Here is a 57,671-nt window from a genome sequence, read left to right as displayed (position 1 = left end):
AATAAATCCATTTCTTCAGGACATTGCATAATTACCCGTTTCCCAAATCCCTCTAACCAGCTTCTATCACGGAGTAATGGTTTTTTTTCCTCGACAAAATAGACAACATCATAATCTTGGAAGATATCCTTTGGAGCAACTTGATTTGCTCTTGAACCAGTCAGTGCTACCGCTTTAACTTGAGGCAGTGATTTCGCAACATTTAAAATCAAATCATACATTTCCTTTTCCGATCGCATTTCTTCTCCTCTTTCTTTTCTAAAGTTTATAAATCCCAATCTTTTTTTCACAGTGGAAACTGTGCTATAATTTTATGGCGTGATTTTTTCACATTTTTATGAAACGGAGGCTTGTTTTATGGATGAACGTGCCAAAGAACAGCAACATGTCAAACAGACAATTGCGCTTATTTCTATTGAGCAGCAATTAATTAAACATAAGCAACACCAATTAAGTGGCAAGATGCAAGCCGAATTGAAAGAAGTAGCCAATCATCAAATTCGTGGTGGCTCTGATGAATCTTTTTATGAATCCGCTGTTGAATATCGGCAGCATGAACAAGAACTGTTGTTAAAATACCATACTGCCGAAAGTCAGGAAAAACGATTAAAAGCCTTAGCTACCATGCAAGGCAATCCTTACTTTGCTCGAATTGACTTTACTGAAGGTCAAGAAAATAAAGAAACACTTTATTTAGGCATTGCTTCTTTACGAGATAAAAATCAAGAAACAATTGTAATCGACTGGCGGGCTCCAATTGCCAACCTCTACTATGAAGGTGAACTGGGCCCTGCCTTTTACGAAACTGATCACGACCGTTATGAAGTAGAACTTTTACTTAAGAGACAATTCAAAATTCAAGATGGCAATTTGCTTTCGATGGTCGATACGTCAGAAGTAATTAATGATGAGTTTTTATTAGAAATTTTAGATGAAGCATCTTCTTCTCAAATGAAAAATATCGTCTCAACTATCCAAAAAGCACAAAATAAAATTATTCGCGACACTACCAGTAAGGTAATGTTAATTGAAGGGATAGCCGGTAGTGGTAAAACTTCTGCTCTCTTACAACGAATTGCATTTTTATTATATCGTAATCGTAAATGGCTAGCTGATGAACAGGTACTCTTATTTTCTCCCAATCACTTATTTTCTGACTATATCTCTATGGTTTTACCTTCATTGGGTGAAAGTACGGTTCCAACGCGGACATTTCGTGCTTTTATGGATCAATTATTACCAAATTTCACAATCGAAAAAGAAGCAGAACAAGAAGCTATCTTTTTGACAGGTAACGAAAAGCAAAGTCAACGCCTCAAAAGCAGTCTAGTCTTGGTAAAAGAAAGCAAGAAATATATTCAAAGTATTACACAGTTAGGTCCGTTATTTCGCAATCTCAAAATTAACGATCAAACCCTAATTTCTACAAAACAAATGCGCAATTGGTATCAGCAAACAAACCCAAACTTACCTCTTTACCAACGAACACAGTTGTTGCAAATAAAATTATTGAAAAAAGTTGGCGGTCTGCAAAAAGATGAAGCTAAAAAAAGTTGGGTTAAAGATGCTGCAGAAGAAGAATTACAACAATACTTTGCTGATCACCCTAATTTGACAGATTCTGAAGAAAACGAACGAAAACTACGGAATCAAATCAAAAAACAAATTGTCAAGCGACATTTCCGCGGATTGGTAAGAAATATCAACCGTTTCCAATTTATCAATTTTTCAAAGCAATACCTGCACTTTTTACAAAGTATTCCAAAAAAAGTTTTATCCGCTCATCATCTTAGCCAAGCAAACTGGCAAGCCAATATAGATGAAACACGTAACTTGTTAAAAAACCGACTGTTAAAGCAAGAAGATGCAGTTTTATTCTTTCTATTGCTAAAAGGCTTACGTCCAGTCGACCTACCTGTACAAGCACGATTTATTTTTATTGACGAAATGCAAGATTTCCCTCCGGCACAAGTGGCGCTTTTACGGGAGTTATATCCGCAAGCTAATTTGACTTTATGTGGGGATTTAAACCAAAAAGTTTTTGGTAATGAAACAATTGTAGGAAATTTATCTGACCTTTTCGTTAATCAAGCAGTTACCCGCTATCAGTTGACCACAAGTTATCGTTCGACCAAAGAAATTACTGATTTTGCTAATCAGTTTTTATCAGAAGATGATACCGTTGAAATGACAGCAAGAAAAGGAAAACTTCCTACTTTGGTTACTGGTTTTAATGCACAGGATTGCCTAACGTATTTAAAAGAGGATTTGAAAAAAAATGAGACAAAAACGAAGTATTGGCGCACCGCCATTATTTGTCGCACCAGTCAAGATTGCATCAATTTATATCACACTCTCGATGAAGCTTTACAGCAAGAAATTCAATTAATCGTATCAGAAGAAGATTTTATGAAACGACAAATTATGATTATTCCAGCATATTTGGCTAAAGGGTTAGAATTTGACCGTGTCTATGCTTGGCAAGTTGATGACAGTTTTAAAACATCGCAAGATCGTTTAATTTTTTACACTATCGCTACTCGCGCAATGCATGAACTAACAGTACTAACTTGCGAACCACTATCCCCCTTATTCAATACAGCCAATCCTTTAACCTTTACTAAAGTTGTCTTATAACAAATTTTAGACAAAAAAATACCCAAACCAATTGGTAGCAAGACGTTAATTTTTCTATCTACTAACCAATTGGTTTGGTTTTTTATATAAATAATTTCGTATTGGGATACTTTAATCGAATTAATTGCAAAATCATCTTAAGCTCTGATCGCTGTTTTTTATCTTCTTCATCAAAGATTTTGGCATGGCGACCAATAAGTCCGTTATCGAGTAAATGATGTTTTTTGTTCCATTCTTTAAAGGTTGTAAGATTTTCGCATTGGCTTAATGGCAAACCCGCTGCGTCTAAAATTTCTGATAATCGAAAAACCAAAAAAGCACTATCAATCACTGTAAACTCATGACGCCATCTTTTGTTTTTTAGCTTTTCGTAATCTTGTAAAACAACTTTATGTGGTTCATTTTTTAAATACCAAGCTAATAAGATGAAAAAACTCTCCAAACGATATTCTTCAGAAAATAATTCGTAACTTTCTGGGTTATGACGGAATACTAAAGGAATCAAATATTTTTGTCGATAAATCAACATCGGTGCTTGAGTTACTGAGTAATAAACATATCGATTTAAATAACCTGCTCCCCGAAAATCTCCCAAGCGATACCCCTCAACACCAAAGCGTTGACAACGACGCGCCAAGGTTGAACAATCGCCAACAGACACCGCCAATTCAGCTTTTTGTTGATAATCACTTAAAATACGGTCAAAAGGTTCTAAACTAATTTTTTCCAAAGAAATCCACCACCTCAAAGATAACGTTTCCACTAAATTAGTATACCATATTTTATTCAAATACAATCTTTGGACGAATAGAATCAAAAAAATTATTTTTCCAATGGCCGATGTTTAAATCCCATTGTAGCATTTACTGCTTCTTGCCAACCTGCATATAAATTTTTGCAAATTTCTTTTGTCATTTGCGGTTCAAACGATTTCCCCTTAGCTTGAAAAGATTTCAGTTCCGTTAAATCTTTCCAAAATCCAACAGCTAATCCAGCCAGATAAGCTACCCCTAAAGCTGTTGTTTCTAAATAACTTGCTCTTTCAACAGGCGTTTGTAAAATATCAGCTTGAAATTGTAGCAATAGTTCATTTTTTGATGCTCCACCATCAACTTTTAGTATAGTGATTGGTGTTTTAGCATCATCAGCCATTGTTTTGACAACATCACAAGTTTGATAAGCCAGAGACTCCAGCGTTGCGCGAATTAAATGTTCCTTGGTGGTTCCTCGTGTCAATCCAAAAATCGCACCTCTTGCTTCTTGGTCCCAATAAGGTGCACCTAATCCAGTAAAAGCCGGAACGACATAAACATTATCACTATCTGCAACGCGACTAGCATAAGTCTCAGAATCAGGAGCTTGATCAAATAAACGTAAACCGTCACGCAACCATTGAATAGCAGAACCTGCTACAAAAATACTTCCTTCCAAGGCATAGGTGATTTTACCGTTAATCCCATAGCCAATAGTAGTAAGTAAACCGTTTTCAGAATTGATCGCTTCATTGCCAGTATTCATAACAATAAAGGCTCCCGTCCCATAAGTATTTTTCACGTTACCAACTTCAAAAGCCTGCTGCCCAAACAATGCAGCTTGTTGATCACCAGCCATACCAGCAATGGGAATCTTCTGGCCATAAAATAAATAATCATCTGTATAACCATAAATTTCAGAGTTTGAGCGCACTTCTGGCAACAACGATTTCGGAATATCTAAAAGACGTAAAATTTCTTCGTCCCAACATAATTCATGAATATTAAACATCATTGTACGACTAGCATTCGTATAATCAGTGACATGTACTTTTCCACCGGTTAATTTCCATAAAAGCCAAGTGTCAATTGTTCCAAATAACAAATCTCCTTTTTCTGCCTTTTCTTTTGCTCCCTTGACATTGTCTAAAATCCATTTCACTTTTGTTGCGGAAAAATATGAGTCAATCAACAACCCCGTTTTTTCTTGAATCATTTCTCCGTGTCCAGCTTCTTTTAAAGCCGTGGCAATCTCATTGGTTTGCTTTGATTGCCAAACAATCGCATTATAGACTGGACTTCCTGTTTCTTTATCCCATATAACAGTGGTTTCGCGTTGGTTAGTAATACCAATTGCGGCAATTTGATGGGGTTTAATATTGCCGTCAATTAAAGCATCTGCAATAACTGACTGAATTGAATTCCAAATTTCAACCGGATTATGTTCTACCCAACCGGCCTTGGGAAAAATTTGGGGAAATTCTCGCTGTGCACTAACAACAGCTTCTCCCTTTTTATTAAAAATAATGGCGCGCGAACTAGTTGTTCCTTGATCCAACGCTAAAATGTATTTTGTTGCCACACTATTAACCTCTTTCTAACTTCAAAGTATTAATAGTATATCATAATTTGGAATTTTTCTGATTGGGATTTGGTAGCCCTTACGTAAAGTCTTATTAGTTTCCAAGTCAAACAAATAAGATTAGAATATTAGTTGTACATAAATCGAGTTATTGGGGTGACCAACATGAAATTTTTAAAAGAATATGGCTTTTATTTATTATTACTAGCCATTATCAGTGAGATTGCACTCCCTTTTATTTTGGCAAAGTATTATCCTAACTATAGTCAGATTAATGATTTAATCTCGACTTTTGGGGAAACGGGTAGTCCTACCAAATCAGCATTTAAAATTTGGGAAATTATTAACGGTGTTCTCTTTGTTTCAAGTGCACCAGCAATTTTTGAACGGTTTAAAGAAACAAATCCACAATTAGCATTTGTCCTTTCTATTATGGTAGTTTTATTTGGTATAGGAGACTGTATTATTACCGGCGTCTTTGATCGCGCTGCTAATTCAAGTGAAGTAGATTTTACATCGTTACTTCACAACTATGCTTCAGGTGCGGGTTTTGTAGCGCTTTTGATCGGAACGCTACTTTTATTTCTTCTCTATCGACAAGAATCAAATTTTCCAATGACTGTTTTATTGCCATTCATCTTTGTTGCTGCCCTCATTTTTATGTTTTTATTTGCAATGCCAAAAATACCAATTATTAGTCAATTTCAAGTCTCACATCGCGGATTATGGCAACGACTTAATTTATGGTTTTTATATTTGCCATATTTTATCAGTGCATTACAAAGTTTAGTTGCAAAATCTAAAATCACTTAACCTTACTAATAAGAAACAAACGTATAAAAAAACTAAATCCGACAATTCGCACTTGAATTGTCGGATTTAGTTTTTCCACTTTTCTAAATGTCCGCTTGGTTCACTGGCCAACGCGTATTTTGCTTACTTGGTAAAATGAGTGTAATAAAAATAATAATCGTTCCAACTACTGGAATTAAATAAAACAGAATCCACCAGTTACTATGATTACGATCGTGCAATCTTCTTGCCCGCACAGTGAAGTTAGCGAGCCAGATAAGTGCATTTAATAAAATAAAAATAATCGTAATAGTGTTCCACTCTTTAATGACCGTTACGTCATCTGGTGTAATTTCGATATAACGACCGACACCAGATAAAATAGAATATAAGGCTAAAACGAAATAGTTCACTACTTGCGGCCACCATGCCCTCTTTTAGCGGAAGCGTTCATCACTGTCATATTGTGCCAGTATTCTTTGTAGGCTTTGATCATATTATCCCCTCCTAATCAACTATCCCAAAGCATTAGCAAGTTGTCAAAATTTAAGCTTAAGTTGATTAACTCAACCTAATTTCTATTTTTCTACTCTTCTGTAAATAAATCTTTCTATCTCTTTTGTATTGATCATTTTTATTGTTCTAACGCTGTTCTTTTAGCGGAGAAGTGTTGAACCAACTAAATTGACATGCTATTCTTTTTTCATGGTATGATAATTGAAATTTTCTCCTTTGTTGGGCTGTTAGCTTCGGTTGGCTAACAGCCCTTTCAGTTTTCTTTACCGTACAGATAGAGTTTAATAAAGCTCTTATGAATATTCAAATAGCTCTAGAAGGTAAAATTTGATAAAAAAAAAGAGCTACAGAAAGTAGTTCTTTTTTTACTTGACTATTTTATCTACCAAAAATGTTGTTTGCTAACTTAGTTTAGTCATCTAACTCTACATTGTGAAAAATTTGTTGTACATCTTCTAAATCATCCAATGCATCAATCATTTTTTCGAATTTTTCTAAGTCTTCACCAGTTAATTTAATTTCATTTTGTGGTATCATTTGAATTTCTGCTACTGAAAATTCAGTGATTCCTCTAGTTTTTAAAGCTTCTTGAATACTGTTAAAATCTTCTGGTTCACCATAAACAATAATTTGATCGTCTTCTGCTGTAACATCGCGAACATCAATATCATTTTCCATTAAGTATTCCAAAATTTCATCAGCATCTTCACCCACAAAACCAAAAATGGCCGTATTATCAAACATGTAGCTAACCGCGCCAGATACTCCCATGTTCCCACCATTTTTGCCAAAGGCAGCTCGAACATCAGCAGCAGTTCTATTAACATTATTTGTTAATGCATCAACAATTACCATTGAGCCATTAGGTCCAAATCCTTCATAGCGCAATTCTTGATAATTTTCATCGCCAGAACCTTTTGCTTTTTCAATTGCACGATCAATGATATGTTTTGGCACATTATACGTTTTCGCCCGTTCGATAACAAAACGTAATTTTTGGTTAGCGTGGGGATCAGGATCACCTGATTTTGCTGCTGCGTAGATTTCAATCCCAAATTTTGCATAAACACGACTATTCGCGCCGTCTTTTGCGGTCTTTTTCGCGACGATATTTGCCCACTTACGACCCATAGTTTCACTTCCGTTTCTATATTATTCAACTGACGAAAAAACGTCCTTTTTCATTATACTTGTGTCATGGCTTTCTGTGAAGTCTTTTTTGACATCAAATCTGCTTCAACGGCATTCTTCCAAAATTTTGTTCAACAATTTTTTTATTAGCTAAGCGATAAATACCATCACCTCTTAATGTTAATGGAATTTGATTGGCACCACTTTTGCCAACTCGTGCTAATAAAGGCCAGACTGTTGTCTTTTTGATTTGATTTAGATACTTTTGTCCGATTGCGTTAAACCCTAAAATACGTAAATAGTTGGCTGACCAAGCACGATTCATCTCCTTACTGGTAGTATTTAGCAAAACGTAACACAATTGCCGTTGAATACGTGTCATAGTGTAATGTTTGGACTTCACTTTTTGCATAAAAAGTGCAAAGTCATCCGTATACAGCGCTGTTTCTTGCATTTTTAATGCTAAACTTAACTCCATTTGATAGATAGCTGACAATTCTGCTATCGTACTACTCATTAAGCGGTAACGTAAATATGGCCAAAAGTCATTCCAACTAACAAAATAATGTGCTAAATCTGTTTTTGTGTCCATCGGTACAAAATCTGAAATATCACGATTTTCGTGCAACAATTTACGAATTGCTGTCGCACTGGCAATTTTTTCATCTGCAATATGAAGATCATGATAACCAGCTTTTTGTCGCTTAATAGCAATTAAATTCATCGGTTTTTGTAATTGGGCATTCTCTTTGGCATAACTTAACCCCAAAATATGATTGGGTAGCACTTGTTTTACTTGTGGTAAGTTAAATAATTCCTGATAAACTTCTTGCATAATCTGTGGATAAGTCTTCTTCTGGTCGGCCTTCTTTTGTAAAAGCGTCTCAATTTCTCGTGCGTACTGATTTAATTGCTGACCAAAATGAGGATAATCAAAATCCGTTTCATAGTCTGTTCCAAAACAAAAACTATCGCATTGTAATGCTGCTAACGTTTTGATACCACCTTTTGCAAAAATATCTGCTGCCTGGCATGCATATTGAAATGGTAATTCAATTACCAAATCGACGCCATTTGCAAGCGCTGCTTTCGCTCTTTGCCACTTATCTATAACGGCCGGTTCTCCCCTTTGTAAAAAATTACCACTCATTACCGCAATCACAACATCTGCCTGACTAACATCGCGCGCTTTTGCTACGTGATAAAGATGGCCATTGTGAAATGGATTGTATTCTACAATAACACCACAGGATTTCATTTTTTCTCCTTTCTTTATCAATAAAAAATGTTTTGAAAACAAATATATCCGGACTTTATGTGTCATAGGCTGACACATAAAGTCCGGATTGTCGTATTCACTTATTTTTGGCAAACAAAAAACCAGCGGCGTGTTTTTTCGTTTGGTTGGCTATCGGTAAAATCGCCGAAACATTCGATTTGATTAAAACCGGCATTCTCTAACATCCTCTGATAAAGTTCTAATGAGTAGGTCCGTTCTTTATGTAGCTCGTCTCGTCGTTCAAATAAATCGTTTTTTTCGTCTTGAGCTACAAAAAAAGTTAAGAAATGTTCAATGCTATCAGGTAATTCACCTTGATAACTTTCCCATAAAAAGGCAAATTCATCTGTTTGATAATGGTAATTATAGTCAGGGAACACTTCGTTGATTTGATAAAGTGAATGGACATCAAAGATAAAGATTCCCTCATCCTTTAGCAATTGGTAAACACCATCAAACACTTGTTGGACAGCTTGCTCATCTGGCATATAACAAAGTGAATCTGAAAAACATGTAACGGCTTCGTACTCGCCAATATCATTTAAATCCAGCATATCTCCTTCAATAAATTGAACAGAAGCATTCGCTTCAAATGCACGTTCACTAGCAATCATCAACATTTCTTCAGATAAGTCTAACGCCGTAACATCATAGCCTTCTTTTGCAAAACGACAAGCCAAAGCACCCGTACCGCAAGCCAATTCTAGTAATTGCTTCTTTTGTTTTAAATGACGGCTAGAAAATTCATACCATTTCTCATAAAGATTTTTATCCATCACTTCGTCATAGACAAAAGCAAATGTTTCATACGCCATTTTAAGATACAAGCCATGCATTTAAATCAACTAAAGGTGCGTCAGACCACAATTTTTCTAAATTGTAGAATTCTCGTTCACTTGTGCTAAAGACGTGGACAATAACATCTCCTAAATCGATTAAAACCCATTTAGCACCATCTTTACCTTCAATTCGTTTAATGGCAACTCCTTGTTTTTCTTCTTGTTCCACAACTTCATCAATAATTGCATTAATTTGGCGTTCGCTGTTAGCAGAACAGATTAAAAAATAGTCAGCTAATAATGAAATATCTCGCACATCTAATGCAATAATGTCTTGTGCATGCTTTGAATCAGCAGCTTCTACTGCTGTCTGTAAAATCCTTTTACTTTCTATGGTAGTTCCCTCCAATATTTACTATTTGTTTTTTTGTTTAAGCTAACCATGATTTGCAACCCACTTATTATAAGTCTCAATCGTTTTGGGATAAACAGGCTTACTCTGTTCAATTAAATAGGCTAGTGTATGCTTTGTTTCATACGCAACTGCGTCATCTAAGTTAATTAACGCAATTTCACGAGCTTCCTTCACACCAGGAAAATCTCTTCCTGGTTCAATAAAATCAGCTACGTAGATGATTTTTGCCAAAAGCGACATTTCAGCTGCTCCGGTCGTATGCAACGCAATTGCATCTAAAATTTCTTTATCATCAATACCTAATTCTCGTTGGACAAAATCAACGCCCACGATACCATGCCAAATAGCATTGTTCCACTTTAATAATTCTAAATCAAATCCATCACGACGAATCACCAATTGAAACTCTCCATCATTTCTTTCTTTAGCATAATCATGGGTCAAGGCAGCAATACTAGCTTTTTCTGGTGAAGCACCATATTTATTCGCCAATGCAATTGCTGTTTCTTCAACACCCAAAACATGTTTGAAGCGTTTTTCACTCATTTGCATCTGAACTTTTTGCATCAGCAATTCTCGATCCATCGCCGTATAATTATTACTATATTTCATCAAGATACAGCCCCTTTTCTAAAATATAGTTTAACACAGGATCTGGTAGAAAATAGCGTGCCGAGCACCCTTGGGCAATTTTCTTACGAATCAACGAGGAACTTAAATCCATTTGTGGAATATCGACCCAAATGATTGGATAGGGGGTTTCTTGGCTATATTCTGGTCGTTTTACCCCTACAAATTGAACCATCTTCACTAACTCATCAATCTGGTGCCATTTTGGTAAATAAGCTACCATGTCGCCACCAATAATAAAATAGAAATCAACATCTGGATTTTTCTCTTTCAAAATCTTCATAGTATCGATTGTATAACTGATACCCTGCCTTTTAATTTCAATATCTTCTATTTTCAAGCGAGGATTTCCTTCTACTGCTAATTCTAACATTGCCAAGCGATGCTCAGCTGAAATGGTCTCTTTTGCATCAATATGAGGAGGCAGATACTCCGGCATTAAATATACTTCATCTAAGCCTAAAAGTTGTCCTACTTGGTCTGCAATAATTAAATGCATCACATGTACTGGATTAAAGTTTCCACCTAAAATACCGACTTGTTTACGACGCTTATTGTCAAACGGCGCCATTTTTACTTTCGGTACGACACCGACTGTCACTTTTTGCATCTGCCAAACCTCCTAAATTGCTTTTACTTCTTTTGAAATTCGTTGATATTTTTCTTTACTACTTGGTCGGTATAAGACTAAAACACGACCAATAATTTGAACGACTTGACAGTTGACTTCTTCTGTCAAAATTTGGGCGACTTCCGTTGCAATTTCATCTGTATTTTGTAGTAACGAAACTTTGATAAGCTCCCGTTTTTCCAATGCTTCACCAATCTGGATAATCATTGGGCCACTTATCCCCCCTTTACCGATTTGAAAAATCGGTTGCAGGTGATGTGCTTTACTTCTTAAAAAGCGTTTTTGTTTTCCTCGTAATTCCATAGTAGCCTTCTTTCTAAATCAATGCTTTTCTGGTTAAGACCGCAACACCCTTAGGCGCCCAGCCAGCGATAACACATGGATTAGTAATTGTAATCCAGCCCAATCCCGCAAAGACAATATCTGTTTTTTCTTTAATTGAAAATTCAAAACGCTGTAAAGGTGGAAAATCTGTTACTTCATCTTGACGTGGCGGTTGTAACAAGCCCCCCACATGTTTTTCATAAAAAGCATCAGCATTTGCCAATTTAGTCCGGTGAATTTCTACATCATTTGAAACATAAGTGACAAATGAGCTACGTTTTCCTTGAATAAAATCAAAACGTGCCAACCCACCCAAAAAGAGAGTTTGCTCGGGATTTAGTTGATAAACTTTAGGTTTAACTTCTTTTTGAGGTGCAACGATTTTTAGATCTTGCACTCCTAAATAATGCGCCATCTGCTCCCGGTGAATAATCCCTGGTGTATCAATCAAAAAGTGGCCATCTTCTAATGGAATTTCGATTTTGTCCAAAGTTGTACCAGGAAAGCGCGAGGTTGTAATCAAATCTTTGACGCCAGCAGTTTGCTTAATAATTTGATTGATTAAAGTTGATTTCCCGACATTCGTCACACCGACAACATAAACATCCCGTCCTTCACGATATTTTTCGATTGCCGCTAATAACTCTGTCATCTCTTGTGGTTTCTTTGCACTCGTTAACAAGACATCAACTGGACGCAGACCCATTTCGTGCGCTCTTTCCCGCATCCACTGTGTCATTTTTCCTCTTTTTAATGATTTAGGTAAAATATCGACTTTATTTCCCACCATTAAAACCGGATTATCCCCCACAAAACGATGTAGTCCTGGGATAAGTGAGCCATTAAAATCAAAAATATCAACTACATTTACAATCAAGGCGTCTTTTTGTCCTAATTCATTTAACAAACGTAAAAAATCATCATCAGTTAAAGCGACTGGTTGAATCTCATTGTAGTGTCGCAGACGAAAACAACGTTGACAATATACTTCACCCGTTTCAAGCCCTTTATCCAAAGCTGATTGTGGGGTATAGCCTAACTCACCCGGACGTTGTGTTTGGATTTCGGCACCACAGCCAATACAATAAATTATTTCAGTTTCAGTCATTTAGTTCACCTTGCCATTTCATATCCGGATTATTTTTTTGTAAATACTTCATGATTTTGCGTTCAAAAAAGCGATTGATACGAGTATTCCATCCATCAGTTGCCACAACCGGCTTCACCAAAATACTTTTAACGCCCGCTCTGTTGGCCCCTCGAATATCTGTCATAATTTGATCACCCACCATGACGACATCTTCTTTTTTCATACCCAACTTTTCATATCCTGCTTTGATTCCTCTTGCAAAGGGTTTTAAAGCTCGAGAAACAAAATCCAGGCCAAAAGGTTCTAGTGCTTTTGCAATACGTTCATAATTATTGTTAGAAACCACAACAACAGGAATTTTCGCTGCATCCATTTGCTTTAACCATCGACGCAACTCTTCTGTCCCATTAGGATTATTCCAAGCGATTAAAGTATTATCCAAGTCAGTTAAAACAGCTTTAATGCCGTGCTTTTTTAATTGTTCCGGTGTAATTTGATAGATGGCCGAAACCATCCACGTTGGTTTATATTCCTGAAACATAGGTGCTCCTTTACTTAAAAAATGAAGGAGTACCTCGTACTCCTCAAACCGAAATTATACTATAAAATGTGGCATAATTCTAGCTTTCGTGATTTTCGTAATAATTATTTCGAACTTTAGTAAAAATAAGCTTCTATCCCCAATAGAATTCAGCAACAATTTTAGTTTAACAAAACAATTTCAAAAATTATCAACAAATTGCTTGCCCAACAATAAAAAAAGCTATATACTATTTCTTGTCTTGCGGGTGTAGTTTAGTGGTAAAACAGAAGCTTCCCAAGCTTCCGTCGCGAGTTCGATTCTCGTCACCCGCTTAGCCTAAAAACCTTGATGTATCAAGGTTTTTTCTTTTTGTCTTGATTTATTGATATCATTGAATATCATTGAATATCAGCAAATATCAAGCCCGTCTAAACTATTATCTAAACTACTTTTTGGATTCAGTCATCTCAACAAATGCTTGTATAGCAAGGATTGAGACGATTGAATCCTTTTTTTATTTCTAGACTCTAAACTATTTAGCTTAGAGCGTTCGCTAAGAGATTGATTGAATCTATTTTCTCTTCTTGATAAACTCCTGCATAGGTATCCAACGTCATTGAAACACTAGAGTGCCCTAGCAGCTCTGAAACGGTTTTAAAATTAATACCTTGTCCAATTAGAATGGTTGCGAAAGTGTGTCGAAGTGCGTGAGGACTTAGTTTAGGAATTCCAGCACGCTTTGAGATTCTGTGTAACCAAAGTCTCGGATGTGATAGTTGGATAGGTTCACCTTTTTCATCACAAAAGATAAACTGTTTCCCATCAAAGATATTGACACCTAATTTTAGACACTCCTCTTTCTGAATTAGACGCCACTTTTTCAAGATACAAATCGTCTCATCAGTTAACGGGATTTTTCTTCTAGACTTTTTAGTTTTTGGTTCCTCAAGATATTGCCTTCTGTTCTTCCCACGAGTCAAAGTCTGTTTTATGGTAAGTACTTTTTCCTCAAAATTAATGCAATCCCATTGCAAACCCAAAATCTCACCTTGTCTACAACCTGTATTCGCAAGCAAGAAAAAGAATGTATAGATTTGAAAAGGTTCATTGTTTCTTGCATACTTCAATAACTTTTTAAGCTCGTCTTTGGTATAAAAGTTTATTTCCTTTTCTTGAAGGTTCTTTTTCTTTCTCGGCATGACAATCTTCTTTGCTGGATTTTCAGATAAATAGCCTTGCTTAATAGCAAATTCAAAAATTCGTGAGACGTTTGAAACATATTCCTTAAATTGAGTGTTCTTTTCTCGCATGGCATTGGCAAACTTTTGAACATCAGATACTTGGATCTTTTGGATTTCTTTCTCTCCAAAAGTTGGCAAAATATGAGTGTCAAATTTTTGCTTAAGTTTTACAAAGCTCGATTCTTTTACAGTGAGTTCGTATGTTTCTAACCATAATTCGTAGATTTCCTTAAATGTTGCATCTTTGTGATTTTGAAACCCATTTTTTAAAATGTCATACGAAACTTGACGATAATAAGCTTTAGCAGCTTTCTGAGTGAGAAAGCCTCCTTTATTAATGTTAACTTGCTTCTTTGTCTCGGGATTTACTCCAAGATATCCCGTGACTCTCCATAAATTTGCTCCATTGCTTTTTTGATACTGTGTGTATGTTGGCATTTTTTCTCCTTCTCATGTGTGGGGCACATAGGAAAGGAATGAACTTTTGTTACTGGTTCTGTTGTGCTTCTTGAATGAAGGCTAAGTCTTTTGCGGTTTTCTCGATTTCTTCAAACGGTAAGTTGTCAAAGAAGACTGGTTTCATCTCTGGTTTCCCATGACGATCCAAAATCGGATTTCCGTCTTCATCCAAACGCATTTGCGGGGTAAAGAAACGTTCAATAAAGGCTAGCTTTTCTGCTACCTCGTCTATTTCTTTCACTGTATGGCTATTCAAAATTTTCGCCAAAGTAAACAAGTTTTGAACTTTTTGATCGTACTCGTCGATGCGATCAAGAATAACCGTTGTTTCAGAGACCGCAATCTCTTTTGGTGAACCAAAGAGTTGAATCGGTGTCGCATGAAAGACCGTCGCAAATTTTTCTAAGCTCTCAAAGGTCGGGTAGCGAATTCCCCGTTCTATATTGGAGATGGTTTGTTTTTGTACACCAATCTTTTCTGCTAATTCCGTTTGGGAAAGTCCCATTTCTTTTCGTAAACGAGCGACATTGCCGCCAAAGTTTTCTATCATTTTCCTCACCTCGGGTCTATCATAAGCGCTTTCTCTAAAAAATTCAAGTAAAAAATAAACTAAATAGTATTTCAAGTAAACTTTTAAAATATACTTGACATCTATTTTAGATCGCGGTAGAGTGTACGAAAAGATACTATTTTATTTATTTATAGTTCTTTTAGTTTTAAAAAGAAAATGTAAGGAGGTGAAAAGAATGTCGGTATTGGAACAAGCGCTCCTGGATTGGCAAAAAGATCAGACCAATCAATTCTTTGCCCTGTTAGAAACTCGCTTGGAAGAAACACAGACCCAGCAGGATATCGTCAAACAAAAATATTGTGCGGCGCATTTTGATGTGAGTGTTAATACATTGAAAGAATGGGTTCTTCAGGGCTGTCCAGAAATTCGATTGGACTCAGGTATGGTTTTATACAGCATTCAGGCGGTGAGAAGATGGTTATTAACCTATCAAAACTAAACAAAGGTGTGGGGCCAAGGAAAGGAGCCGGTGTCGGGTTGGGGTGGTTGCCGCAGCCGTTGCCTCGTCTGCGATGGCTGAAAGCCAATCGGCAGGCGAGGCTTACGGACGCGTGGAACGCACAGGTCTTTTGCGAACACCAGATACCGGCTTAAGATAAGGTGCCTTTCTAATAGCACCTTATAAAGAGAAAAATAATAGCTAATAACTACCGGAAAAATGCAAAAAAAGCCGATACTACCAAGCTTTTTCACAACAAAAATAATTTGCGAACAAGCGCAAATTTTAAAGGAGGTGACCAAATGACCAAAAGTACCCAGAATGTGCTAGGAAAAGTAGACTGGTTTCAAGCCGTCTTGCATCAAGTCAGTTATCAGACGGTCTTTCAAGACTTATTAAAAATCAGTTTAGAATCCGTCTCGATTCAAGCAGGCAGTTTAAAACATGAAGAATACGATATTGTGTACACCTGTGGTTTTCTCAAATACTACACCTATCATCAGCCAGAAAAGGCCAAAGAACGCGGAACCCTTGTCTTAAGCGGGCAAGCCTGTACCACCTATGAATGGATCTTGCTTTCGTATAACCCCAAGGCGAATGTCTTTCAAGAACTCGCCACCCGTTTTTACGAGCATGCTAGTCAAACCGCCTTCACCTTTGAAATCAAGCGGCTAGATTTAGCCTTAGATGATTACAATGAAGTGCCCTACTTCACGGTAGAACAACTCCACAATAAGTTGAAACGGAAGCAATTCCTTTCAAAAGGACGAAGCTATCAACTCCATGACAGCGAGTTTGATGCCAAACAACGGGCAAAAACGGTTAGTATCGGCGTTCGAGGATCGGCTTGTATGTTTCGGGCCTACGACAAAGCCAAAGAAATGGCCAAAGATTTTGATGGAGTGAAACAAGAGGAAATTCTGGCTCGGGCTCCCCAAATTCGGTTGGAAGTCGAAACACGAAATGACGTGGCAGATAGTCTCTTTCGAACCATTGCTTTTTTACCGCAAGATCAATGTATCGCAAACTTAATTCGAGGATTTCTACAAACGGAACTTACCTTTTACACCGACGGCTCCTTAAAGCAGGTCTGTCGTTGGTGGCAGGACTACCTAAAACCAAGTCTAGTTCCCACTATCACCCGGCAATATCAAGTGAGTAGCTTTGACCGTTCCTTGAACTGGTATGAATACGGTGGACCCATGGCATTAACTCAGGCACTCTTTTTCTTGCATCATGAGGGTGTCGGGATTGACCCAAGTTTGTTAGAGATTCGACCCAATTATGAATGGACCCCCGAACTTTCTGATCGCATGATTCAATACGTCAGCGAGCAACAACGTCCCGATTTGATTCCGCTTATTCAAGAACGCACCAAAAAAGCGTCCATCACTTCCCAATAAGTAAACGAACGCTCTGTTAAAAAATTTTCTAAAACAAGTATAGCAAAGAAAGGAAGAATATACGATGCCAAAAATGTTAAGTATCAATGATTTTGATTTCGGTGCCATTGGCCCAACCTTTGAACTAGATGAGGTCACTCCGAAATTTGCGACCGAAACCCGAACTGATGAAAATGGTCAGGTCATTCTAGATCGCGAAAACAAACCAAGAAACTTCTATACCGATGAGATTATAGGGTACAAATATTCGGTGACCATCCTAGAGGGAGAATTCCGTAAAAAAGCAACGCAAGTCACCGTCAACAACTTAGATCATCCGATTGACAATGACGAGATTATGAAGCGTGAGAGTGTCAAATGCCGGTTTGAGAATCTTCAACCAAGCATGGCAGGACATCCAATGTATTACAAGGCGGATAAGATTGTTTTGTTAGGAAAGTAGAAAAAAATATAGGGAGCCATTAACATTTGCTCCCTATATTTTTATGCAGTCGTTGAGTTGAATCCAATAATTATGGTCATTCGTAATTATCATAAAATCTGTTTCAGTTTTTTTAATTGCCCACGACTGATTGGGCAGATTAAGTTATTTGGCATTGTTAATAACCGCCTTTTTTCATCCATCTCCAAAATATTATCCGTATTAACAACACAAGTTTTGTGAACACGCCAAAACTGATCTCCGTGTTTCTCCATATCTTTTAGGTTTCCATAGAATTCTAGTCTACCAGTTTTCGATTGAAGATAGAGGCGATGAGGTTCTCCTGTTGTTTCAAAGAAAAGTACATCATCATTCTTGAAGATTTTTTTTGAACTTCCTATTGAGATACTTAATCGCTCTTTCTTTTCTAGATTCAAAGAGTCTCTTTTTAAAATAGTAGTCAGAACAGTATCTATATTGCCAGATAAGTCTATGCCTTCGCATTTAGAGATGAAGTCGAGAGCTTCTACTTTGTACTTAAATGTTAGGGGAGCCATCTCCTCGTGAGCTGTAATAAAAATAATTTTTCCTAATGAGTCTATCTCCCTAATTTTTTCAGCAAGTTCAATACCGTTCATGTAAGAGTCTAAATCTATATCTAGAAAATAGATAAAGTTTGTGCCCAAATTGCTAATAATATGGGAAATAATTTCCTCAGGAGAATTTGTAGATAAAATAACCTTCATTGGAAAATCTTCAATCATGATTAGATTAGTAATGATTTTTGTTATTTGATTGAGCTGGATTTTATCATCTTCACAAATAAGTATGTCATACATAACTGGCTATCCCCTCTCAGGCAAAACAATCAATTCTTGGGTGAATTTGTTTTCAGAAATATTTGTTTCAAGCAAAAAGGGTCTATTTCTTAGAAGAGCCTTCACATTAGAAAGGCCTAGTCCACGATTTTTACCTTTTGTTGAAAATCCTTCTTCTTCTAGAAGTGAAATTGATTGGATAATAGAGGAGTCGCAATCATTTTGAATTATGATATGAATCGTATCTTCTATTTTAAAAAAAGCGACGGATAATGATCCGTATCCTAAATCTTTTAGAGCTTCAATAGAGTTGTCCAAAAAAATACCTAATATCCTAACTAGTGATGCTACATTTTTATTACTAATATGAATTGAATCCAAAACTTCTAGAGTAACTTCTATTCCTTGGATATTTGCGAGTTGAAGTTTAGTGTAGACAATGCTTTTAATAGGTAAATTATCAATATTCGCTAATGATGTTAATTGCCTATCCAAAGAGTTGATTGATCTAGCTTGAATCCCTACATGTTTACTATAGTAATCTTTTAATCCAGGAAAATTATCTTCGGCAATAAATGCATTTATGCTGAGTAGTAGATTACTTTGATCATGTCTAAATTTCCGTATTTCCAAAGAATGTTGTTCTAATTGATTTATATAAGCACGATCGAGTTCAAGTTGAATTTGATCATCAACTAATCTTTTTCTTTTTCGATCATTTAACCAATTGAGCGTAAGTAGAATGGTTAGAGTGATAAAAAAGGCAATAAAAATACCTGTTAAGGACCGATTGTTTAACCAATTATCGTTGAAAGTATATGTTACATCAAAAACAAAAATAGGATAGAGCGTATAGGCAAAGAGTATGATAGAAAACACCATCATAACAGGAGTCAAAATTTGGTTAATAGATTCAAGTCTTATAAGTAGTTTCCTTAATAAAATTGCTACTACACACGATAATAGTGCTGGTAGCAAGAGCAGCATTACTGGAGAAAGATCGATTGAATTCTTCAGAATGAACAGTGAACTAAGAGAAAGAATGATGGTAGTACTAAATTGTTGTAATGGTTCTATAATGAAGGATTTAGTAACAGCTTGTGGAATGGTCTTTTCAGAATAATAAAATGAACCAAAATTGATTAAAATAAATGCTATTTGTCTTACTAGAACACTGTAGTCTCCTAGAAAGAAAATTGTGAGACCGTAAAAGAACGAAGTAGCAATAATATCTGGTATTGTACGTTTTTTCTTTAAACAAAAAATTGTAAGGAGCGAAATAGCGTAGTTCCCAATGTAAAAAAAATCCATGATTAATCACACCTTTCAAGAAAGTATTTCAGCTGCCTTTTCTATTATAGTAGAGCAAAGTGCTTACCGTTCATGAATTAGAAAGAGCCATTCGTGAACAATCTAATTCCTTAGACTATTTTTGTGGTATATATGAATGGGGGTGATAATGATGTCAAAAAAAATTATTAGGTTATTTATGATAGCAGCACTTTTAGTTCCTTATATCCCAACGAGAACTACTCAAGTTGATGTTGGAAATCAACCATACCAAGTCAATCCTTATTCTGCATATAAAGTATTCGAATTTGATACAGTGCCTCCAAAGACATATAGAGGATTAACTCGTATTCGGTATAGTTATGATTCTGGTCGAAAATTATATATTGGATATTATTATTAGGGAGTTCTTGAATAATATTTTTTCTTAAGGTTCTTTTTTAGCTTTATCAATAGATTGTTTCTATAAGGGAGAATCGTTGGTTATGAAAAAAATTGGAATCATTGTTGTAAATTTATTTTTTCTTATATTATTACTTTTTTTAATTGGAATAACAATAAAAAAATATTTGATGGAAGGGGGAATTACATTATTTGTGGTCTCTTCAGTTCTTGTAGCTGTAGGATTGTTTTTTAACTGGGTTGTCTTTAACAAATATGTTGTTACGAAAGGAAAAGGTGAGAAAAAATGAAAAAAGCTGTTCCATACGAGTAATTTTGAAATAAAAATAGTAGAATGACTGATATTAAAATAATATTTGTGGAATACATTTGGCGGGTAGATGTACGTTTACTTCGATCTTGAGAGAATGAATAGAATGGAAAGGAAACTATCATGCGAAAATATTTTAATTTCAACATATTAATAATGTCTATAACTTTGAACGTTTTAATTCCATATTTTCAAAAGTTTAATTTCCATTATCTTTCAACAAGTACAACACTAGGATTCCCATTCAAATTTGTAACTGTCAGAAAAATATTAAAAGGAGATAGTTTATTTAATTCATTTGATATTGATTTAGGACGATTCATATTATCAATTCTTACCAGCTATATCATACTTTTTTTAATTTTTGATTTCTTGCCTCTCAAATTCAAATCAAAGAAAGGAAGTTAATAAGATATGAAAAAGAATTTTATCGTTTCAATAATGTGTCTAATTGGGTTAACATTCTCTTTAGGATCCGTTAGAAATGCTAGTGCTGCTGAATTGAATGCTGTTAATTATACGGCAGAAGATATTTTGGCTGCTCAGCAAGAGATTCAAGAAACATTAAACACGTATTCTTTAGAAAAGGGAAACGTAGTAATTTTTGATAGTCTAAAATTCGATATTAATCAAACCAAAATAGTTACTAAAAACGAACTGGAGAATGAAAAACAAGCAGTAATCAAATCATTGAAACAACAGGTAGATTCGACGACCATAGAACTTTCTAAGGAAGAAAACTCAAGTGGATTGATACAACCAATGGATATTGCAAAAGATGGAAGTACCTATGTAGCAAAAGTTAATTGTGCAATCCCAGCTATTGGTTGGGGTCACATTAATCAAGACTTCTCTGCAAAAATAAGTAGTTCAAAAGTAAATCAGCTCAGCCTACTTGGGGGCTCTTATAAGAGTGGTATTACATTGTCATCATGGTCAGGAATACGTTCTTGGACAACGATATCAACAAATAAAAAGTATATTCAAGTTCGTATGAAAGGAACATTAAGTTATATCTTTAAAGGATCCAATATTGATGCAGTACAAACCTATCTTGCAACAGGTAAAACTAGTGGAAATTCGTTAGTTTCTGCTTTATACACTGAATGGCCAGGTTGAAAAAAATAGCCATGATAAATGGTTGATTTTAAATTGGAAGAAATGGAAAAAAATAATAATGGTTCTATGATACTTGGTACCATTACTTTTAAATAAGAAATGGTACCAAATATTTTTTTATTAAATCCTATCAGCACTAGAGTTAAGTAAAGTCATGCCATAAAATGACTAAAAATTAGTTTGCACCTCTTTTAACAATACCTTGTAAATATAAATACAGTTCCGAATCTTTTTCCGAAATGATACTTATTATTACTGGAATTATTAGTTTTTTGAGATGCCATAACCGACTCTGCATCTTTAAAAAGGATTTAGTTTCAGTCCTTTCATATGTGCCCCACTTTTTTATTTTCATGAACCTAAACTATTATCTAAACTAATCAGCTTTAGCATTGTGAAAACACCGATAGAGCAAGGTTTTATGAGGATTGCTACTAACACAGAAGCTTCCCAAGCTTCCGTCGCGAGTTCGATTCTCGTCACCCGCTTCAATTACGGCTCTACAAACCTTATTAAAACAGGATTTGTAGAGCTTTTTTTATTTTTTTGCCACGAAAATGCCACGGAATTTCTTGTTTTTAGTCTCTGTTAGATTTTTTACCTACTTTATTTTCTAGAAAAAAGGATTAGTTTACAAATTAAATATAAAAAGAAAAAATCATCAAAGTGTTTACAACTTTTCTAGCGCTTTTTTTAATGGCTTTGGCGCAATAATATTATTTCAGACCACGCATCTATTATTCTAGGTTGTATATTGCGAACACTATTTCCCATCTAATCTTAAAATAGGCTTTCCATTGACGTATTTACACACCAAATCTACAAGAAACAAATAACAACACATACTATTACATGTGGGATACTCGGTTGAATTTCGTATAAATCAATATTGAAATGAACTTGTTTTGTAGCGTGAACCTTAACGCGGTCAAAAAACCAAACTTATGCTAAAATTGGTGAAAGCGATATTTTATCTTAACTACTGCTTTTCTTAATTTAATTTCATAAAGGAGTTTATTATTATGGAAATCTTTGGAAATCAAGTAGCATTTTTGGAAGATTACAAACGAATTGTTAAGACACAAGATATGAGCGATGAAATGATTATTGAAAAAGTGGCAGAAGCGTTACCAACTGCACCTAATTTTCAAATTATCGCAACAAGTGATGAAACAAAATTAGGACAACGGATTTGTTTTCCATTTAAGCAAGAAATTTGTTCTACTGACCCTGACGGTATTGTTACGACACGCTATATCTATATCGGTTCGCCTTTTGAATTAGCTACAAAAACTGACGAACAACCTTAAAACACAAAACAAGGTAACTCTAAAGTAAATTACCTGCTGCTTTTAGCAATTTACTTTAGATGTTACCTTGTTTTTATTAAGATAAAACTTTTGATAAGAAACTAACTGTCCGTTCATTTTTTGGATTGTCAAAAATCGCTGCAGGTGTCCCTTCTTCTCTAATAATCCCCTCATCCATAAATAATACGCGGTTACCTACTTCTTTAGCGAAGCCCATTTCATGGGTTACAATCACCATGGTCATCCCTTCTTTTGCTAAATCTTGCATTACTTGCAAGACCTCACCAACCATTTCAGGATCTAAAGCAGAGGTTGGTTCATCAAAAAGCATAACTTCTGGTTGCATAGCTAACGCTCTAGCAATAGCTATCCGTTGCTTTTGCCCACCTGATAATGACTGAGGATAAGCTGCCGCTTTATCAGCCAAGCCCACTTTTTTTAATAACTCTTGTGCAATTACTTCGGCTTCAGCACTGGACATATTTTTGACCTTACGCGGCGCTAATGTAATATTGTCCAAAACCTTCATATTAGGGAATAAATTGAAATTTTGAAAAACCATCCCCATTCTTTCTCGCATTTGATACAAATCGTTTTTTGGGTCAGTAATATTTTGATTTTCAAAAAAAATATTACCTTTTGTAGGTGTTTCTAACAAATTCAAACAGCGTAAAAAAGTACTCTTTCCTGAACCTGATGGTCCAATAATCACTACTACTTCCCCTTTTTGAATTTGTGTATCGATTCCTTTTAAAACTGCATTATTTTTGAAAGACTTGTGCAAGTCTTTCACATCGATTAAAACAGACATATTACCCCTCTTTTAAAATCCACTTAACGACTATAGCCCATCCCCATTTTTTGTTCCCACCAAGCTAAAAGTCGCCCCGTTGAAAAAGTTATAACAAAATAAATAGCAGCTGCTACAAAATACGGTTCCAGCGGAATATAAGAATTTGTAATAACAATTTGAGCGGTATTCATCAACTCATAAATACCAATTGTAGAAAGTAATGATGAATCTTTCATCAAAATAATAAACTCATTGCCCATTGGCGGTAAAATATTACGCAATGCTTGAGGAAAGATAACATAACGCATTGCCTGCATTGGTTTTAACCCTAGCGAGCTAGCCGCCTCACTTTGACCAATGTCAACCGATTGAATGCCTCCACGCACAATTTCAGCGACATAAGCTCCCGAATTTAAAGAAATGACGATAATGCCCGGAATCAAACGGGTAAAATCCAATTTTAAAATACCAATAGCAATTGTTGGAGCAGAAAAAGTTCCTTGTAACAAGACAAACCCAATCATAATTTGAATTAACATTGGCGTACAGCGAAATATTTCAATATAAATATTTGCCAACCATTTCAATGGCGTAACGGAGCTAAGTTTGGCTAATGCCATTAAAATTCCAATTAAAGTTCCAATAATGATGGTTACCACAGAAATAATCAAAGTGATAACAGTTCCATATAAGAAATATGGATAATATTCAGCTAAAAAAGAAAAATCCATTTTTACTCTCCATTTTTATTTTTTGGTTGTTTTATTTGCGATAGCAGTATTTTCTTTGACGTATTTTTCTATTTCTCCAGAATCCATTAATTCTTGAATAATTTTATTAATTTCTTTTTTTAAGTTTTGACTGCCTTTTTGCATCGCAATCGCATAAGCCTCATCATCACTAGATTTTAGATCAATCGTTGCAAACTGTAATTCTGGATTTTGGGCAATATAAGAAGCGCCCACAGTTTCTTCAACAACTAATGCATCAATAGAACCTTGTTTTACTTCTAAAATCAAATTGGGAACTTTCGCTACAGAAACAATTTGCGGATCTTTCATTTGATTTTTTACAACGTCTTCTTGAATAGAACCTTTTTGTGCGCCAATTTTTTTACCTTTTAAACTAGCAATAGAATTATAGTTTGCTGCATTTTTTTTATTAATAACAACTTTTTGAGGAGGATTGTAATAATTAGTCGAAAAATCAAAGGATTTTTGGCGCGTAGGCGTGGCAGAGATGCCCGCAATACCTAAATCAACTTTTCCTTCTTTTAAGGTAGCTAAAACAGCATTGAATTCCATATCTTCAATTTTTAATTTCACACCTAATTTATCAGCAATCGCTTGTGCTAAATCTATATCCGCTCCCACAATTTTATCTTCGCCAGCAACTAATGTATGAAATTCAAATGGCGCAAACTCAGCTGAAGTCCCCACTTTCAATACGCCACTTGCTTTAATTCCGGCTAATTTGTCTTCTTCTTTTTTACTACCACAGGCTGTTAACAAAAAACAGGCCCCCACAATCGCTAAACTTGTCAAAATTTTTTTCATCCAATCGCTCCTTTTAAATATATATTCATTTTAAACTAATATGGTGATAATATATACATACTAGCACAAGGTCTTTTTAAATGCACGCTTTTTCTGAATCTTTTCACTAAAGATACATATATTACTTTATCAAGCTTTTATTTGTGTCTAATATTTTTTAAAGAAATTGCATCACTGAGATTATCCAATCTCAGATATACATTTTTTATACAAAAAAGGATTTAGAACAAATTTTTGTTCTAAATCCTTTTTATGACAAGAGTATCCATGATTTTTAATTTACCAAAATTTCAAAAAATAAATTGACTAACCTTATTTTTCTGAGTAAAGCGAAGTTAGTTTTTAAACTTTTGTGCCTTATTCATTAATTTACGATAATATGGTTGCATCGCAATTTCTGCAACTTCTTGCTCTAAACTAGCAGCGTTAATCCACCTGACATCGCTATTTTCATCAGGTTTAATTTGCAGGTTTTGATTTTCCGGTGCCTCAAAAAGATAGGTAGTATTGATATGGTAGTGTGCTTTGACAAATTCTCCATTCTTATAATGCGCTGGTACAGGTAAAATATCAAAAGAAAATAACGTTTTGGTAACTTCATGATAGTTTGTAATTCCCGTTTCTTCCACCAATTCTTTTTTCGCAACTTGCAACAAATTATCCATGCCATCTGCATGTCCACCCGTCCAAGCATAAGATTGATAAATATTATGAAAAACCATTAACGTCTTAGTATAATTAGGGTTGACAACCCAAGCAGAAGATGAAAAATGGTACTCTTTATTTTCTCGCGTCAATAAATTTTTTTGATATTGAATTTTCTCTAAAAATAGTTTTTTATCGGTAACTTCTTGCGGTGTAATCGGCTGATATGCTGTTATGGCTGCAATAATTTCTTTCATATTCTTCCCCTCTTACTAGCTTAATACTTTTTTGATTCTATCATATTTTTTATATAACAAAAATCATCTTTATTTTTACCACAAAAAAACTTATCATTCATTGTTGTAACGAATGATAAGTTCTTATTAGAATTTACGGAAACGCTCATAACGTTCTGTTAGTAAAGTTGTCGTATCTTTTTTTGATAATAGTGCTAATTTTTCAGCAATTTCTTTTTGCATATATTGAATAATAACTTCATGTGACAGCATTTTTCCATCTTTTGTTTCAGGAATTACTTTTTCAATTACTTTTAAGTCATATAATTCTTGTGCTGTAATTTTCATTAATCCAGCTGCTTCGTGAGCACGACTACCATCTTTCCACAAGATAGAAGCAAAACCTTCAGGAGACAAAATAGCATAAATGGAATGTTCCATCATCCACACTTCATCACCGACAGCCAATGCTAAAGCACCACCACTACCACCTTCACCGATGATAATTGCAATAATTGGAACCTGCAGATCAGACATTTCCATTAGGTTTTTGGCAATTGCTTCACCTTCGCCTCTTTCTTCAGCCCCAATGCCGCAATATGCACCAGCAGTATTAATAAATGTAATTACAGGACGTCTAAATTTTTCCGCCTGTCTCATTAATCGTAACGCCTTCCGGTAACCTTCAGGATGGGGTGAACCGAAATTCGTTTTTAAATTTTCTTGTAAATCTCGTCCTTTTTGGATTCCAATGACCGTAACTGGTTTCTTATCCAATGTCGCAATGCCACCAACGACCGCTTCATCATCAGCAAATAATCGATCTCCGTGAAATCCTTCATAGTCGTCAAAAATCAAATCAAAAAATTCCAAAGCAGTCAGCCGCTCTTTTCCCCGCGCCAACTGCACAATTTCGTGAGCCGCGGTCATTTTGCCAGCCACCCTTCTGTCGTGTGTAATTGTAGCAAATGTTCTATTTTAACTTTTAACTCGGTGCGCGGCACAATTTGATCAACAAACCCATGTTCTAACAAAAATTCTGCTTTTTGGAAATTTTCTGGCAATTCTTGTTTAATCGTCTGTTCAATCACCCGGCGCCCGGCAAAACCAATTAGACTTTGTGGTTCTGCCAGGATAATATCTCCTTGCATGGCAAAACTTGCCGTGACACCACCAGTTGTGGGATCAGTTAAGACGGTTAAGTAAAATAAACCAGCATTACTATGGCGTTTTACCGCTGCAGAGATTTTTGCCATTTGCATTAATGAAAAAATACCTTCTTGCATTCTAGCTCCTCCAGAAGCTGTGAAAATCACTACGGGCAAATTTTTCTGAAGTGCTTTTTCAAATAGACGGGTAATTTTTTCACCAACTATGCTCCCCATACTTCCCATAATAAAATGCGGATCCATAATTCCCAAAGCGAAAGGTAGCTTGTTAATTGTTGCTTCACCGGTCAATACTGCTTCGTGTAGTCCAGTTTTTTCTTGTGTTTGCTTGATCTTTTCCTTATAACGGGGAAAATTTAGTGGGTCATTAGTAAATATATCAGTGTCCCATTCATCAAAACTTTTTTCATCAATGGTAATAGCAATTCTTTCCCACGCACTAATTCTAAAATTATAACCACAATAAGGACAAATTTTTTCTGCGCCAATATCTTTTGTATAAAGCATGTGTTTACAGTTCGGACACTTAGCCCACAAATTATCTGGAACTTGTGGTTTTTGACTTGGTGCCTGTGTGCGGTTGGGATTAATCCGAATGTATTTTTTCTTTTTGAATAAAGCCAAATAAATCCCTCCTAAGCCTCAGGTGTCCAATCCGGTAAAAAGACAGTTTGTAAAAAGGCAGTATCGTAATCACCGGCAATTACATTAGGATGTGAAATTAAATCCATTTGAAATTCAGAATTAGTTGTCACACCATCTGTGACCAACTCACCTAGTGCCCGTTGCATTTTCATTAATGCTTCAAAACGTGTCTGGCCGTGAACAATAACTTTTGCAATCATAGAATCATAATATGGCGGAATTGTATAGCCTGAATACATCCCGCTTTCAACGCGTAGCCCTAATCCTCCACTTGGTAAAAATAAATTATGGATTGTACCTGGTGCAGGAGCGAAATTAAAAGCCGGATTTTCTGCGTTAATTCGACATTCAATGGCATGCCCACTGATTTTTATATCATTTTGTTTTAAAGTTATCTCTTCACCGACAGCAATTTCCAGTTGTTTTTTTACAAGGTCAATACCTGTGATCATTTCAGTGATAGGGTGTTCTACTTGAATTCGAGTATTCATTTCCATGAAATAAAAAGAGCCACTTTCATCCATTAAAAATTCAATTGTACCCGCGTTACGATAGTTCACAGCTTTTGCTGCCCGCACTGCTGCCGCTCCTAGTTCAGCTCGCTTTTGTTCAGAAATTACAACTGATGGCGCTTCTTCTAAAACTTTTTGATTATTACGTTGCAAGGAACAGTCCCGCTCGCCCAAATGAATGATATTACCATAATTATCCCCTAAAATTTGAACTTCAATATGACGAGCAGGATAAACAATCTTTTCTAAATACATGGCATCATTGCCAAAAGCTGCTTTTGCTTCTTGTTGTGCAGATTTAAAGTGTTGTGGCAATTCATCTTGGGATAGTACTTTGCGAATTCCCTTACCTCCACCACCTGCAGCAGCTTTTAGCATTACTGGATAACCAATTTCTTCAGCCAAAGTTAGTGCTTCATTGACAGTAGCCAATGCACCTTGGCTGCCTGGAATAACAGGAACATCTGCTTTTATCATAAGTTGTCGTGCATTAATTTTATTTCCCATCGCATCAATCGTTTCACTCTTAGGTCCAATAAATGTAATATTGCACTCTTCACACATTGCAGCGAAGCGACTATTTTCTGACAAGAATCCAAAACCTGGATGAATCGCCTCTGCTTTTGTAACAATCGCAGCGCTTAAAATCTGTTGCACATTCAAATAAGAATCACTGGCCTTCGCAGGGCCAATGCAAATTGCTTCATCGGCCATTTCGGCATGCAAAGCATTTTTATCCGCCTCAGAATAAACTGCAACTGTTTGAATCCCCAATTCGCGACACGCACGAATGACACGTACCGCGATTTCGCCACGATTTGCAATTAAAACTTTTGAAAACATACATTCACCTATCCAATCATAAAGGTTAATTCTGCTTCTGCAGCTTTTTTTCCATCAACATAAGCAATACCTTTGCCGATTCCAGCTGAAGCTTTAACTTTTAAGATTTCAACTTCCAACATTACTGTATCCCCTGGTACGACTTTACGACGAAACTTCGCTTTATCAATACCACCAAAATATGCTATTTTTCCTTTAAAGTCTGGTAAAGAAAGTAATGCAACTGCTCCTGCTTGTGCCAAAGCTTCAATAATTAATACGCCTGGCATAACGGGTTCTTGTGGGAAATGCCCTTGGAAGAAAGGTTCATTGACAGTCACATTTTTCTTCGCAATAACCTTTTTTCCAGCTTCTAATTCTTCTATCCGATCAATTAATAAGAATGGATAACGATGGGGAATAATTTCTTTGATTTCTTCAATTGTCATCACAGACATGATTAACCTTCTTTCACAATAAACAATGGTTGATTAAATTCCACAACTTGTTCATTTTCCACTAAAATTTGAACAATTTCGCCAGCAACGTCGCTAACAATTTCATTCATAACTTTCATCGCTTCAATAATACAAAGAACTTCCCCTTTTTCTACACGATCCCCAACTTTTTTAAAAGCAGGCTGATCTGGACCACTCTGTAAATAACATACACCTACTAGCGGTGAAACAATTTCAGTACCTTCACTTTTCATATCTTCAGAAGGCGATACTGGCGTTATAGTTGAAGCATCGAAAGATTCATTGTCCCAACCCAAATTTGCTGGGTGTGGTGTCAATACTTTTTGTGTAGAAACTTCGGCTGTAGAAACATTCTGACCTCGTACTTGGTGATTTTTATTAAAATATAATTCAAAACTATTATCTTTCAAATCAAATTCTGTCAATGTAGATTGATCAAATTGCGTTAATAAGTCCTTAATTTCACTAATATTCACTTAAACTACGCCTCCCAACGCTTTAGACAAATCACCGCATTGTGACCACCAAAACCTAATGAGTTACTCATAGCATATTTTAAATCTGCTTTGATCGCTTTATTGACAACAACATTTAAATCAATTGCCGGATCTTGTTTGGTAATATTAATGGTTGGTGGAATAAACTGATGTTGTAAAGCTAAAATTGAAGCAATCGCTTCTACACCACCAGCAGCACCTAATAGATGTCCTGTCATTGACTTTGTACTGCTCACATAGACATCTTTGTAGAATTCACCTAACCCGTATTGAATAGCTTTGGCTTCAGCTACGTCATTAGCAGGAGTACTTGTGCCGTGCGCATTGATGTAATTTACTTCGTTTGGTTTAATACCTGCTTCTTTCATCGCAAGTTTCATTGCTTTTCCTGCACCAGATCCATCTGGGTTAGGAGCTGTCATATGATATGCATCACAATTTGCACCATAACCCACAACTTCTGCTAAAATATTTGCGCCCCGGGCTTGTGCATGGTCTAACGATTCAACAACAACCACACCGCCACCTTCGCCCATTACAAAGCCACTGCGATTTTCATCAAAAGGAACAGAAGCTTTATTGCAATCTGTTTCATTTGTCAAAGCTGTTAAAGAAGCAAACCCAGAAATTCCGATTTCATTAATTGAGGCTTCCGCACCACCTGCTAAAATAACATCGGCGTAACCATGTTTAATGTTACGAAAAGCCTCTCCAATCGAATGTGTTCCAGAAGCACAGGCAGTTACGGTACTTGTACAAATTCCTTTAGCACCCACTTTTAACGCAATATTTCCTGCTACCATATTAACAATTGACATGGGGACAAACATCGGTGATACCCGTTTTGCACCTTTATCATGCATCCGAATAACTTGATCTTGAATTGTTTGTAAACCACCTATCCCTGAACTTACCATCACACCGAAGCGATCCACGTCCATTTGTTCAGTCTCTAAACCAGACATTGCCATAGCTTCTAAAGCTGCATAAATACCAAACAAAGAAAATTTATCCATGCGTTTCGCATCTTTTTTGATAAAATACTTATCGAATGGAAAATCTTTTACTTCTGCTGCAACGGTGATACCCGTTTCACTCGCATCAAACTGAGTGATTTCTCCAATCCCATTTTTACCTTCTTTTAGACTATTAAAAAATGTTTGAGCATCGTTACCAATTGGTGAAGCAACACCATAACCTGTAATGACTACGCGATTCATATTGTCCTCCTTGTTAAACCTGTTTTTTCAAATGAATATCTCTGTCTAAGCATGCATGACCAAACCACCATCAACATTAATAACTTGTCCAGTGATATAGGGGCTTTTGGCTAGAAATACTGCTGCTTGAGCAATATCTGCTACAGTACCAAATTTTTGCATCGGAATATTTTGCGTAACTTGTTCTTTAACTTTATCAGAAAGAATTTCTGTCATATCTGTAGTAATAAATCCTGGTGCAATTGCATTGCAGGTAATTCCTCTAGGTGCAACTTCTCTAGCAACAGATTTGGTAAAACCAATCATTCCCGCTTTGCTTGCAGCATAGTTGGCTTGTCCGACATTGCCGATTAAACCAGAAACAGAAGACATATTAATAATTGCACCGCAGCGTTTTTTCAGCATTTTTTTCAAGACCAACTGTGTCATATTGAAAGTCCCGCTTAAATTCGTCTTCATCACGCTCTCAAAATCTTCTGCTGACATTCGCAATAATAATTTATCATTGGTAATCCCAGCGTTATTAATTAAAATATCAATTGTTCCAAACTGCTCTTCAACTTCCGTTAATAAATTTTTAGCTGCTGTGTAATCGCTGATATCACCAGCAATGCCCATACAAGAGACATCATTTTCTTTAATTGTTTCGATTAATTTTGCAGGTACTGGACGCCGGCCATTTAAAATTATGTTGGCCCCTTCTTTAGCAAAAGCCTCCGCAATGCCCCAGCCAATTCCTCTAGTACTACCCGTAATTAAGACATTTTTCCCTTTAAGTTCCATCTCTTCCTCCAAAAAGGCGAATTATTTATTCGCCAAGAATGCAATTGTTTCATTAAGTGTTTTGCTATCTTCCACGCGTGTTGTTGCAATTGTTTTGTCTATTTTCTTTATAAAACCACTCAAAACTTTTCCTGGACCAATTTCTACCATTTGAGTAATCTCTAATTCTTTTAATGTAGCTATACTTTCATAGAAATGAACAGGTGACATCACTTGTTGTTCTAAAAGCGATTTAATTTCATTTTGTGGCATTATATTTGCTGTTGTATTGCTAATGACCGGTATTATTGGTGTAGAAAAATCAATTTTTGCTAATTCTTCACCTAGTTTTTCAGCTGCTGTCTCTAATAAAGCCGTATGAAAAGGTCCGCTAACATTTAAAGGAATTAGACGTTTCGCTCCTGCTTCAGTTAATAATTCGCAAGCTTTGTCAACAGCCGCAACCTCTCCGCCAATTACGATTTGCTGAGGTGTATTATAATTAGCTGGCGCAACAATCCCAACTGCACTTGCTTTTTGGCAACACTGTTCAATTAACTCGCTTGATGTATTCATGACTGCTACCATTTTTCCACTTCCAGCAGGCGCTGCATTTGCCATAAAATAACCACGTTTTGCAACTAAAGCGACTGCGGTTTCAAAATCAATTGCCCCACTTGCAACTAAAGCAGAATATTCTCCTAAGCTCAAACCGCAAACTGCATCAGCTACCAAACCTTTCGCCGACAATAAACGCCAAAAAGCAACGCTAACTGTCAAAATTGCAGGTTGTGTGTATTCTGTTTGATTCAATTTCTCTTTATTTGCTTCATCAAAACACAACGCTGCCATATCATAGCCCAATACTTCACTAGCTTGGTCAAAAGTTTCCACTACAATTTTTTCACTCGTATATAATTCTTTCCCCATACCAGTATATTGCGCTCCTTGACCGCTAAATAAAAAAGCTGTTTTCATGCATTGTCCTCCGTCTTTTCATTTCAAGTCGTCATCTTAAAACAGTTTATTCTGAATTTTAATAAGTTTTCTATCTCATTTGCTTAGCTTTTCTTATAATGAAAGAAAAATTTTCTTTCATTATAAGAAAAGCCAGACTATTGCCCAGCTTAAGAATAATTATTCAGCTTTTTGTGCTTCAACGTATTTTACAAGATCGGCAACTGTTGTAATGCCTTCTTCTGTTTCAATTTTTACATCAAATTCATCTTCGATCTCATTAATAATTTGGAATAAATCCAAGCTATCTGCTTCTAAGTCTTCTTGAATATTTGTTGTTAATTGAATTTCGTCTTTTTCTTTACCTAATTCTTCCGCTACGATTTCTTGAATTTTTTCAAATACCATGTTTATTTCCCCCAATTGAATGAATTATTTTTACATTTATTTATATTGCAAACAGGTTTTACAGCGTTACTTGCATGACACCCCAAGTCAAACCGCCGCCAAATCCTGAAAACACCAAGTTTTGTGTGCCGTCTAGACGAACAATCCCCGCCGCAACGACTTCATCTAAGAGAAGTGGAATACTTGCTCCAGACGTATTACCATATCTATCCATATTTTGCAAAAAACGCTCCCGTGGTACTTTCAATTTTTTAGCTACTTTATCTAAAATACGTGAATTCGCTTGATGTAAAAGATAAAAATCAATTTTGTCTTTGTCTTCTTCTAGCAAATTATCAATTGCTCTTACGACATCGCGTGTTGCAAAATCAAATATTTCGCGACCCTCCATTTGCAAATAAGGAGAAATTTGTCCTTTTGGATCCGCAAAAGGACTACTATTATTCACATAGCCAGAAGTTAAAGATGCACCTCTAGTACCATCAGCTTGTAACTTTTCTTTTTTAATCATTGGAACGTCGCTTACTTCAAGTAAAACCCCTGCAGCTCCATCACCAAATAAAACTGCCGTTGTACGATCTTGCCAGTCGAGGCTTTTAGAAAGGACTTCGCCACCAATGACTAAACCTTTTTGCGCAGTAGTTTGGATCAATTTCTCTGCTACCGATAATGCATAAACAAAACCAGAGCATGCCGCCGATAAATCAAAGGCTAACGCATTATTAGCGCATATCGCCCCTTGTACCATACATGCTACAGAGGGTGTGGCAAAATCAGGCGTCATGGTTGCCACAATAATAAAATCTATTTCATTAGCAGTAACATTACTCTTTGAGAGTAGTTTTTTAGCAACACCAATACATAAATCAGAGGTATCTTCTGTTGTAACCATACGACGTTCTAAAATACCTGTTCGGCTTTTGATCCATTCATCAGAAGTGTCCATAATTTTTGCTAAGTCATTATTTTTGATAATTTGTGACGGAACAAAACTAGCCGTAGCTGTAATTTTCCCATATTTTTTCATCTTCACACTCACTTATACTCCTGTAAAAAATCATGTAGATTTTTTAAAGCCTTTAATAAAGTCGCTTCTTCATCACTGTCCATGCCACTTAAAACGCGTTTAATCATTTGGCGATGAAAGTATTGGTGCACCCGAAATAACAATTTCCCTTTTTTTGTCAAGCCGAGTTTGACAACTCGTCGATCATCTTCACTACGAATCCGTTCGACATATCCCTTTTTAACTAATCGGTTGATGGCTGTTGTTAAGGTTCCCACAGTGATGGAAAGTTCTTTTGCCACTTCTGAAGTAGTCTTTTTTTTATACATGCCAATAGCTTCAATCGTGTGCATTTCCGTAATACTTAAATCGTTGAATTGGGATTTTTGTAACTCCGATTCTTCAATTGTTAAAATATCATTGAAAACACTAACGAGATAATCATTGACTGTTTCAAGATCTTTATCCACACTTTCACCATCCAAATTAGTTTGATTGTCAAATCATTTGACTATCAAAATATATTATATACTTTTTGAAATTGCAATACTTTTTTAGATTTTTTTTACTTTTCTAAAATAACAATTAACAATTTCTCAGTTTATTCCTTATATTCTAGAATTTGATTGACAAGGTTCTACTAGGAAGCTAATATTTAATTTAGTTTGAAAATCAAAGTATTTTATTAAGGAGAAGAATATGAAATTAACTCCAGTTGCAATTGGCGACCTAAGTTTAGAAATTCCAATTATTCAAGGAGGAATGGGGATTGGTGTTAGCCTCTCTCGCTTAGCAGGTAGTGTAGCAAAAAATGGCGGAATGGGGATTATCTCTTGTGCTCAGATTGGATTTAATCACCCTCTTTTTGAACGTTCCCCTTATAAAGCCAACATGAAAGCCATTGAAGAACAATATAAGGTAGCAAAAAGTATCGCCAAAGACGGTATCGTTGGTTTTAATATCATGTGTGCAACATTTAAATACGAAAAATATGTAAAACGTTGCGTTGAAGTTGGCGCTGATGTCATTATTTCTGGCGCCGGTTTACCAATTCACTTACCCGAATTGGTAGCTGGTTCAAAAACTAAAATTGCGCCAATTGTCTCTTCTGAAAAGGCAGCAAAAGTCCTCCTACGAACTTGGGCGAAACGGTACAATCGCACTGCGGATTTTTTAGTGATTGAAGGACCTGAAGCTGGCGGACATTTGGGATTTAAATACGATGGTATAGAGACGGCCATTGAGAAAATGGATAATGAAGTAAAAAAGATTGTAGCTGTCACAAAAGAATATAGTGAAAAGTTCAAATGTGAAATCCCGGTCTTTTTTGCTGGCGGTGTTTACGATCGTTCTGATATTGACCATTATCTTAGTTTAGGTTGTGCCGGGGTCCAAATGGCGACAAGATTTGTCGTAACAGAAGAATGTGATGCTCCAAAAGCTTATAAAGAACGCTACTTAAATGCGCGAAAAGAAGATATTAAAATTATTAAAAGTCCTGTTGGTATGCCTGGACGAGCGATTGAAAATGAATTTACTGAAACCATTAAAACCAAACAAATTCCAATTGAAAAATGTCGTAGCTGTTTATCATTTGATCATTGTGATAGAAAGACTATTCCCTACTGCATTACAGAAATGCTATTAAACAGCGTTACCAAAAATCCTGATTGTGGTTTAGTTTTTGCTGGCAGTAACGTTTTTAAAATTAATGAAATGACAACTGTTCCGAACTTGATGAAGGAATTGAGTGAATAAAACGCTATAAAAAAACACGAGAGTAAATTACTCTCGTGTTTTTTTATGCCAATTATTGAATTAAATCATAGATTTCCATCGCCACGATATCAATATTGTCGAATTGATAATGTTGTTGGGTGTCTGTCTCGGTCAATTCAAATGTTTCAGTTGATTTATCGTAAGTCACGGTACATTTTTCAACGCCCTCTTTTTCAAAACGGCGGACTTGAATTTCATTATCGGTTGCTTCAGTCATCGCTTCTAGCCGTCTGATAATGGCAACTAATTGTGAACTTGTCATGGGGAAAGCCTCCTTTTTCTCAACTTCTGTTATATTGTATCAAAAGCGTTGGCAGCTTGCATTGGTTTTTACAAAAAAATCATATTTTTTTGTAAAAACCTTAGTTTCCCCACCACAGCTTAATTAAAGCTTGCGTACCATCGTTCTCATAACCCTTTTCAGCTAATAATTCGTATAAACGCGTTGCTTCTTTAGTTGCTGGCAAATCAAGCTTCATTTTTTCTGCTTCATTTAATGCAATCTTCAAATCTTTAATAAAATGTTTCACAAAAAAACCAGGTGTGTAGTCTTTTTTTAAAATTCGTGGCGCATAATTAGATAACGACCAATTTGCGGCGCTACCACCGCCAACAGTCTCAATAACTTTTGCTAAATCTAATCCTGCAGCTTCACCATATACTAACATTTCTGTCATACCCGTCATTGTTCCGGCAATCATAATTTGATTAGCCATCTTAGTATGCTGTCCTTTACCAGGACCACCATGTAGTGCATAGGTCTTCCCAATCGTTTGAAAAAGTGGCAACACTTTTTCGTAAGCTTCCTTCCCACCGCCTACCATAATGGTCAGCGTGGCATTTTTCGCTCCTAAATCACCACCAGAAACTGGAGCATCTAGTGCTTGTGCTTCTTTTTCAAGTGCAGTCTTGGCAATTTTTTCTGCCAAAGAAGGTGTACTTGTCGTCATATCAACTAAAATTTTTCCCTTTACATCAGCTGAGAAAATTCCATTTTCACCATAGTAAATTTCTTCTACATCTTTTGGATAGCCCACGATTGAAAATACTACATCCGCACTTTCTGCAACAGCTTGCGGCGTGTCTTTCCAAATAGCGCCTTGTTCTACAATCCTGTTTGCCTTACTTTTTGTTCGATTATAAACATAAGCTTCATTACCCGCATTCATTAAATGTGACACCATAGAATGTCCCATAACACCAATACCGATAAAACCAATTTTCATTTTTACCATCCTCTCTACGTAAGAAACACGTAAAAAAATCACAACTTTAGTATAAGCTAAAGTTGTGATTTTTTCTTGCATTCTGTCTATAAATTAATTAGAAGTGCGTTTAAATGAGTATAATTTCACCTTGATCTTTTTCATAGCAGGTTCTGTTTCTTTTTCTAAAGATAAATTAGCATAATAAGCAATCATATCGTGATAAAAATCTAACATCGCTTCGCCGAAATGCGTCGCTGAAATTTCATATAATTTGGCAGAAAGTTTTTTAGGGTCTACCTGTAAGCCTGTATGAATATATTGAACTAAAGTTGTCGCAAAATCATCATCTGACGCAAAAGTTACACCAAAAGAAGGATCGTCAATCAAATTATTTAAATAATCATTTCCTTCCACCACTAACGGTGTCCCTGCAGCCATTGCTTCTGTATACGTAAGACCCTGTGTCTCAGAGGTAGACGCACTGACAAAATAATCTGCAGCATGATAATATAGTGCTACCTCATCATTTGGAACCTCCCCCACAAAGTGAACCCAATCATTTAAAGAAAGATTGTCGACAAGTTCTTTTAAATTAGCAGTATAAGGACCTTTACCAACAATTACTAAACGAACTTGAGCTAACTCTTCAACAATAGCTGATAGCCCGTGAATAATAGCTTGAATATTTTTTTCATAAGAAATTCGACTTAAAGACAACAGCATGATTTCATCATCAGAAATACCTAATTCTTGTCGTAATTCTTTTTTCATCGCGGTTGTTATATCTGGTCGCTCAAATTTTTCCAATTCAATCCCAGTTGGAATTACCCGCATTGGCGAAGTTACCCCATAACCTCTTAAAGTGTCAATCACGCGTTCACTTGGGCACACGACTCCTGTTGTATGATTGGCGAATAAACGAGAAAAATATTTCACATGAGATTGTCGTACCACTTTCCCCTTAGCAATATAATGTAGATAGTCTTCATACATGGTGTGATACGTATGGATTACAGGTATTTTTAGTTTTTTTCCTACCATTTTTCCTAATAGTCCAGCACCAAATTCAGTATGAGTATGAATCAAATCTAATTCCAACTCTTTGGCAATTAAATAGGCATACCACATTCCTCTAACAACAATTCGGCGATCTTTAAATGAGACAAAAGGAACGCTGGGCATTCGAATAATATCTTCTTCAATACCGGTGGCATTTGGATCTGTTGTCGTGAAAATATAAACTTCATGTCCCTTTTTTTCTAACTCCGTCTTTAAAGTTTTAATCGATGTTGCGACCCCGCTGACTTGCGGGAAATAAGTATCTGTAAAAAACCCGATTTTCACAGTCTTTCCTCCAAACTATTTCGCTGTAACTAAGGTAGTTAACCAACAACTTTTTTATAGTGTAACACAGCGCTTGTGTACTTGAATCAAACTATAGTCCTACTTCCTCTTATATTTTAGCGGTTCCGTAACGTAAATAGCAAGGAAAAACACGGAAGTGACAAACTCGTTAGACTATTCAATAATTTGAATCATTAAAATATCCGGGTTGTCAGAAAGTTCATATACTAAACAATCTTCGTCAATATCTTTTGGTACGGTCAACGTAAACATAATCAAATATTTGCGATTTGCTTTGGTACTTTCACGCGTAATCTTAAGTTCAGAAGCATCTACAATAATTTTTTGTTGCGTTAAATATTCTTTTATATAGGCGATGGTTTCATCCCCATGCTCAATTTCAACTTGCAATCGTCTTACTTTTGGTAATGGAACAAGATACGCTACTAAAGCTAAAGCCATCATAATTGAACAAAAACCAGTCAATGAAATTAAATAAAACCCCATGCCTAAAGCAATCCCAATTGCTGCTACTGCCCAAACAGAGGCTGCAGTTGTAAGTCCTTTGACCGTTTGCTTAGTCATGATTATTGTCCCAGCTCCCAAAAAACCAATACCACTAACCACTTGCGCGACAAGACGAGTTTGGTCAGCAGTCATTACATTGGCTAATTTAGGCATTTGTTGCGCAAACTCAACCGTCTGAGAGGCAACTTCATCTTGAATTAAAGCAATTATTGCAGCGCCGACACAAACTAAAATATGTGTTTTCATGCCCGCAGGACGACTTTTGTATTCTCTTTCAAATCCAATTGCACCGCCCATTATAATTGCTAAAGATAAACGGCCAATGATTTCAAAAGCAGTCAAATCATATTCGTGCATAACATCAACTCCCGACCCTTTTCTTCTAGCATAGCATATTAGAAAGCGTTTTTCTTTTTTAGACCATCAAAATTTAATTGCCAAATCATTTCTCGATTAATTCAAAAAATAACCGCAACTGATAACAATATATGTACAACAAAAAACCTCAGAGAAAAACTCTGAGGTAAAATTTTCTATTTAACTGCTTCTTCTACTAATTCAACGACTTCTTCCATTGTATCGCAATCATTTAATGCTTTATCAGCAAGAACTTTCATATCTTCAGTAGACAGACGTTTCATTAAACTACGTGTTTTAAGGATTGATGTTGCACTCATTGAAAATTCATCTAAGCCCATCCCCATTAAAATTGGCACAGCAGTTTGATCACCAGCCATCTCACCACACATACCTGCCCATTTGCCTTCAGCATGTGCTGAGTCGATTACATTTTTAATTAAACGTAAAATAGATGGGTTATATGGTTGATAAAGATAAGACACACGTTCATTCATCCGGTCTGCAGCCATTGTGTATTGGATTAAATCATTAGTACCAATACTAAAGAAGTCAACTTCTTTGGCAAATTTGTCTGCTAGGACAGCTGCCGCAGGAATTTCAATCATAATACCAACTTGGATTGTATCAGAAACTGTTACACCCTCGTTGATTAATTTTTGACGTTCTTCATCATACATTTTTTTAGCCGCTCTAAATTCTTTCAAAGTTGCTACCATCGGGAACATGATGCGTAAGTTACCAAAGGCAGATGCACGTAACAATGCACGCAATTGTGTACGGAACATGTCATCTCCTAATTCAGATAAGCTAATACGCAATGCGCGATAACCTAAGAAAGGATTCATTTCATGCGGTAAAGTCAGGTAAGGTAATTCTTTATCGCCACCAATGTCCATGGTACGAACAACAACTGGCTTATCACCCATACCTTCTAAAACTGCCTTATAAGCTTCAAATTGATCTTCTTCAGTTGGAAAATCAGAAGAATCCATATAAAGGAATTCAGTTCTATATAATCCAATAGCTTCAGCGCCATTATTGTGTACACCTTCCAAATCTTTTGGTGTTCCAATATTAGCCGCTAATTCAAAGTGTTTACCATCAGCTGTGATGGTATCTGCTTCTTTTAATTTTTCCCATTCAGCTTTTTGTGCAGCAAATTCTGCGCCCGCTTTTTGGAATTCAGCTTTTTGATCTTCTGTCGGATCGATAATCACATCACCAATAATACCATTAACAGCTAGAATATCTCCTGCTTTTACTTTAGCAGTAATTTCTTTTGTCCCAACAATTGCTGGAATTTCAAGAGAACGTGCCATAATTGCAGAGTGAGAGGTCCGTCCGCCAATATCGGTAACAAAAGCTTTGACGAATTTACGATCTAATTGTGCAGTATCACTTGGTGTTAAATCATGGGCAACCACAACAACCTCTTCATTAATCATTGAAGGATTTGGTAAAGTAACCCCTAATAAATGTGCTAAGACACGTTTGGCAACGTCACGGATATCAGCTGCGCGTTCTTGCATGTAAGCATTGTCATCCATTGCTTCAAACATGCCAATATACATGTCAGTAACTTCTTTCAATGCTGATTCAGCATTGACTTTGTTATCTTTCACGTTTTGTTTAATTTGACCGATCATTTCAGGGTCTGACAAAACCATTAAATGAGCGTCAAATACTTGAGCTTCTGCTTCACCCAAACTTTGCGCTGCTTTTTCCCGAATTTGCTGTAATTCTTCGGTAGATTTTGCTAAAGCATCGTCTATTCTTTTTTCCTCTGCTTCAGTATCTTCTACAGAAATTTTGTTAAAGGATAAATCCGGTTGAACTAGCAGGTAAGCTTTTGCGACGGCAACTCCGTCACTTGCGGCGATCCCTTTTAGCATTTCAACCATTATTCAGATAATCCTTCTTTCTTCATTGTTTCAACGATTGCTGCCATTGCATCAGCTTCGTCAGCGCCTTCAGCAGTGATTGTTACATCGGAACCTTGGCCAACACCAAGAGACATAACACCCATGATAGATTTAAGATTTACAGATTTACCTTTGTACTCTAAGTTGATGTCAGAGTTAAATTTGCTAGCAGTTTGTACTAATAATGTAGCTGGACGTGCGTGAATCCCAGTTTCTGCTACTACGTGAAAATCTTTTTTTTCCATATTAATCGGTCTCCTTTGTGAAACAAGTTTTTTGTGAGGGTTTTCTTTTTTAACAGTCCAAATAAACTATTAAAAAGGCCCTTTCAACTGTTAAGATTACCATTTTTTTTTCAATCGTACAACCGTTTTCTCTTATATATAGGGAAAAGTTATCTAGTCCAATTAGAATACGAATGTCTTCTCTATTAAAAAAACAATTATCAGTAAAACATCTTTTAAAATTCGTATGAAGAATGCGAAAGAATAGAAAAAGTAGCTATTATTACTAACGGACAAATTACTTGCACCAATAAATAAATTTAGTATAATACAGATATGGTCAGCAAAGGTCAAAGATAACTTTGACTTGACCCCGCTTTTTAAGTGTATCTTTTTACGGAATAAAAAAAGCGCGCTACAATAATAACTGTAAGTAAATCCATGAAAGGTCGTGAATTATTTATGCTTTGTCAAAACTGTGGCAAAAATGAAGCTACCATTCATTTATACGCAAATGTAAATGGCCAAAGAAAGCAATTAGACTACTGCCAAAGCTGCTACCAAAAATTGAAAAATCAAACAGGTAGCCAAACAAGTATGATGGCACAAGATCCATTTGGCTTTGGAAGTCTTGACGATTTATTTCGTCAAATGTCCCAACAAATGCAGCCTAGAAATACTGATGAACAAACTCCCCCTACTCAATTTGGCGGAGGAAATAACTTTAATGGCGGTCAGCCCCCACGTCAAAATCAAGGGTCAAATGGTCTTTTAGGAGAATATGGCATTAATATTACAGAACAAGCTCGTAATGGAGATATTGATCCTGTTGTTGGACGTGATGACGAAATTAAACGCGTTATTGAAATTTTGAACCGCCGAACAAAGAATAATCCGGTTTTAATTGGTGAGCCTGGCGTTGGTAAGACCGCTGTCGTTGAAGGATTGGCACAAAAAATCGTTGATGGTGATGTTCCCCAAAAACTGCTTGAAAAAGAAGTTATTCGCTTAGATGTCGCTTCACTTGTTCAAGGAACAGGTATTCGCGGACAATTCGAAGAACGCATGCAAAAATTAATTGACGAAATCAAGCAAGCTGAAAATGTTATCTTATTCATTGATGAAGTGCATGAAATTGTAGGTGCCGGAGCCGCTGGTGATGGAAACATGGATGCTGGAAATATCTTAAAGCCAGCTTTAGCACGTGGAGAGTTACAGATGGTCGGTGCTACTACTTTAAATGAGTATCGCATCATTGAAAAAGATGCAGCTTTGGAACGCCGAATGCAACCAGTCCGAGTGGAGGAACCTTCTGTTGAAGAAACTATTGCAATTTTGAAGGGTTTACAACCGCGTTATGAAGATTATCATCATGTAAAATATACTGAGGAAGCGATTAAAGCTGCTGCCACACTTTCCAATCGCTATATTCAAGATCGTTTTTTACCAGATAAAGCAATTGATTTACTAGATGAATCTGGTTCTAAGAAAAACTTAACAATTCAATTAGTTGATCCAAAAGCGATTGAGAAAAAATTAGCAGATGCCGAAGCCCAAAAACAACAAGCTTCCAAAGAAGAAGACTTTGAAAAAGCAGCTTATTATCGTGATCAAATTAATAAATTAGAAGAAATGAAAAATAAACAGATTAGTGACGAGGAAACACCGACGATTACTGAAAAAGATATGGAGCAAATTGTTGAAGAACGTACCGGTATCCCAGTTGGTGAACTAAAAGAAAAAGAACAAACACAATTAAAAAATCTTGGTCCTGATTTGAAGAAACACGTTATTGGTCAGGATGAAGCAATTGATAAGGTAGCTAAAGCCATTCGTCGTAACCGTGTTGGTTTAGGTAAGAAAAACCGCCCGATTGGTTCTTTTCTATTTGTAGGACCAACAGGTGTTGGTAAAACAGAATTAGCCAAACAACTAGCCTATGAAATGTTTGGTTCTGAAGATTCGATGATTCGTTTTGATATGTCTGAATACATGGAAAAACACAGTGTGGCTAAATTAATCGGATCTCCTCCAGGTTATGTTGGTTATGACGAAGCAGGTCAGTTAACAGAAAAAGTTCGTCGTAATCCCTACAGCTTAATTCTGTTGGACGAAATTGAAAAGGCCCATCCAGATGTTTTGCATATGTTCTTACAAATTCTAGATGATGGTCGCCTCACTGATGCCCAAGGGCGAACTGTTAGCTTTAAAGATACACTAATTATTATGACTAGTAATGCTGGTACCGGTAATGTTGAAGCTAGCGTTGGTTTCGGTGCTGCTAGAGAAGGTGTAACACGCTCTGTCTTAAATCAGTTAAACAACTACTTCTCGCCTGAATTCTTAAACCGTTTTGACGGAATTATTGAATTCAAAGCCTTGAGTAAAGATAATTTATTGCACATTGTTGAATTGATGTTAAATGAAGTAAATGAAATGCTAATCTCTCAACATATCCACATCACTGTACCAAAAGATGTGGAAGAAAAACTAGTTGACCTGGGCTACAATCCTTCAATGGGCGCGCGTCCACTACGTCGTACTATTCAAGATCAAATTGAAGACGGTATTGCAGAATATTATTTGGATCATCCAACAGCAAAAGAACTGACAGCACGCTTAACTAAAGATGACAAAATTGAGGTTATCGCTTTACAAACTAATGAATCAGAAAATACCAAGCAAGAACCTTTAGCTGAAAATGATCTCCCAGAAGAATAATTACTACATTTAATAAAAAGCATGTGAGCTGACGTTCGTAATCGTTTGTTCACATGCTTTTTTAGCTTAGAAATAAAAAACGTTTAGATAACTACTAAAATCGGCAAATTTTGTCTGTTTTCTCAAGTGTAATCACTTTGCTAATTAAGTTTGGAACCGTATAATAATAGGTAAGTTAGTTCAAACTTGCCTTGAAGGAGTGAACCAGATGAAATTAATCAACGTAACCAATAGCCACTCGCGTTTGGTACGCAATCAGTTAGAAAATACGGATGCAGAGATGGTGAAAGTTTATACGGCGGGCAATACCACTATCGTCTATACAGTTGCCCCTAGCCACAACGAAATTTTATTGATTAATAAAAAGCGCAATCTCAATGAACGTGAAATTAACGAAGTAAAAGAATATTTTTTAAAAAAAATGCCTTTAAGCAGTTACGAACCTGATGCAATTACCCAAATTGAACTGCCTGGTTTAGTAGAAATTTCAATTAAGACAAATCAATTAAGTAACAACGCCTCATAAAACAAGCTGGGATAAAAAGCGATTTAGCTTCTTATCCCAGCTTGTTTTATATAACTAATTTATATGTGCTAAAGCTTATTAAAACGAATGAATTTTCTATACTCCATCTACCATTAATGTTTAGTTTTATCTCTTTGACCGATATTCAATTGATTATTTTGCTCTTTTTGCCTTTTTTTAAAAATGTGGAATAAAAAATCATCCGTAGCATCAAATGAACTTTCACCTTCAACAATCCAATAATTTGTATTTTCTTCGGGGACTAATGACCCCGAACAGGTAATTACTGCATCATATTTTTCTTTAGAGGCTGTATTCATCAAAGAATAATCAACAAATGGTAAATCTTCGATTCGATTAATCAGCGAATATAATAAAAAGTGATTGGGAAAACCAATAATCCCCACTTTTATTTTTTCTGTTTTCTCGCTACGCTCAACTTGTGGTAAAGTCACAATCGTTAAAAGATTAATTAAGTCCTCACTTGCGCTCGTCTGTATTGCTTCGCTGATATAGCCATGTAAAATTTCATAATTTGGATGTTGAATTTTTAAACTCTCTAAAATAAAATCCAAGTTTTTTGGTGCTTTCCCTTTAAATAATTCTTGGCGTAAGAATATTGTTTGATAATTTAACAGAATCAATTCTTGCTTACCGCGAGAAAAATTTTGAAAATAAGGTATCATTTTGTCAAAAAAAGCTTTTGACTTTTCTTTTGAAGCGGTCAAATTTTTATAATTTTTTCGTACGTATGATAATCGCGGATCGTCTTCTGAAAAATACTGCGGCCAATAAAAAATCATGTAGGAAATAAAATTAGCTTCCCTTTGCTGATATGTCTCAGCCACACCCGTTTGAGCCAGCTTTTGTTTAAAGCGTAAATTAATTGTTGTAGGGTATAAAAAATGATTGATTTCTGGCTCATCCACATAATAGCCCAATTTAGTCCGCAGCAAACTAATTGACTGATAAACCGTAAACTCCCTTTGTTCTACATACTTTAAAAAAGTCAGGTCCTCTTCATCAAACAAAGTATTTAAATCTACGTTTTGCCTTTCAAAGTACTGAAATAGTTCTGCCCCAAAATCAACCATCCATAAGAAATTAAAGTACATAATTCGGACTAATGCTTCTCGTCCTGTCACTTCCATTTGCAGGCAATTTAATCGGATACTCTTTTCTTTTAAATAAGCAACTAACGGTTTTAGTCGCCGCATTAAAGAAGATTGACTTAAATCGGTTTGTTGTCCAAACTCTTTTAAATCCATTTCAGGTTGAAGTAATGTTGTAATTAAAACGCGATAAGGAACACTAGTTTGGAAAAGAAACTGTTGGTATGTGTGGAACTTGGGTAGATTACCATCAATTTGGACTTTTTCTTTTTCTGTGAACAATACGTAACCTGTTTCTAGGTCTTTTAAATCTTGATTCATTTGATTTAATAAATTTGCTGTTTTTATATGTGAAAAACCGGTATATTTTTCAAAATAATGAATTGGATATAAGCCGCGCTCAAGTTCTAACATATGCTTAAAGAGCATTAGTTTGTTTTGAGCTGGATCGTCTAATAAAATATTTTCTAACATTCTATTTCCCCTTTTGATTTTATACTTCATAATAGCACAAATATGTTTTTTTTCGCTAGATAGTTACGTTTTTAAAAAAAATTTTTTCATTTTGAATAAGTTCATAGAATTTTTTTGGCTTTTTGGACAACTATAGTCTTTTGTTAATCACTTTTTTATATCAAAAAAAATGCAGCATTGCTAAAAACGCTGCATTAAAACTTCTAGTATTATTTACCGCTACTTATTACAATTAATCACAGGGGCTACCTAATAATTAATTTTATTTAACTGTTTTCCTACACCGAGAGACAATTACCGTAATACTTATTATAATTATTAGTATCCCCATAACGAGGTAGTTCGTATTTATCTCATCCCCTGTTTGTGGGTAAAACTCTTTTTTTGTCGAAACATAGACAACTTCATTGGATGTTGAACTTGAAGTGGTTTCCCCTGGCTCTGAAACAGACGACTCAACAGGCATGTTTAACACTCCTGTTACTTGAATATCTCCATTCATCTGCAAGCCCTCCTACAAAATTAAGGTGTTTCCGTTTCTTCTACCCAACTAACAGCTTTAAATTCAAGCGTCATGGTGTAATTTTCAGTAATTGTACTATCCACTGCATCCATAACTTCTCCAACATATCTAAAAGCAACAGTATTAGCAGTTGGTTGCAGATCCTGATCATTTTTACCAAGTTTCCCATTTTTATTTGCAAGTGTATGAATAAGCACTCCGTTATTCTCTGAAGTTACTAAACCATCTTCAATAATTTTAGGGTTTCCTTTAGCAAAGCCATTCAATGCAACCTCATACTCAGCTTGGGCAGAAGGATCCGGATCATCTTTTGCTATTCCCTTAAAAAAAATATCCACTGGACGACCAGAATTATTAGTAATTGTATAGTCAGGTGATGTGATAGGCGCACCTGCATTTGGGCTGGCGCTATAAAAGATTGTCTCTAATGGAAGTGTAACATTAATCCAAGCATCATCTTCTTCTACAATTGTCGCACCCTCATCTGTATTATCAATACCTAATGTCCCATTTATCTTAATCTCTCCAGAATCTTCACCAATAATATTCTGTTCTGCATATGCCGGTAGGGCCACCAACACGACACTTGATAGTGCAACTAAACCAAATATTTTTTTCATTTTTCCTCTTCCTTTCTTTTTTTATTTCACTACAAAATCAATCGCTGCGGCAACTTGTCCACGTTTTCCTTTGGTATTACCATCATAAATGCTAAAAAGCGCAGTTGCCGGATAACTCCCCTCCTCCAATTTTTTTTCCAGAGTAGCTCCTTTTATTTCATAACCCGGGTGAATAGCACCCGAGGTATAAACTAATTCATTTGAATCTTTTAACCGAATTTCCACGTTGATTGGATTGGCGTTATGAGGTGGATTTTGAATAAACAAATCACTCTTTGTACCTTGTTGTACATTGGCAGTGGGGGCGATAACCATGTTGAACTGGCTCGCATCTACTTTTTTTTGCGCCAATTGTTGCAATTCTTCACCTGAAATTTTGGCTGCATCTTTTCCATCCGGTAAAAACTCGCCACTAACAATCGTCACAGGTACATCAGGTTGATTAAAATGACGATAAACAAAATATCCCCCAACACTTAACAATAAAAGTAATAATAAAAGTAAAATTATTTTTTTGTTTTTTTGATTGGACTGCGTGTTAGTTGTATTCATTCTGTTACTCCCCCGTTCTCGTAAATTCCAAAATCATATTGTATTTTGTGTTGATTTCCTTACCTGCGTTACCAAAGTATTCACCTGTAAACTGTAAATTTATTTGCTGATCGATATCTAATTCTCCCATATCAACATTTGCTAAATCTTTTTTTAATGTAGTGGGTTCTTCACTGTCTTTTGCTAGCTGTAAATATAAGTGACCTTTCGTATCGCCGTCTATATTTTCTAACAAGTCAACGCCTGACTCGCCGTCTTCACTAAAAGAATTTATCTTTAATTCAATTGGATAAGCACTATTATTTTTGACTCGATAGCGTTGTGAAGTGACTAGTAGTCGTCTGTCTTCTTCAGACATTTCGGTATTAAAGAACATTTCAGTTGGGAATGTTACATTGAGTGCATCCGTCTTTGTGGTAAAAGATATTTCATACCATTCACTATCACCTGATTCAAAACTCGCTTTGATTTGGACATAAAGCCAATATTCTGTCTGTTCTGCTAAATTGGTAAACGCTACAGAACTTGTAATTTCTGCTTCAGTAAGCTCTGTTGCTTCTGCTTCTTCTACTTTTGCTCCTATCTTTTGTTCAGCGATTTTATCAGTATCATTAAAGTTTTCAGTATCTTGCTGCTCACTAAATAGCAAATAATCTACGCCAGTAATAACATTATTGTTGGTCAAATAATCAGTCAGATTAAAAGCAGCGCTAGTATCTTTAACCACTTGTTTGACATCTCGTATCACCGCTGGATTAGGGAGGCGTTGTAAGACAATACTTCTTGCTCCTCGAATCGTTGTTTTTTCGTCTGTCTCAAAATCGTCTTGAGGCGAATTTAACGTGAAATCGGTCCCATTCGAACTAATAACAGCACCACTACCAATAATGGTATTTATAGGAGTATTGCCTGCCGTAATACCGTAACCGGTAATTCCGGGAATGAATTCAGAAAATGTGAATCCTGCATTGACAGGCTCCTTGTTTGTTAATCCAGAAACATTAAAAGATAAACGATAAGCATTATCAATAATGAAATTATCGGCAGGAATGGTATTACTAAAAACTTGATTTGCATTTGTTACTGCCATATTTAACGTTGAGTCCTTCGCAAAATTGAGTGTGGAAGCATTATTAAAATTGAAGCTATCCTCAAAACTCATGTCGAGCTTTCCACCCTCATCAACTTGAAGAATCATTCGTTTACTAGCGGAAACAAACCTTCGATCCCCATTAATCTTAAGCGATGCTCCCTCACCAATTTTCATCGTCCCATTCCCTGAAAAGCTATCAACAAATTGATCACTTATTGTGTTATAATCCACAACCGCTCCTGCCTCTAATTCAAAACTAAAATCACGTCCTGTCCCATATGTCACGATCGAATTGCTCTGTCCAGTATCATGTTCAACTGTCGTATGGCTATCTTTTTTAAATAGAAAATGATTACATTCTGCAAATTCTTGAGATGAGATCCCATCTTGCACTGAGAAAAAGTTTTCTCCTGAAAAGACAACTTTACTATCTTTCCCACGATTAAAAAAAGGTTGCGCTCCTCTATTTGAATAATATTTGACATTTTCAACTTCAACTGTAACATTTGAATAAGTAGTATTTCCTCGGCAAAGACCGTAGTACTCATTAGTAGTTACGGAATAATCGGATGAACCAAATGTCATATTCATAAATTTCACCCAAACATTATTTGCTTTAACTTCAAGAGTATTCTTGTTGTATGATATGGTACGACCACTACCATCAATCGTAACATTACTTGTAACTTGAGGAGAACTTACATCAAAATAAAAAATTTCCTCTGAAGGAGCTAATTTAATGTACGCAATTTGTGGATCTTCAATTGCTGTTTTTAGCTCTGCTGAATTTTCGACAATTCGCGGATCATCTTGGGAAGTCCCACTACCACTTGCCTGTATACCTACAGCACGACTGATACTTTCTTTTGTCGGCGGGTCTTTAGACTCACTTTCTTTTGTAATGCTATCGGCTACTTGCTCCTCAGCGATTACTTGTTCCTCAGAACTAGCACTTGTTTGGCTCTCAAGGGTTGCACTAATGCTATCATGAAGTTCTAATTTTTTAGTGGATTCAGTAGTCGTTTCGTGCGTTTTTTCACTTGAACTTTCATCATAATTTTGGGTCGCGGAAAACGAGGAAGAACCCGTTGCAAAAAGAAGTTGGGTACCTAAAAGCAAAGCGCTTAATTTTTTTATACCAATCATTCCAGATAATCTCCCTTCTTTTAGTACTCAATACGAATTCATAAAATTAAAACAATATAATACTAATTAATTAAATACTAATTTATAATCCGATATTTTTCAAATAAAATGAATATTACATCTGTTATTATCGTTGGAAAAACAACGAATCACACTAATTTTCACTAAAAACAGCATAGATATTTTCTAATTCGAGGGGTTATAATTTTACGCTTCATTAAATAATGAAGTGAATTCAAATAAATTTATTAGATAGCACAAAAAAAGCTATGCAACGTGATTGCATAGCCTAAAACAACAACTTAAGTTTTATATTATAAAATTTTACATCAAACTCTTCAACTTCACATCGGGATACTTATCGGCAAACCAGCGTTCTGCAAATTGGTTTTCAAATAAAAATAGTGGTTGGTCAAAACGATCTCGCGCCAAAATATTTCGAGAGGAGCCCATCTTTTCATCCAATTGTTCAGGATCAATCCAACGGGCGATTTTGTGTCCCATTGGTGTCATCACCACTTCAGCGTTGTATTCGTTTTTCATCCGGTATTGGAAAACTTCAAATTGTAATTGTCCAACTGCTCCAATGACATATTCATCCGTTAAGTAAGTACGATACATTTGAATTGCACCTTCTTGAACTAATTGCTGAATACCTTTATGGAAAGATTTTTGCTTCATCACATTTTTTGCTTGGACTTTCATAAACAATTCCGGTGTAAACGATGGCAATTCTTCATAAGCCACTTTTAACTTGCCTTCAAAAAGCGTATCGCCAATTTGATAATTACCAGTATCATAGACCCCGATAATATCGCCGGCTACAGCTTCTTGGATATTTTCTCTAGCATCAGCCATAAATTGCGTTACATTACTTAACTTCATTTTTTTGCCAGTACGCTCCAAAGTAATATCCATGCCTCGTTCAAAAGTGCCTGAACAAATCCGGACAAAAGCAATCCGGTCACGGTGGGCAGGATTCATATTCGCTTGAATTTTGAAGACAAAACCAGAAAATTCGGGTTCATATGGGCTTACTTCTTCCCCTGTTTCAGTCTTATGTGCATAAGGAGACGGCGCAAACTCTAAAAATGTTTCTAAAAAAGTTTGGACACCAAAGTTCGTTAAAGCTGAACCAAAGAAGACTGGTGTTTGTTCTCCTCTCGCAATTTTTTTACGATCAAAGCTATCGCCAGCTTCTTTGACTAGCTCTACTTCTTCTAAAACCTGGTCGTATTGACCGCTACCACGAAAAGGATGGTCGGCAGGTATTTCGCCAGCTTGATTTAATGGAATTAAACGTTCACCACCATAATTTTCAGGACGATACAATTCAATTCGTTCATTATAAATGTCATATAATCCTTCTAAACCTTTTCCCATTCCGATGGGCCAATTCATTGGATAAGATTCAATTTGTAATAAGTCTTCTAATTCTTCTAATAATTCCAGTGGTTCTCGCCCGTCACGATCCAATTTATTAATAAAAGTAAAAATTGGAATACCTCTTTTTTTGACAACTTGGAATAATTTTTTTGTTTGAGCCTCAATCCCTTTAGCGCTATCAATCACCATAACAGCACTATCTACGGCCATTAATGTCCGATAGGTGTCTTCTGAAAAATCTTCATGTCCTGGTGTATCTAAAATATTTACCCGTTTATCATCATAGTCAAATTGCATCACTGAACTAGTTACTGAGATTCCCCGTTGCTTTTCAATTTCCATCCAGTCAGATTTAGCAAAGTTGCCCGTTTTTTTACCTTTAACCGTACCAGCTTGGCGAATAGCGCCACCAAAAAGTAATAATTGCTCTGTAATTGTTGTTTTCCCTGCGTCCGGGTGGGAAATAATTGCAAAAGTGCGTCGACTATCGACTTCTTTTCGTAAATTTGGATTATCCATTATGTTCTCCTTTGGTTCATTAAATTAAAAATGGCATTGGCCATTAACTTGATTTATTTTTATCTAAAACAACTATGCTAGTATAGCATGGAATGAAAATTTCATAAACGATAAAAAAGTGATGTGCCAAAATTTCAGCACATCACCTACATTTCTTAACGTCTTGGTTCATCGTCTTCAAATTCTTTACGAAAATGGCGACGTTCTTCCTCTGGTTCCACTTCAATTTCTGGATCATGAAAGATAACTCGAATCTTCAATACTCGGGATCCTTCCATCTCTTCAGAAATCAAAGTTAAATTATCCACTTTAAAAGAAAGTTTCTCCCCTTCATCTGGGATAGTACCTAACGCTGTAATCAAGTAACCTGCCATTGTATCCACATCACTCATGTGCAAGTCTGTATTAAAGGCTTCGTTAAATTCATCAATTAACATTCGTCCTTGAATAATATATTCATGGTCATTTACTTGTTCGTATAGTTTTTCTACTTCATCAGTCTCATCGTCAATTTCGCCAACGATTTCTTCCAACAAATCTTCTAACGTCACTACCCCGACCATACCGCCATATTCATCTAAAAGAATAGCCATTTGATTACGGGTCTTTTTCAATTCATATAATAAGTCGTCAATAAAGACTGTTTCAGGAACAAACAAAGGCTCTTGTAAAATTTTATGCATATCAATATTTTCAAAGCCAAATTGATAAGCGGCTTTCAAAAGATTCTTGGTATGCAAAACACCGATTACTTTGTCCTTATCTTCATTATAAACTGGAATACGGGAATAATTTTCAGCTAAAACTTCGGTGACGATTTCACTAATTGGATCATTAATATCTACCATAAAAGCATCCGTCCGGGGAACCATAACTTCACGAGCTACTTTAGTATCCAAGGAAAAAACACCTTGTAGCATTTCTAATTCGTCTTCTTCTAAGACGCCCTCTGTTTCCAGCATATACCGCATTTCATCACGGGTCATTTTGGAATCTTCATCATCAAAGTCCATCGGCGTAATTTTAGCTAACAGACTAGTAGAGGCCGATAGTAACCAAACAAATGGTTTTGCAATTGTACCAATGATACGAATAATACCAGAAGTAAAAGTGGCAACTTCTTCTGATTTGTTCAAGGCAATTCGTTTAGGATATAATTCCCCAAAAACGATGGATACATAAGTTAAAATCGCTAAAACAATAATATTGGCAAGGCTTTTAGCAGCCGCTCCTCCACCTAAAACAGGCGCTAGGCGACTAGATAATGTATCAGCTAAAGATGCCCCTGATAAAATATTAACTAACGTAATCCCAACTTGAATAGTGGATAAAAAGTTAGTTGGATTTTCCAATATTTTGAGTAATTTTTGCGACTTCACATTGCCTTCTTCAGCTTTTTGTTCCACCCGGTTTTTGTTAATTGAAACAACAGCAATTTCTGAAGCAGCCAAAAAGGCATTAATTAGCGTTAAAACAATTAATAATAAAAACTGGGCGATCAGCGACTGACTCTCGGGGTCAGAATTCATAATTTCTTTCTCTCCTTATATTTTCATGTTTAAATAGAAAAAAAGCGTGGCAATTGCCACGCTAAAATCGTATCACAAAGGTAAATTCTTTGCAATAAAAAGAATACTACTCTGCTTGTTGTGTCTCATCTTTTACTAATGTATCCTCATCTGTTTTTTTATCTTCTTTCACCAACTTCACAATAAAGGTAACCAAAACCCGACACACGGCATAAAATGGGACACCTAAGAAAATTCCTAATAGCCCAGCGATATTGCCGGCTACTAATAATACTAAAATAATAGTCAAAGGATGAATAGATAAAGTTTTGCCAATAACATTGGGATAAATAATATTTCCATCGAGTTGTTGTACAATTAAAACAACTACACAACATAATAAGGCCTTTATAGGTGAATCAAAAACAGTTACCAGTACTGCAGGCATTAACCCTAAATACGGGCCTAAATAAGGAATTAGATTTGTAACCCCTGCAATAACACCAAATAAGAACGCATAATCAACACCAATAATTAAGTAACCAATAAAAGTAAATGTTGCAACAAAAACACATTCAATCGCTTGTCCACTAATGTATTTAGATAAGGTATAATTTAACTGCCCTAATAAATCAACGATCTGTTTACGACGATTAACAGGAAAGAACCGCTCAATATTTGGCACAAGTCGATTACCATCTTTTAACATATAAAACAAAATGAATGGTGCTGTTACAATAATCATTGTTGCATTAGCCACTTGTCCAACAATTGAACCAATACTATTGGACAGGCCACTTAAAAAGCGTTGGATAATCGTACCATAAGAAATATCCAATTTATCGAATTGTGCTTGTAAGTCAATCTGCTTAAAAAAGGGGCTCCGTGCCACTTCTCTTAACCAAGACTCAACACTAGCAATAAAAGATGGAATACTTTCTGCTAATGATGTTATCTGGCTAACTAAACTAGGTATCACACTCCCAATAATTATGACTAGTGCTCCGATTAAAAGAATAAAAACTAGTATAATACCATAAATTCGTTTAAATTTGACTCTTTTTTCCAAAAGGTTCACAATTGGGTTTAATAAATAATACAAAAATCCCGCAATTAGAACAGGGGCAAAAAGAGTTGAAAAAAAGGTCCCAATGGGTTTAAAAATAAAATCAATCTTTGTTGATACAAAAATCAAGGTAGCCAAAATTAACAATTCTAACGACCAAAACATGATTTTTGTGTTTTTTAATTTTTCTAACAAGCTATCACTCCTTCAGCTAAACAAAACAGTTTACAATTTAGTTATTCTGTTTTAATTTTAGTTGTTACTAATCTTATCAAAAAACAACTGTCTTGCAAACTTAAAGGAATACAATTTATAGATATTTTTTCAAAAGTAAAAAAAATAATGAAAGAAGGCGATTTTTTTGCGCATCCTCCAAACAAGAGACACTATGAGTGATATTTATTTAGCAGCAGTAAAAATTCGTAATCAAGTTTTTGTCAAAGAACAAAATGTTCCTTTATCCATTGAGATTGATGGCAATGAAGCGTATGCCATCCATTTTGTATTATACGATGATAAAAAAATCCCGCTAGCAACTGTACGGCTCCTCCCTATTGATGAGGATCAAGTTAAGGTTCAGCGGATGGCCGTATTAAAAGAATATCGCGGTCAAGGCTTGGGAAAAATTTTACTAAATGCAGCAGCAGATTTCGCAAAAGAACACGACTTTAAAGAAATGACATTAGGGGCACAATGGCAAGCACAAAATTTTTACCAACAAATGGGCTTTAAAACTGCCGGCGAACCTTTTGAAGAAGCTGGAATGAAACATATTACGATGACAAAACAGTTAGTAAATTAAAATTGCCTTTTTTGATATTCAAAAAAGGCAACGAACAATTTGTAACGCTAAATTTCCCCGTATCGTTGTGATTTTTTCAGATTACTTATTTGCTTCTAGTTCATTCACATAAGTACGAAGACCTGCGACAATTCCTGTAGCTACTTTATTTTGAAAATCAGTTTGTTTAATGATAGCGACATCACGATCACTGTTTAAATATCCTAATTCTAACAGTAAGCTAGGACGATTAGATTGGCGTAAAACAAAATAATTTCCTTGTCGAACCCCATTATTTCCTAATGTTAAATTATTTGCCAGTGCCGTATTTATTACCGTTGCCATAAATTTATCATCTTGATAATAATAGTAGGTTGTTTGACCATTCATGCCATTATCATAATCATATTTATCGTAGTGAATGCTGATGAATAAATCTGCGCTTTCCCTCATGGATTTCTCGGCAATTTCATCTAACGCTAAATAGTTATCTTGCGTGCGGGTATAAACGACATTAACACCAATCTTTTCTAGTGCAGCCCCAATCTTTTTTACTGTTTGAAGTGTTAATTCTTTTTCAATTAGGGTCCCATCATTACTTTCTGCACCAGTATCGATACCTCCATGACCGGCATCTAAAACAACTTTTAATTGCGTTAATGTAGGATTCACTTTACGTAAACTGGTTGTAATTTGGGTATTTTCTTTTTTTACCCAGCCTATATTGCCATCGTTAGTATTGATTTTAATCCAACCATTTTGACTCCCTAAATACATCCCCCACTCACCACGATATAATTTGTCAATCGTTGTACTGTTAGAGTTGGGATATTTTTTTAAGGCAACATAATCATTTTCCGTTTCAACTGTCGTACTGTACAATGCTGGATCAACATGAATTTGCACCTTTTGGGAACTAACTGTTAAAGATTTATTATCTGCAACAGTCATAAAAGATGTCTTATTTGATAATGGTACTGGCTGGGATTGTATTTCATTTTGCTCTTTTCGTTGCCAAATTACGCCAAAAAAGCCAAGCATTATCATTAAAATGCCGATTGTAAACTTAAGTTTTTTCATCAATTAGCCAACCTATATTTTTTGATATCTTTATTTTACCTTAGTTTACTTAAATAAACCTAAAAAAACTATCCTATACTTAGTATAGGATAGTTTTTTTATTTTCGTGACAATTGCTTGTAGCGGTCATACCAAATATCGATATAGCCTTCTGAAAAAGGACCTTTACCATTATTAATCCAATCAACTAATATTTTGACGTTTTCTTTTAAAATATAATCAACGTCTTTAGGATAATGCATGAGTTTACTATGCTGCTCATATTCATCCACATCTAGTAGCCGCTTTTCACCATCAGGAAAAACCTTGATATCAAGATCATAATCAATATACTTCAAGGCCTCCTCATCTAATAAATAAGGTGAAGCTAGATTACAATAATAAGAGACACCTTTTTCACGAATCATGGCAATGACGTTAAACCAACACTTCTTATGAAAATAAACAATAGCAGGTTCTCTAGTCACCCATCGTCTACCGTCAGACTCTGTTACGAGTGTGTGGTCATTTACGCCAATCATCGAATATTCGCTGGTTTTTAAAACCATTGTATCTCGCCACGTACGGTGCAAATTGCCATCATGTTTATAACTTTGGATTGTTACAAACTCGCCTTCTTTTGGAATTT

General features: G+C 35.8%; 60 protein-coding genes, 1 tRNA gene and 1 pseudogene (2 of these 62 only partly in view). 14 read left to right on the top strand and 48 right to left on the bottom strand.

What is annotated here, in order from left to right; genetic code table 11:
* Nucleotides 1-239, bottom strand: the 5' portion of a protein-coding gene (locus tag EsVE80_RS05855) for an aminoglycoside 6-adenylyltransferase (protein WP_173102873.1). 634 nt of this gene lie to the left of the window's left edge; only the first 239 of its 873 coding nucleotides appear in the window; the start codon lies at nucleotides 237-239; its stop codon lies off the left edge, out of view.
* A gap of 118 nt (nucleotides 240-357) precedes the next feature.
* Here EsVE80_RS05855 and helD point away from each other — a divergent pair, with 118 nt between their 5' ends.
* Complete coding sequence (gene helD / locus EsVE80_RS05850) at nucleotides 358-2,637, top strand: RNA polymerase recycling motor HelD (RefSeq protein WP_173102872.1); 2,280 nt, start codon at nucleotides 358-360, stop codon at nucleotides 2,635-2,637.
* 82 nt (nucleotides 2,638-2,719) lie between these two features.
* On the opposite strand, the gene EsVE80_RS05845 is transcribed toward helD, so the two are convergent.
* Nucleotides 2,720-3,367, bottom strand: coding sequence for a hypothetical protein (locus EsVE80_RS05845; RefSeq protein ID WP_173102871.1), 648 nt, complete (start codon nucleotides 3,365-3,367; stop codon nucleotides 2,720-2,722).
* 92 nt (nucleotides 3,368-3,459) lie between these two features.
* Nucleotides 3,460-4,971, bottom strand: a complete 1,512-nt coding sequence (gene glpK / locus EsVE80_RS05840; protein WP_173102870.1) for a glycerol kinase GlpK — start codon at nucleotides 4,969-4,971, stop codon at nucleotides 3,460-3,462.
* Nucleotides 4,972-5,136: 165 nt separating this feature from the next.
* Here glpK and EsVE80_RS05835 point away from each other — a divergent pair, with 165 nt between their 5' ends.
* Nucleotides 5,137-5,784, top strand: coding sequence for a DUF998 domain-containing protein (locus EsVE80_RS05835; RefSeq protein WP_173102869.1), 648 nt, complete (start codon nucleotides 5,137-5,139; stop codon nucleotides 5,782-5,784).
* A gap of 83 nt (nucleotides 5,785-5,867) precedes the next feature.
* Here EsVE80_RS05835 and EsVE80_RS05830 read toward each other — a convergent pair.
* From EsVE80_RS05830 to EsVE80_RS05785, 10 genes and pseudogenes are all read right to left on the bottom strand, one after another.
* A pseudogene (locus EsVE80_RS05830) lies at nucleotides 5,868-6,259 on the bottom strand (DUF805 domain-containing protein).
* A 431-nt stretch (nucleotides 6,260-6,690) separates the two neighbouring features.
* A complete protein-coding gene (locus EsVE80_RS05825; RefSeq protein WP_173102868.1) occupies nucleotides 6,691-7,410 on the bottom strand; it encodes a YebC/PmpR family DNA-binding transcriptional regulator in 720 nt (239 codons plus the stop codon).
* Nucleotides 7,411-7,504: 94 nt separating this feature from the next.
* The gene (locus EsVE80_RS05820; protein ID WP_173102867.1) at nucleotides 7,505-8,668 is read right to left on the bottom strand and encodes a nucleotidyltransferase; all 1,164 of its coding nucleotides are present in this window, start codon (nucleotides 8,666-8,668) and stop codon (nucleotides 7,505-7,507) included.
* Between the two features lie 101 nt (nucleotides 8,669-8,769).
* Nucleotides 8,770-9,504 (bottom strand): class I SAM-dependent DNA methyltransferase, encoded by a 735-nt coding sequence (locus EsVE80_RS05815; RefSeq protein WP_173104134.1) that lies wholly within the window; start codon nucleotides 9,502-9,504, stop codon nucleotides 8,770-8,772.
* A 1-nt stretch (nucleotide 9,505) separates the two neighbouring features.
* Complete coding sequence (gene rsfS / locus EsVE80_RS05810) at nucleotides 9,506-9,847, bottom strand: ribosome silencing factor (RefSeq protein WP_173104133.1); 342 nt, start codon at nucleotides 9,845-9,847, stop codon at nucleotides 9,506-9,508.
* Between the two features lie 57 nt (nucleotides 9,848-9,904).
* Nucleotides 9,905-10,495: a bis(5'-nucleosyl)-tetraphosphatase (symmetrical) YqeK gene (gene yqeK, locus EsVE80_RS05805; protein ID WP_173102866.1), complete on the bottom strand. Its 591-nt coding sequence runs from the start codon at nucleotides 10,493-10,495 to the stop codon at nucleotides 9,905-9,907.
* Complete coding sequence (locus EsVE80_RS05800) at nucleotides 10,485-11,084, bottom strand: nicotinate-nucleotide adenylyltransferase (RefSeq protein ID WP_232061318.1); 600 nt, start codon at nucleotides 11,082-11,084, stop codon at nucleotides 10,485-10,487. The genes yqeK and EsVE80_RS05800 overlap by 11 nt, the downstream gene beginning before the upstream one ends.
* A 51-nt stretch (nucleotides 11,085-11,135) precedes the next feature.
* Entirely contained in the window at nucleotides 11,136-11,447 is a 312-nt protein-coding gene (gene yhbY / locus EsVE80_RS05795; RefSeq protein ID WP_173102864.1) for a ribosome assembly RNA-binding protein YhbY, read from the bottom strand.
* A 13-nt stretch (nucleotides 11,448-11,460) separates the two neighbouring features.
* Nucleotides 11,461-12,576, bottom strand: a complete 1,116-nt coding sequence (gene yqeH / locus EsVE80_RS05790; protein ID WP_173102863.1) for a ribosome biogenesis GTPase YqeH — start codon at nucleotides 12,574-12,576, stop codon at nucleotides 11,461-11,463.
* Entirely contained in the window at nucleotides 12,569-13,099 is a 531-nt protein-coding gene (locus EsVE80_RS05785; RefSeq protein WP_173102862.1) for a YqeG family HAD IIIA-type phosphatase, read from the bottom strand. Before EsVE80_RS05785 ends, yqeH begins: the two co-directional genes overlap by 8 nt.
* 243 nt (nucleotides 13,100-13,342) lie before the next feature.
* On the opposite strand from EsVE80_RS05785, the gene EsVE80_RS05780 reads away from it, so the two are divergent.
* Nucleotides 13,343-13,413, top strand: a tRNA-Gly gene (locus EsVE80_RS05780).
* Nucleotides 13,414-13,617: 204 nt separating this feature from the next.
* Here the strand turns inward: EsVE80_RS05780 and EsVE80_RS05775 are convergent.
* Both EsVE80_RS05775 and EsVE80_RS05770 read right to left on the bottom strand, forming a co-directional pair.
* Nucleotides 13,618-14,760, bottom strand: a complete 1,143-nt coding sequence (locus EsVE80_RS05775; RefSeq protein WP_173102861.1) for a tyrosine-type recombinase/integrase — start codon at nucleotides 14,758-14,760, stop codon at nucleotides 13,618-13,620.
* 49 nt (nucleotides 14,761-14,809) lie between these two features.
* On the bottom strand, nucleotides 14,810-15,331 hold the full coding sequence (locus EsVE80_RS05770; RefSeq protein ID WP_173102860.1) for a helix-turn-helix domain-containing protein: 522 nt from the start codon (nucleotides 15,329-15,331) through the stop codon (nucleotides 14,810-14,812).
* A 196-nt stretch (nucleotides 15,332-15,527) separates the two neighbouring features.
* Between EsVE80_RS05770 and EsVE80_RS05765 the strand changes: the two genes are divergently transcribed.
* The 3 genes from EsVE80_RS05765 to EsVE80_RS05755 all read left to right on the top strand — a co-directional run bounded on the left by EsVE80_RS05765 (nucleotide 15,528) and on the right by EsVE80_RS05755 (nucleotide 17,636).
* The gene (locus EsVE80_RS05765) at nucleotides 15,528-15,791 is read left to right on the top strand and encodes a hypothetical protein (protein WP_010753425.1); all 264 of its coding nucleotides are present in this window, start codon (nucleotides 15,528-15,530) and stop codon (nucleotides 15,789-15,791) included.
* Nucleotides 15,792-16,057: 266 nt separating this feature from the next.
* Nucleotides 16,058-17,194, top strand: a complete 1,137-nt coding sequence (locus EsVE80_RS05760; protein ID WP_232061288.1) for a replication initiation factor domain-containing protein — start codon at nucleotides 16,058-16,060, stop codon at nucleotides 17,192-17,194.
* Nucleotides 17,195-17,258: 64 nt separating this feature from the next.
* The gene (locus tag EsVE80_RS05755) at nucleotides 17,259-17,636 is read left to right on the top strand and encodes a hypothetical protein (protein ID WP_173102859.1); all 378 of its coding nucleotides are present in this window, start codon (nucleotides 17,259-17,261) and stop codon (nucleotides 17,634-17,636) included.
* An 89-nt stretch (nucleotides 17,637-17,725) separates the two neighbouring features.
* Here the strand turns inward: EsVE80_RS05755 and EsVE80_RS05750 are convergent, their stop codons facing one another.
* Entirely contained in the window at nucleotides 17,726-18,454 is a 729-nt protein-coding gene (locus EsVE80_RS05750; RefSeq protein ID WP_173102858.1) for a LytR/AlgR family response regulator transcription factor, read from the bottom strand.
* 6 nt (nucleotides 18,455-18,460) lie between these two features.
* Nucleotides 18,461-19,744, bottom strand: coding sequence for a sensor histidine kinase (locus EsVE80_RS05745; RefSeq protein ID WP_173102857.1), 1,284 nt, complete (start codon nucleotides 19,742-19,744; stop codon nucleotides 18,461-18,463).
* Nucleotides 19,745-19,895: 151 nt separating this feature from the next.
* On the opposite strand from EsVE80_RS05745, the gene EsVE80_RS05740 reads away from it, so the two are divergent.
* From EsVE80_RS05740 to EsVE80_RS05725, 4 genes are all read left to right on the top strand, one after another.
* Nucleotides 19,896-20,126 (top strand): hypothetical protein, encoded by a 231-nt coding sequence (locus EsVE80_RS05740; RefSeq protein ID WP_173102856.1) that lies wholly within the window; start codon nucleotides 19,896-19,898, stop codon nucleotides 20,124-20,126.
* Nucleotides 20,127-20,208: 82 nt separating this feature from the next.
* The gene (locus EsVE80_RS05735) at nucleotides 20,209-20,415 is read left to right on the top strand and encodes a hypothetical protein (protein ID WP_173102855.1); all 207 of its coding nucleotides are present in this window, start codon (nucleotides 20,209-20,211) and stop codon (nucleotides 20,413-20,415) included.
* Nucleotides 20,416-20,849: 434 nt separating this feature from the next.
* Nucleotides 20,850-21,554, top strand: a complete 705-nt coding sequence (locus EsVE80_RS05730) for a hypothetical protein (RefSeq protein WP_173102854.1) — start codon at nucleotides 20,850-20,852, stop codon at nucleotides 21,552-21,554.
* A gap of 1,022 nt (nucleotides 21,555-22,576) precedes the next feature.
* Nucleotides 22,577-22,864, top strand: coding sequence for a hypothetical protein (locus EsVE80_RS05725; protein WP_173102853.1), 288 nt, complete (start codon nucleotides 22,577-22,579; stop codon nucleotides 22,862-22,864).
* A 76-nt stretch (nucleotides 22,865-22,940) separates the two neighbouring features.
* Here the strand turns inward: EsVE80_RS05725 and EsVE80_RS05720 are convergent, their stop codons facing one another.
* The 15 genes from EsVE80_RS05720 to fabT all read right to left on the bottom strand — a co-directional run bounded on the left by EsVE80_RS05720 (nucleotide 22,941) and on the right by fabT (nucleotide 35,041).
* On the bottom strand, nucleotides 22,941-23,675 hold the full coding sequence (locus EsVE80_RS05720) for an amino acid ABC transporter ATP-binding protein (RefSeq protein WP_173102852.1): 735 nt from the start codon (nucleotides 23,673-23,675) through the stop codon (nucleotides 22,941-22,943).
* A gap of 23 nt (nucleotides 23,676-23,698) precedes the next feature.
* Nucleotides 23,699-24,388, bottom strand: coding sequence for an amino acid ABC transporter permease (locus tag EsVE80_RS05715; RefSeq protein WP_173102851.1), 690 nt, complete (start codon nucleotides 24,386-24,388; stop codon nucleotides 23,699-23,701).
* 15 nt (nucleotides 24,389-24,403) lie between these two features.
* Nucleotides 24,404-25,213, bottom strand: a complete 810-nt coding sequence (locus tag EsVE80_RS05710) for a transporter substrate-binding domain-containing protein (protein WP_173102850.1) — start codon at nucleotides 25,211-25,213, stop codon at nucleotides 24,404-24,406.
* A gap of 335 nt (nucleotides 25,214-25,548) precedes the next feature.
* The gene (locus EsVE80_RS05705; protein WP_173102849.1) at nucleotides 25,549-26,115 is read right to left on the bottom strand and encodes an NUDIX hydrolase; all 567 of its coding nucleotides are present in this window, start codon (nucleotides 26,113-26,115) and stop codon (nucleotides 25,549-25,551) included.
* 126 nt (nucleotides 26,116-26,241) lie between these two features.
* Nucleotides 26,242-27,024, bottom strand: a complete 783-nt coding sequence (locus EsVE80_RS05700) for an acetyl-CoA carboxylase carboxyl transferase subunit alpha (protein ID WP_173102848.1) — start codon at nucleotides 27,022-27,024, stop codon at nucleotides 26,242-26,244.
* Nucleotides 27,021-27,887: an acetyl-CoA carboxylase, carboxyltransferase subunit beta gene (gene accD, locus EsVE80_RS05695; RefSeq protein ID WP_173102847.1), complete on the bottom strand. Its 867-nt coding sequence runs from the start codon at nucleotides 27,885-27,887 to the stop codon at nucleotides 27,021-27,023. The genes EsVE80_RS05700 and accD overlap by 4 nt, the downstream gene beginning before the upstream one ends.
* 11 nt (nucleotides 27,888-27,898) lie before the next feature.
* Entirely contained in the window at nucleotides 27,899-29,263 is a 1,365-nt protein-coding gene (locus tag EsVE80_RS05690) for an acetyl-CoA carboxylase biotin carboxylase subunit (RefSeq protein ID WP_173102846.1), read from the bottom strand.
* 8 nt (nucleotides 29,264-29,271) lie between these two features.
* Complete coding sequence (fabZ, locus tag EsVE80_RS05685; protein ID WP_173102845.1) at nucleotides 29,272-29,700, bottom strand: 3-hydroxyacyl-ACP dehydratase FabZ; 429 nt, start codon at nucleotides 29,698-29,700, stop codon at nucleotides 29,272-29,274.
* Nucleotides 29,701-29,702: 2 nt separating this feature from the next.
* Complete coding sequence (gene accB / locus EsVE80_RS05680) at nucleotides 29,703-30,197, bottom strand: acetyl-CoA carboxylase biotin carboxyl carrier protein (RefSeq protein WP_173102844.1); 495 nt, start codon at nucleotides 30,195-30,197, stop codon at nucleotides 29,703-29,705.
* Nucleotides 30,198-30,202: 5 nt separating this feature from the next.
* Entirely contained in the window at nucleotides 30,203-31,438 is a 1,236-nt protein-coding gene (gene fabF / locus EsVE80_RS05675; RefSeq protein ID WP_173102843.1) for a beta-ketoacyl-ACP synthase II, read from the bottom strand.
* A gap of 45 nt (nucleotides 31,439-31,483) precedes the next feature.
* The gene (gene fabG, locus EsVE80_RS05670) at nucleotides 31,484-32,221 is read right to left on the bottom strand and encodes a 3-oxoacyl-[acyl-carrier-protein] reductase (RefSeq protein ID WP_173102842.1); all 738 of its coding nucleotides are present in this window, start codon (nucleotides 32,219-32,221) and stop codon (nucleotides 31,484-31,486) included.
* A 21-nt stretch (nucleotides 32,222-32,242) separates the two neighbouring features.
* Entirely contained in the window at nucleotides 32,243-33,178 is a 936-nt protein-coding gene (gene fabD / locus EsVE80_RS05665) for an ACP S-malonyltransferase (RefSeq protein WP_173102841.1), read from the bottom strand.
* Between the two features lie 159 nt (nucleotides 33,179-33,337).
* Nucleotides 33,338-33,565, bottom strand: a complete 228-nt coding sequence (locus tag EsVE80_RS05660; protein ID WP_016172185.1) for an acyl carrier protein — start codon at nucleotides 33,563-33,565, stop codon at nucleotides 33,338-33,340.
* A gap of 58 nt (nucleotides 33,566-33,623) precedes the next feature.
* On the bottom strand, nucleotides 33,624-34,592 hold the full coding sequence (locus EsVE80_RS05655; protein ID WP_173104131.1) for a beta-ketoacyl-ACP synthase III: 969 nt from the start codon (nucleotides 34,590-34,592) through the stop codon (nucleotides 33,624-33,626).
* Nucleotides 34,593-34,600: 8 nt separating this feature from the next.
* Complete coding sequence (gene fabT, locus EsVE80_RS05650) at nucleotides 34,601-35,041, bottom strand: fatty acid biosynthesis transcriptional regulator FabT (protein ID WP_173102840.1); 441 nt, start codon at nucleotides 35,039-35,041, stop codon at nucleotides 34,601-34,603.
* A 229-nt stretch (nucleotides 35,042-35,270) separates the two neighbouring features.
* Here fabT and EsVE80_RS05645 point away from each other — a divergent pair, with 229 nt between their 5' ends.
* Entirely contained in the window at nucleotides 35,271-36,329 is a 1,059-nt protein-coding gene (locus EsVE80_RS05645) for an NAD(P)H-dependent flavin oxidoreductase (RefSeq protein ID WP_173102839.1), read from the top strand.
* Nucleotides 36,330-36,381: 52 nt separating this feature from the next.
* Here the strand turns inward: EsVE80_RS05645 and EsVE80_RS05640 are convergent, their stop codons facing one another.
* The 6 genes from EsVE80_RS05640 to EsVE80_RS05615 form a co-directional block, all read right to left on the bottom strand.
* Complete coding sequence (locus EsVE80_RS05640) at nucleotides 36,382-36,612, bottom strand: YkuJ family protein (RefSeq protein WP_071864753.1); 231 nt, start codon at nucleotides 36,610-36,612, stop codon at nucleotides 36,382-36,384.
* A 100-nt stretch (nucleotides 36,613-36,712) separates the two neighbouring features.
* Nucleotides 36,713-37,576, bottom strand: coding sequence for an NAD(P)-dependent oxidoreductase (locus EsVE80_RS05635; RefSeq protein ID WP_173102838.1), 864 nt, complete (start codon nucleotides 37,574-37,576; stop codon nucleotides 36,713-36,715).
* A 93-nt stretch (nucleotides 37,577-37,669) separates the two neighbouring features.
* Complete coding sequence (locus tag EsVE80_RS05630) at nucleotides 37,670-38,902, bottom strand: glycosyltransferase family 4 protein (protein WP_173102837.1); 1,233 nt, start codon at nucleotides 38,900-38,902, stop codon at nucleotides 37,670-37,672.
* A gap of 174 nt (nucleotides 38,903-39,076) precedes the next feature.
* A complete protein-coding gene (locus EsVE80_RS05625) occupies nucleotides 39,077-39,787 on the bottom strand; it encodes an MgtC/SapB family protein (RefSeq protein WP_173102836.1) in 711 nt (236 codons plus the stop codon).
* A 176-nt stretch (nucleotides 39,788-39,963) separates the two neighbouring features.
* Entirely contained in the window at nucleotides 39,964-41,691 is a 1,728-nt protein-coding gene (gene ptsP / locus EsVE80_RS05620; RefSeq protein ID WP_173102835.1) for a phosphoenolpyruvate--protein phosphotransferase, read from the bottom strand.
* Complete coding sequence (locus EsVE80_RS05615; protein ID WP_016172193.1) at nucleotides 41,691-41,957, bottom strand: phosphocarrier protein HPr; 267 nt, start codon at nucleotides 41,955-41,957, stop codon at nucleotides 41,691-41,693. The genes ptsP and EsVE80_RS05615 overlap by 1 nt, the downstream gene beginning before the upstream one ends.
* 441 nt (nucleotides 41,958-42,398) lie before the next feature.
* Between EsVE80_RS05615 and EsVE80_RS05610 the strand changes: the two genes are divergently transcribed.
* Nucleotides 42,399-44,657, top strand: a complete 2,259-nt coding sequence (locus EsVE80_RS05610; protein WP_173104130.1) for an ATP-dependent Clp protease ATP-binding subunit — start codon at nucleotides 42,399-42,401, stop codon at nucleotides 44,655-44,657.
* Between the two features lie 208 nt (nucleotides 44,658-44,865).
* A complete protein-coding gene (locus EsVE80_RS05605; protein WP_173102834.1) occupies nucleotides 44,866-45,183 on the top strand; it encodes a DUF1827 family protein in 318 nt (105 codons plus the stop codon).
* 113 nt (nucleotides 45,184-45,296) lie between these two features.
* Here the strand turns inward: EsVE80_RS05605 and EsVE80_RS05600 are convergent, their stop codons facing one another.
* The 8 genes from EsVE80_RS05600 to EsVE80_RS05565 form a co-directional block, all read right to left on the bottom strand.
* A complete protein-coding gene (locus EsVE80_RS05600) occupies nucleotides 45,297-46,769 on the bottom strand; it encodes a helix-turn-helix domain-containing protein (protein WP_173102833.1) in 1,473 nt (490 codons plus the stop codon).
* Nucleotides 46,770-47,031: 262 nt separating this feature from the next.
* Complete coding sequence (locus EsVE80_RS05595; protein WP_173102832.1) at nucleotides 47,032-47,271, bottom strand: LPXTG cell wall anchor domain-containing protein; 240 nt, start codon at nucleotides 47,269-47,271, stop codon at nucleotides 47,032-47,034.
* A 20-nt stretch (nucleotides 47,272-47,291) separates the two neighbouring features.
* Nucleotides 47,292-47,912 carry a hypothetical protein gene (locus tag EsVE80_RS05590; RefSeq protein WP_173102831.1) on the bottom strand — a complete coding sequence of 207 codons (621 nt, stop codon included), beginning with the start codon at nucleotides 47,910-47,912 and terminating at the stop codon, nucleotides 47,292-47,294.
* A gap of 21 nt (nucleotides 47,913-47,933) precedes the next feature.
* A complete protein-coding gene (locus EsVE80_RS05585) occupies nucleotides 47,934-48,464 on the bottom strand; it encodes a hypothetical protein (RefSeq protein WP_095006747.1) in 531 nt (176 codons plus the stop codon).
* Between the two features lie 4 nt (nucleotides 48,465-48,468).
* A complete protein-coding gene (locus EsVE80_RS05580; protein ID WP_173102830.1) occupies nucleotides 48,469-50,703 on the bottom strand; it encodes a pectate lyase-like adhesive domain-containing protein in 2,235 nt (744 codons plus the stop codon).
* A gap of 324 nt (nucleotides 50,704-51,027) precedes the next feature.
* Nucleotides 51,028-52,608 (bottom strand): peptide chain release factor 3, encoded by a 1,581-nt coding sequence (locus tag EsVE80_RS05575; RefSeq protein ID WP_173102829.1) that lies wholly within the window; start codon nucleotides 52,606-52,608, stop codon nucleotides 51,028-51,030.
* Nucleotides 52,609-52,763: 155 nt separating this feature from the next.
* The gene (locus EsVE80_RS05570; RefSeq protein ID WP_173102828.1) at nucleotides 52,764-54,137 is read right to left on the bottom strand and encodes a hemolysin family protein; all 1,374 of its coding nucleotides are present in this window, start codon (nucleotides 54,135-54,137) and stop codon (nucleotides 52,764-52,766) included.
* 106 nt (nucleotides 54,138-54,243) lie between these two features.
* Entirely contained in the window at nucleotides 54,244-55,377 is a 1,134-nt protein-coding gene (locus tag EsVE80_RS05565; protein WP_173102827.1) for an AI-2E family transporter, read from the bottom strand.
* 166 nt (nucleotides 55,378-55,543) lie between these two features.
* On the opposite strand from EsVE80_RS05565, the gene EsVE80_RS05560 reads away from it, so the two are divergent.
* Nucleotides 55,544-55,984 (top strand): GNAT family N-acetyltransferase, encoded by a 441-nt coding sequence (locus EsVE80_RS05560; RefSeq protein WP_173102826.1) that lies wholly within the window; start codon nucleotides 55,544-55,546, stop codon nucleotides 55,982-55,984.
* A gap of 81 nt (nucleotides 55,985-56,065) precedes the next feature.
* Here EsVE80_RS05560 and EsVE80_RS05555 read toward each other — a convergent pair whose 3' ends face one another.
* Nucleotides 56,066-57,043, bottom strand: a complete 978-nt coding sequence (locus EsVE80_RS05555) for an N-acetylmuramoyl-L-alanine amidase (protein ID WP_173102825.1) — start codon at nucleotides 57,041-57,043, stop codon at nucleotides 56,066-56,068.
* Nucleotides 57,044-57,141: 98 nt separating this feature from the next.
* A protein-coding gene (ntdP, locus tag EsVE80_RS05550; protein ID WP_071864770.1) for a nucleoside tri-diphosphate phosphatase crosses the window boundary here: on the bottom strand, nucleotides 57,142-57,671 show its 3' portion. 4 nt of this gene lie beyond the right edge of the window; the window shows 530 of its 534 coding nt (coding positions 5-534); its start codon lies beyond the right edge, outside the window — the gene reads right to left on this strand; its stop codon occupies nucleotides 57,142-57,144.

The organism is Enterococcus saigonensis, assembly GCF_011397115.1.
GTDB classification, from domain to species: Bacteria; Bacillota; Bacilli; order Lactobacillales; family Enterococcaceae; genus Enterococcus_C; species Enterococcus_C saigonensis.
This window is presented reverse-complemented; position numbering and strand designations above follow the sequence as displayed.

What these genes read in the sequence shown, in the direction of transcription:
- EsVE80_RS05700 (WP_173102848.1), bottom strand. Translation starts at nt 27,024, where the DNA reads ATGACCGCGGCTCACGAAATTGTGCAGTTGGCGCGGGGAAAAGAGCGG.
- EsVE80_RS05600 (WP_173102833.1), bottom strand. Translation starts at nt 46,769, where the DNA reads ATGTTAGAAAATATTTTATTAGACGATCCAGCTCAAAACAAACTAATG.
- EsVE80_RS05590 (WP_173102831.1), bottom strand. Translation starts at nt 47,912, where the DNA reads ATGAAAAAAATATTTGGTTTAGTTGCACTATCAAGTGTCGTGTTGGTG.
- EsVE80_RS05720 (WP_173102852.1), bottom strand. Translation starts at nt 23,675, where the DNA reads ATGTCTGTTTTAATCGATGTGAAAGACTTGCACAAGTCTTTCAAAAAT.
- EsVE80_RS05835 (WP_173102869.1), top strand. Translation starts at nt 5,137, where the DNA reads ATGAAATTTTTAAAAGAATATGGCTTTTATTTATTATTACTAGCCATT.
- helD (WP_173102872.1), top strand. Translation starts at nt 358, where the DNA reads ATGGATGAACGTGCCAAAGAACAGCAACATGTCAAACAGACAATTGCG.
- EsVE80_RS05785 (WP_173102862.1), bottom strand. Translation starts at nt 13,099, where the DNA reads ATGTTTCAGGAATATAAACCAACGTGGATGGTTTCGGCCATCTATCAA.
- EsVE80_RS05730 (WP_173102854.1), top strand. Translation starts at nt 20,850, where the DNA reads ATGAAAAAGAATTTTATCGTTTCAATAATGTGTCTAATTGGGTTAACA.
- EsVE80_RS05710 (WP_173102850.1), bottom strand. Translation starts at nt 25,213, where the DNA reads ATGAAAAAAATTTTGACAAGTTTAGCGATTGTGGGGGCCTGTTTTTTG.
- EsVE80_RS05555 (WP_173102825.1), bottom strand. Translation starts at nt 57,043, where the DNA reads ATGAAAAAACTTAAGTTTACAATCGGCATTTTAATGATAATGCTTGGC.
- EsVE80_RS05770 (WP_173102860.1), bottom strand. Translation starts at nt 15,331, where the DNA reads ATGATAGAAAACTTTGGCGGCAATGTCGCTCGTTTACGAAAAGAAATG.
- EsVE80_RS05655 (WP_173104131.1), bottom strand. Translation starts at nt 34,592, where the DNA reads ATGAAAAAATATGGGAAAATTACAGCTACGGCTAGTTTTGTTCCGTCA.
- EsVE80_RS05690 (WP_173102846.1), bottom strand. Translation starts at nt 29,263, where the DNA reads ATGTTTTCAAAAGTTTTAATTGCAAATCGTGGCGAAATCGCGGTACGT.
- EsVE80_RS05570 (WP_173102828.1), bottom strand. Translation starts at nt 54,137, where the DNA reads ATGAATTCTGACCCCGAGAGTCAGTCGCTGATCGCCCAGTTTTTATTA.
- EsVE80_RS05725 (WP_173102853.1), top strand. Translation starts at nt 22,577, where the DNA reads ATGGAAATCTTTGGAAATCAAGTAGCATTTTTGGAAGATTACAAACGA.
- EsVE80_RS05610 (WP_173104130.1), top strand. Translation starts at nt 42,399, where the DNA reads ATGCTTTGTCAAAACTGTGGCAAAAATGAAGCTACCATTCATTTATAC.
- EsVE80_RS05585 (WP_095006747.1), bottom strand. Translation starts at nt 48,464, where the DNA reads ATGAATACAACTAACACGCAGTCCAATCAAAAAAACAAAAAAATAATT.
- EsVE80_RS05705 (WP_173102849.1), bottom strand. Translation starts at nt 26,115, where the DNA reads ATGAAAGAAATTATTGCAGCCATAACAGCATATCAGCCGATTACACCG.
- EsVE80_RS05635 (WP_173102838.1), bottom strand. Translation starts at nt 37,576, where the DNA reads ATGAAAATTGGTTTTATCGGTATTGGTGTTATGGGACATTCTATGGTG.
- EsVE80_RS05625 (WP_173102836.1), bottom strand. Translation starts at nt 39,787, where the DNA reads ATGCACGAATATGATTTGACTGCTTTTGAAATCATTGGCCGTTTATCT.
- EsVE80_RS05800 (WP_232061318.1), bottom strand. Translation starts at nt 11,084, where the DNA reads ATGGCGCCGTTTGACAATAAGCGTCGTAAACAAGTCGGTATTTTAGGT.
- EsVE80_RS05595 (WP_173102832.1), bottom strand. Translation starts at nt 47,271, where the DNA reads ATGAATGGAGATATTCAAGTAACAGGAGTGTTAAACATGCCTGTTGAG.
- EsVE80_RS05755 (WP_173102859.1), top strand. Translation starts at nt 17,259, where the DNA reads ATGCCAAAAATGTTAAGTATCAATGATTTTGATTTCGGTGCCATTGGC.
- EsVE80_RS05750 (WP_173102858.1), bottom strand. Translation starts at nt 18,454, where the DNA reads ATGTATGACATACTTATTTGTGAAGATGATAAAATCCAGCTCAATCAA.
- EsVE80_RS05745 (WP_173102857.1), bottom strand. Translation starts at nt 19,744, where the DNA reads ATGGATTTTTTTTACATTGGGAACTACGCTATTTCGCTCCTTACAATT.
- EsVE80_RS05825 (WP_173102868.1), bottom strand. Translation starts at nt 7,410, where the DNA reads ATGGGTCGTAAGTGGGCAAATATCGTCGCGAAAAAGACCGCAAAAGAC.
- EsVE80_RS05735 (WP_173102855.1), top strand. Translation starts at nt 20,209, where the DNA reads ATGAAAAAAATTGGAATCATTGTTGTAAATTTATTTTTTCTTATATTA.
- ptsP (WP_173102835.1), bottom strand. Translation starts at nt 41,691, where the DNA reads ATGGTTGAAATGCTAAAAGGGATCGCCGCAAGTGACGGAGTTGCCGTC.
- EsVE80_RS05820 (WP_173102867.1), bottom strand. Translation starts at nt 8,668, where the DNA reads ATGAAATCCTGTGGTGTTATTGTAGAATACAATCCATTTCACAATGGC.
- EsVE80_RS05775 (WP_173102861.1), bottom strand. Translation starts at nt 14,760, where the DNA reads ATGCCAACATACACACAGTATCAAAAAAGCAATGGAGCAAATTTATGG.
- EsVE80_RS05715 (WP_173102851.1), bottom strand. Translation starts at nt 24,388, where the DNA reads ATGGATTTTTCTTTTTTAGCTGAATATTATCCATATTTCTTATATGGA.
- fabD (WP_173102841.1), bottom strand. Translation starts at nt 33,178, where the DNA reads ATGAAAACAGCTTTTTTATTTAGCGGTCAAGGAGCGCAATATACTGGT.
- EsVE80_RS05815 (WP_173104134.1), bottom strand. Translation starts at nt 9,504, where the DNA reads ATGGCGTATGAAACATTTGCTTTTGTCTATGACGAAGTGATGGATAAA.
- EsVE80_RS05640 (WP_071864753.1), bottom strand. Translation starts at nt 36,612, where the DNA reads ATGACAAGTTCACAATTAGTTGCCATTATCAGACGGCTAGAAGCGATG.
- EsVE80_RS05765 (WP_010753425.1), top strand. Translation starts at nt 15,528, where the DNA reads ATGTCGGTATTGGAACAAGCGCTCCTGGATTGGCAAAAAGATCAGACC.
- EsVE80_RS05575 (WP_173102829.1), bottom strand. Translation starts at nt 52,608, where the DNA reads ATGGATAATCCAAATTTACGAAAAGAAGTCGATAGTCGACGCACTTTT.
- EsVE80_RS05580 (WP_173102830.1), bottom strand. Translation starts at nt 50,703, where the DNA reads ATGATTGGTATAAAAAAATTAAGCGCTTTGCTTTTAGGTACCCAACTT.
- fabG (WP_173102842.1), bottom strand. Translation starts at nt 32,221, where the DNA reads ATGGAACTTAAAGGGAAAAATGTCTTAATTACGGGTAGTACTAGAGGA.
- yqeH (WP_173102863.1), bottom strand. Translation starts at nt 12,576, where the DNA reads ATGACTGAAACTGAAATAATTTATTGTATTGGCTGTGGTGCCGAAATC.
- EsVE80_RS05605 (WP_173102834.1), top strand. Translation starts at nt 44,866, where the DNA reads ATGAAATTAATCAACGTAACCAATAGCCACTCGCGTTTGGTACGCAAT.
- EsVE80_RS05660 (WP_016172185.1), bottom strand. Translation starts at nt 33,565, where the DNA reads ATGGTATTTGAAAAAATTCAAGAAATCGTAGCGGAAGAATTAGGTAAA.
- EsVE80_RS05740 (WP_173102856.1), top strand. Translation starts at nt 19,896, where the DNA reads ATGTCAAAAAAAATTATTAGGTTATTTATGATAGCAGCACTTTTAGTT.
- EsVE80_RS05615 (WP_016172193.1), bottom strand. Translation starts at nt 41,957, where the DNA reads ATGGAAAAAAAAGATTTTCACGTAGTAGCAGAAACTGGGATTCACGCA.
- yhbY (WP_173102864.1), bottom strand. Translation starts at nt 11,447, where the DNA reads ATGGAATTACGAGGAAAACAAAAACGCTTTTTAAGAAGTAAAGCACAT.
- fabZ (WP_173102845.1), bottom strand. Translation starts at nt 29,700, where the DNA reads ATGTCTGTGATGACAATTGAAGAAATCAAAGAAATTATTCCCCATCGT.
- EsVE80_RS05645 (WP_173102839.1), top strand. Translation starts at nt 35,271, where the DNA reads ATGAAATTAACTCCAGTTGCAATTGGCGACCTAAGTTTAGAAATTCCA.
- fabF (WP_173102843.1), bottom strand. Translation starts at nt 31,438, where the DNA reads ATGAATCGCGTAGTCATTACAGGTTATGGTGTTGCTTCACCAATTGGT.
- yqeK (WP_173102866.1), bottom strand. Translation starts at nt 10,495, where the DNA reads ATGAAATATAGTAATAATTATACGGCGATGGATCGAGAATTGCTGATG.